Origin of the sequence: Rhizobium sp. SRDI969, assembly GCF_025152725.1 — a bacterium.
GTDB classification, from domain to species: domain Bacteria; phylum Pseudomonadota; class Alphaproteobacteria; order Rhizobiales; family Rhizobiaceae; genus Rhizobium; species Rhizobium leguminosarum_I.
Genome location: NZ_CP104035.1, coordinates 4473322 through 4530992, shown reverse-complemented (window position 1 = coordinate 4530992; position 57671 = coordinate 4473322). Strand labels below are relative to the sequence as shown.

The following is a 57671-nucleotide window of genomic DNA, read 5'->3' as shown; positions in this document are numbered from 1 at the left end:
TGACGGCGCGAATGGCGGCCGCGGCATTGGCATATTGATGCCGGCCAGGAAGGCGCGGCAGCGGCAGGTCGGCAAGACCGAACTCGTCCTGGTAAACAAGCCGGCCATATTCCTCATGCGCCATGAAATCCTGCCCGAAGACGGCGCTCGGGCAATGCAGCCGTTCGGCCGTCGACATCAGTACGTCAAGTGCTGCGTCATAATCCTGATGACCGATGACAACGGGAAAGCCCGGCTTCATGATGCCGGCCTTTTCGGCCGCGATCAACTCGACCCTGTCGCCGAGATAGGGCTGGTGATCCAGCGAGATCGGCATGATCACCGAGACGGCCGGATCGGAGATGACATTGGTGGCGTCGAAGCGGCCGCCGAGACCGACTTCGATGATCGCGGCATCGGCCGGATGTTCGGAAAACAGGATGAAAGTAACCGCCGTCAGGATTTCAAAGACGGTGATGTGCTGTCCTGCATTGGCATCGGCTACCCGACGCACGGCCTCGGCAAAGACAGCGTCGTCGACAAGCTGTCCGCGTCCGCCCTTGACACCGATGCGGTACCGTTCGTGCCAATTGACGAGATGCGGCGAGGTGTGGACATGAGCGCTGTAGCCACCGGCTTCGAGCAAAGCGCGGCAAAAGGCGGTGACCGACCCCTTGCCGTTGGTGCCGGCGACATGGATAACCGGCGGCAGTTTCCTGTGCGGATTGCCGAGCATATCGAGAAGACGGGTGATGCGATCGAGAGACAGATCAAAGCCCTTGGGATGCAATCCCATGAGCTTGTCGATCTCCTGTGCTGCCTCGCTCACCGCGGTTTGGCCTCTGGGTATCAATTCGGCACCCCGCCTGCTTGTCGGTTATCAGGCGCTCGCCGCCAGAGCAATCGCGCCGCTATTCATGTCGTTCGCCGCAGTAACAGGCTTCTTCGTCAGGATCTTCAAGAGGCGCGCCAGCGTTTCCGGAATATCGTGACGTTTGACGACCATATCGACCATACCATGCTCCAGCAGATATTCGGCGGTCTGGAAGCCTTCGGGCAGTTTTTCACGCAGCGTCTGCTCGATTACGCGCTTTCCGGCAAAGCCGATTTCGGCGCCGGGCTCGGCCAGGTGAATATCGCCAAGCATGGCATAGGAGGCCGTGACGCCACCGGTCGTCGGGTTGGTCAGCACGACGACATAGGGCTGGCCGGATTCTTTCAGCATGTCGACGGCAACCGTCGTGCGCGGCAGCTGCATCAGCGACAGGATGCCTTCCTGCATGCGCGCACCGCCGGAAGCGGGGAACATCACCAGCGGGCACTTTTCAGATGTCGCACGCTCGAAAGCCTTGACGATCGCCTCGCCGGCGGCCATGCCGAGCGAACCGCCGATAAAGTTGAATTCGTGCACGACGGCCACGAGTTTCAGTCCCTGCACCTTTCCGACGCCGGCAAGGATCGTATCCTCCTGTTCGGTCTTCAGGCGGCTGTCGCGCAGGCGATCGCTATATTTTTTCGAATCGCGGAACTTCAGCGGATCCTGCGCGACCTTCGGCTGCGGCAGCGATTCGAACTCGCCATTGTCGAAAAGATCGGTCAGGCGGGCCTTGGCCGGCATCTTCATATGATAACCGGACGCCGGAATGACCCATTTGTTGCCTTCCAGGTCTTTGTGGAAGACCATCTCGCCCGTTTCCGGGCACTTGATCCAGAGATTCTCCGGCACTTCGCGACGGCCCAGCATGGAATTGATCCGCGGGCGAACGTAGTTGGTGATCCAGTTCAACTCGAATACTCCTGATAGTCTAAAGCGCGTCGCGATCTTTCAGATTCGCTGCCACGCTGTAGGTCCTGGTTTCCCGCATGTCGTTGCCGCAAAACCGCTGCACGCTTTTGCGCGACATGCCTTATTGCCAATGTGGGCAAACTATTCGGCAGCAACAAGGCGCGCCGAACGTGTTCCCGTGGAAAGGCCGCGCACCAGCGTGGCAACCGCCTGAACGGTGTCCGCCGTTGCCTTTCCGTCATCCGTCAAGCTGGTCGCGACCTGATTGACGATCGCGGTTCCGACGACGACGCCGTCGGCCGAACCGCCAATGACCTTTGCATGTTCTGCCGTCTTGACGCCGAAGCCGACGCAGACGGGCAGCTTGGTATGCTGCTTGATGCGCTGGACCGCGCCCGACACCAGCGACGGATCGGGCAACGCCGAACCAGTGATGCCGTTCATCGAGACGTAGTAGACGAAGCCGGATGTGTTCTTCAGTACCTTCGGTAGGCGCTTCTCATCCGTCGTCGGCGTCGCCAGCCGGATGAAATTGATGCCTTTGCGGATCGCCGGAATGCAGAGTTCGTCATCCATCTCCGGCGGCAGATCGACGACGATCAGGCCGTCGATACCGGCGACGAGCGCGTCGTCGAGGAATTTCTCGACGCCGTAAATATAGATCGGGTTGTAGTAACCCATCATCACGACCGGCGTCGCATCGTTGGTCTTGCGGAAATCGGCTGCCAGCTGCAGCGTCTTCTTCAGCGTCTGGCCGCCTTTGAGCGCCCGCTGGCCGGCGAGCTGGATCGCTGGGCCGTCGGCCATCGGGTCGGAAAAGGGCATGCCGAGTTCGATGATGTCGGAGCCCGCTTCCGGCAGCGCCTTCATGATGCCGAGCGAGGTGTCGTAGTCAGGATCGCCGCCCATGAAATAGGTCACAAGCGCCGGACGGCCCTCGGCCTTCAGCTCGGCAAAGCGTTTGTCCATGCGTGCGGTCATGTCTTACAGTCCCATTCCCAGAATCTTGCCGACGGTGAAGATATCCTTGTCGCCGCGGCCGGAGAGGTTCATCAGGATGATCTCGTCCTTGCCCATCGTCGGTGCGCGTTTGATCACCTCGGCAATCGCATGCGATGGCTCGAGCGCCGGGATGATGCCTTCGAGGCGGGTCAGCATCTGGAAAGCCTCGAGCGCTTCGTGATCCATGATCGGCACATAGTCGACGCGGCCGGTATCGTTCAGCCAGGAATGTTCGGGGCCGATGCCGGGATAATCAAGACCGGCCGAAATCGAATGGCCTTCCTTGATCTGACCGTCGCCGTCCTGCAGCAGGTAGGTGCGGTTGCCGTGCAACACGCCCGGCGAACCGGCGGTGATCGAGGCGCAATGTTCGTCGCCCTGTAGACCCTTGCCGCCGGCTTCGACGCCGACCATCTTGACAGAGGGATCATCCAGGAAAGGATGGAAAATGCCGATGGCGTTCGAGCCGCCGCCAACGGCAGCGATGACGAGATCCGGAAGACGGCCTTCGGCCGCCAGAATCTGCTCCTTCGCTTCGATGCCGATCACCGACTGGAAATCGCGGACCATCTCCGGATAGGGATGCGGCCCGGCTGCCGTTCCGATCAGGTAATAGGTATCCTCGACATTGGTGACCCAGTCGCGAAGCGCCTCGTTCATGGCGTCCTTCAGCGTGCCGCTGCCTGCCGTGACCGGTTTGACTTCCGCGCCGAGCAGCTTCATGCGGAAAACGTTCGGCGCCTGACGCTCGACGTCGGTGGCGCCCATATAGACGACGCAGGGAAGGCCAAAGCGGGCGGCCACGGTCGCGGAGGCGACGCCGTGCTGGCCGGCACCGGTTTCGGCGATGATGCGGGTCTTGCCCATGCGCTTGGCAAGCAGGATCTGGCCGATGCAGTTGTTGATCTTGTGCGAGCCGGTGTGGTTCAGCTCTTCGCGCTTGAAATAGATCTTGGCGCCACCGAGTTCGGCCGTCAGCCGCTCGGCGAAATAGAGCGGGCTCGGGCGGCCGATATAATGCGTGCCGAGATGCTTCAATTCGGCCTGGAATTCCGGATCGATCTTTGCCCTGTTCCATTCGTCCTGCAGGTCGAGGATCAGCGGCATCAGCGTTTCGGCAACGAAACGACCGCCATAAATGCCGAAACGGCCATCTTCATCGGGGCCGGAACGGAAGGAATTCGGTTTAGGCGTCTCGTTCACTCTCAACTCCCTGAGGCCATGACAGGCGCATTCGCCTTTTCGACCGCGTCAAAAAATTCATCGATCTTCGCGACGCTCTTCACGCCAGGTGCAGTTTCGACTCCCGAGGAGACGTCGATACCCGGTGCCTTGGTGACGAAAAGCGCTTCTGCGACATTGTCCTTGTTCAGCCCGCCGGAAAGCATGTAGTCGACGCTGCCGTCAAGCCAGCTGAGAAGGCTCCAATCGAAGGAAATACCGTTACCGCCGGGCAGTTCCGAACCCTTCGGCGCTTTGGCGTCGAAGAGGAAACGGTCGGCGATGCCGATATAGGCCTCGACGCGCTTCAGGTCGTCTGCCGTGCGTACCGAAAAAGCCTTCATCACAGGCAGACCATAGAGCGCCTTTATGGTCAGCACATGTTCGGGGCTCTCATTGCCGTGAAGCTGGAGCATATCCGGCTTCAACAATGATACGATCTCATCGAGTTCGTCATTGGTCGGATCGACGACGACGGCGACGATCTTGGCCTTGCCACGCGCCGGTTCGGCCAGTTTTGCCGCCAGGTCCGGCTCGATGTAGCGTGGGCTCTTTTCGAAGAAGATAAAACCGATATGGGTCGCGCCGCGCTTCAGCGCGCGATCGACAGCCTCAGGCGTCTTCAAGCCACAGATCTTGATATCCGGTCTCATGGCAGCGAAGTGACACGAAATGCGGAAAGAGTCGAGCCAATTTGCGACGGACATTGAATTTAGCGCGGCTCTCAGCTGGAGCGCCGCGCGTCCAACGGACGCTCTAAGGACGCTCTGGCACTTTAAGTCTGCGCATAATCCTTTCCGAAAGATCGATTCCGATTTTCGGGGTTATGCGCTAGTCGAAATCAATGGCATGCAACTGGCTGCCATGCCGCTTGAGCCAGGATTTCGCCTCGTCCATGCCCGGGCAAAGTTTGCCACAGAGCGCCCAGAAGCGCGGACCGTGGTTCATTTCCTTGAGGTGGGCGACCTCATGGGCAGCGAGATAATCGATCACCGAAGGCGGCGCCATGACGATACGCCAGGAAAAGCTCAGATTTCCCTCCGACGAACACGAGCCCCAGCGGCTGCGGGTATCCTTCATCGAGATCGAGCGGATCGGCGCCCGGATCGTTGCGGCATGCATCGTCGCCAATCTTGCTAGGTCGGCACGCGCCTCTTTCTTGAGAAAGGCCGCAATGCGCCGTCCGACATGTTCCGGCATGCCGCTGACGCGCAGCACCGGCCTGCCGTCTATGGAAACCGCCTCCGTCAGCCCGCGCAAGCTGCCGCTATGCTGGATGCGATGGGAAACGCCGCGAAGGAGGATCTCGCCGCCGTCACGCAGGCCGGCATCGGTCGAAAACCTGGCAAGCTTGGTGAGCAGCCACCCCTGATGACGATCGAGGAAGGCATTGACCTCACGCGCCGCAAGGCCTTTCGGAACCGTCATCTTCAAGGCGCGGCCACCCGGTTCGATGCGCAGCGTGATGCGTGTCGCCCGGTCATGCTGCTTGATCGTCAGCGGCATGAGCCGGCCGGCGACGTCGAGCGTCCGCATTTGGGGGGGAGCCGGCTTTCGCGCCTTCGACCTTGTTTTCAGAAGCGAGAACATGTGTGTTTTCTATATGATTCGCCGGCAAATCTAAATGATCGCGAAAGGGCAGTCATGGAAAAACCGGCATCGGGAGATGCCGGTCATCAATTCGTCGTTCAGGCGTTTACGGTGTCTGGTATTCAGCGACCGGGCCGTTGTCGTCGCGCTTGGCGTTTCTGCGGTCGCGCATGAAGCGGTCGAACTCTTCCTGATCCTTGGCGCGGCGGAGTTCGCGCAGATAGGAGTCGAATTCCTCGCGCATTTCGTCAAGCTTGCGGCGCTCTTCCTCGATCCGGTCGAGTTCGGCCTTGCGCCAGTCGTCAAAGGCGACGTTGCCGGTCGAAAAATGCGGGCGGTGACGGCCATGCGGGCGGCGGCAGGAGGCAAAGAAGCCATCGGTCGCCTGGTTGACGTCACGCTTGAAGCCGCGCAGACGGTCGCCGAAGATGATATAGGCAAGCATGGCAAGACCCAGAGGCCAGAAAACCATGAAGCCGAGAATCATCAGGGCAATGGTAGCCGGAGTCCAATCCGGTCGAAGCAATGCTGACTGGTTCATCGTGCGGGTATCCCTCGCTTTCCGCGCCCGGCAGGATACCGAACGCTGAAATCGATGTGGTTACCGCAATAACCGCCTTCAAGACGATTGCCCGCGAAATCGGACAAGGCCTTGAATCCGTTTTGCTAATTCAGCTATCCCTGATTCAGCCTGCCCGGCCACCCTTGATGACACGCGGGAGCGGAGGCTTGACGGCAGAACGGGAATGCTGGCGGACGAAATCGATGATGCGCGGCGCGATCTCGCGGCGGAAACGCGAGCCGTTGAAAACACCATAATGGCCGACATCCGGCTGAAGATAATGCATGCGCATGTCTTCGGGAATGTTCACGCAGATGGTCTGCGCCGCCATTGTCTGGCCGACCCCTGAGATATCGTCATTCTCACCTTCGACGGTCAGCAGCGCCACATTGCGAATTGCCGCGGGATCGACGCGTTTGCCGCGATGCATCAGTTCGCCCTTCGGCAGCGAATGCTTGATGAAGACCTCCTCCACCGTCTGCAGATAGAATTCGGCGGTCAGATCCATGACGGCGAGATATTCGTCGTAGAAATCGCGATGTCTTTCCGGCTCGCCGTCGTTCTTCACGAGATGCATGAAGAATTCCTTGTGCGCAACGAGGTGGCGATCAAGGTTCATCGACATGAAGCCCGAAAGCTGCAGAAACCCTGGATAGACCGGGCGCATGAAGCCCGGCTGCGGCCAGGGCACGTTCATGATGACATTGTCGGAGAACCACTGCAGCGACCGCTCCTGGGCGAGCTTGTTGACCGCTGTCGGGTTGATGCGCGTGTCGATCGGGCCGCCCATCAGCGTCATCGACGCCGGCGAAAGCGGATCCCTGGCTTCCTCCATCACCGCAGCAGCTGCCAGCACCGGAACGGAAGGCTGACAGACGGCGATGACATGCGTGTCGTGACCGAGGAAATGCAGCATCTCGATGACGTAGTCGACATAATCATCGAAATCGAATGTGCCTTCCGTCATCGGTACCATGCGGGCGTCGATCCAGTCGGTGATGTAGATATCGGCGCTCGGCAGCAGTGCCTCGACCGTGCCGCGCAGCAGCGTGGCATAGTGGCCGGACATCGGCGCGACGATCAGAATGCGCGGATCATTGCCGCGGGCAGCTGGAACACGGCGGGCGAAATGCAGGAGATTGCAGAAGGGTCGCGACCAGACGACTTCTTCGCGGACGGAAACCGTCTTTTCACCGATCGTCGTCTGCTTCAGACCGAATTCCGGTTTGCCGTAGCGGCGCGTCGTGCGTTCGAACATTTCGAGGCTTGCAGCCATCGTCCGGCCGAATGGCGTGTGGGAGAAGGGGTTCAGCGGATTGGCATAGGCAAATCGCATGATATCGGCCGCGGCGCGAAACGGCGCCATGGCGGCATGGTTCAATTCATAAAGCTGATAAAACATGGAAGGCGCCACCTTTCTCTATCGAAAAGATGACACCGATTGAGAGGCATCGGACCTTTTCGTAACGCGGGCACGTCGCGCAGCCTAACAGGTTTTTGTTGCACAGCAACATTGGCGAACCAGACATACACAAGAAATGCCGGAGAATTGATCTCCGGCATCACAATCGACCTGAAAACTTAAGTTTCTCAACAGGAAGCGTCGTTAACGATCCGCTACAAAAGTCTGTTTCTGCGTGCCGAGACCTTCGATTTCGAGTTCGACCACGTCGCCGTTCTTGAGATAGCGCGGCGGCTTGAGGCCCATGCCGACGCCCGGAGGCGTACCGGTCGAGATCACGTCGCCGGGATGCAGCGACATGAACTGGCTGAGGTAGGAGACGAGGAAGGCAACCCCGTAAACCATCGTCTTCGATGAGCCGTTCTGCATCTTCTGGCCGTTGACCGTCAGCCACATGCCGAGGTTCTGCGGTTGCGGAATTTCATCCTTGGTTACGAGCCAGGGGCCGATCGGGCCAAAGGTGTCGCAGGATTTGCCCTTGGTCCATTGACCGGACCGCTCGGTCTGGAAAGCGCGCTCGGAAACGTCGTTGGAGACGCAATAACCGGCGACATAATCCAGCGCTTCGGCTTCCGTCACATATTTGGCAATTTTGCCGATGACGACGCCGAGTTCGACTTCCCAATCGGTCTTTTCCGAACCGCGGGGAATGACGACATTGTCGTTCGGCCCGACGATTGCGGATGTTGCTTTCATGAAGATGATCGGCTCGGGCGGCACGGTCGCGCCGGTTTCGGCAGCATGATCCGAATAATTCAAGCCGATGCAGATGAATTTGCCAGTGCCCGCGACGCAGGCGCCAATGCGGCCGGGTGCGATTTCCGGAAGGCTCTTCGGATCGATCGCCGCTATCTTTGCAAGGCCTGCCGGTGTGATCACTTCACCGCCGATATCGGCGACATGACCGGAGAGATCACGGATCTTGCCATCGGCATCGAGAAGTGCGGGTTTTTCACTGCCCGCTTCGCCAACACGCATCAGCTTCATGGAATTCCTCCTCATCGAAAACGGCTTTGCAGCCACCTATGAACGAATTATTCATCGGTGTCATTACGGCTTTACCGCGAAGCGGTACGGCTTTTCGGCGATTCGGATGATTTTCTGCCGAAAATCGCCCGTACCTGTCGGCATTACACTCTAAAAATTTCCGCCAGATCGGGGCCGACAGGAATGATCTTCGTCGGGTTGAGGCTTTCGATCGAATAGTAGCCGCGCTTGATGTGATTGAGGTTCACCGTTTCACCGATGCCCGGCCAATCCAGCATGCGACGGCAGAAGGCGCGCAGATTGGCATAATCGGAAAGCCGGCGCAGATTGCATTTGAAGATGCCGTGATAGGCAACGTCGAAGCGGACCAGCGTTACAAAAAGCCGGATATCGCTCTCGGTGGGATGGTCGGCGAAAAGAAAAAACCGGCCCTCGAACTGCTGCTCGATCCAGTCGAGGCAGGAAAACACATCGGCAAAGGCTTCTTCGTAGGCGATCTGCGTGGTGGCGAAACCGGCACGGTAGACGCCGTTGTTGAGATCAGGATAGATGCGATCGTTGAAAGCATCGATCTCGGCGCGCCTCTCCGCCGGGTAAAGATCGATCGGATTTTTTGCCAGACCGCCGAAGCCGCTGTTCAACATACGCAGAATATCGGCGGATTCATTGTTGACGATGGTCTTTCTCTGCTTGTCCCAGAGAACCGGCACGGTGGCCCGGCCGGTGAAATCGGGTGCTGCCCTGGTATAGATTTCATGCATATAGGTTACGCCGTTGACGTGATCCTCCGTCGCGCCGGGATAATCACCAAAGCGCCAGCCCTGCTTGCTCAGCAGCGGTTCGACAACCGAGACGGAGATGACGTCTGCCAGGCCCTTGAGCTTGCGGCCGATCAGCGTGCGCGAGGCCCAGGGGCAGATATAGGCGACATAGAGATGGTAACGGCCGGCGCTGGCTGCAAAGCCGGCTTCGCCGGTCGGCCCGGCGCTGCCATCCGGGGTCACCCAATTGCGGAAACTCGACGTCTGGCGGACGAAGCCGCCCTTTTCGTCCTTTGCCTGAACGGGCTGCCAGTCTTCCGTCCACTTTCCGTTCACCAGCATGCGCAACTCCCCGATCGATCGACTAAATGGTTCATTACCCTGCTTCGACGCCGGCGTGAGGCCGCGTTTTTGAAGACAGTCTGTACACCCCAACTGCAACGATGCTGCGCTTGCCAAGCCGGTGAAGCAGGAAATATGTCTCTGCTATACAAAATGACGTGGAGTTCGAAATGCATCTCTCGAGGGCCGTGGTGCCGACCGAACATGCAAGCCGCTACCTGCAGCAGCTCTGCAAACACTGGAGCCACAAGTTCAGCGTCGAATTCGATCCTCTGAAGGGCCGGGTGCCGTTCAGCGATACCGCCGAGGTGACCTTTGCGGCCGACGAGGCGACGCTGACCATGACACTTTCCGTCGCCGATCCCTCGCAACGGGAAAGGATGCAGGATGTCATCGACAATCATCTGAAGCGCTTCGCCTTCCGCGAAGAACTCGACATCGTCTGGACGGACTAAGCCCATCGCCAATCCAAACTTTCTGTCCCGAACCGTGGAACAAGCATGACGAAGAGCAATAACCGCGAATCCGACTATCCGATCGATCCGATGTTTCTCGATCGCTGGTCGCCGCGCGCCTTCACCGGCGAAATCATCGAGGAAGCACAGCTGCTCAGCCTGCTCGACGCCGCCCATTGGGCGCCGTCCTCTTCCAACCAGCAGCCCTGGCGCTTCGTCTATGCCCTCAAGGGCTCGGAGCATTGGGAGAAATTCGTCGCGTTGCTCGTCGACGCCAATCAGGAATGGGCAAAAAACGCATCGGCGCTGATTTTCGTCGTGTCGCGTGCCTTCACCGGAGCTGCCGGCTCGGCTGAGGAAAAGCCGAGCTACACCCATTCCTTCGATGCCGGTGCGGCCTGGGGGTACTTGGCGCTGCAGGCGCGCCTTTCCGGTTTTTATGCCCATGGCATGGGCGGCATCAAGCATGAGGAGATCAGGCAGGCTTTCAATATTCCGGAGGGTTACCGCGTCGAAGCTGGCGTTGCGGTCGGTCGTCTGGCCGACAAGAGCGTTCTTTCCGAACGCAATCAGGCGCGCGAATTCCCCAGCCAGCGCAAGCCGCTCTCAGAGGTCGCCTTCAACGGGCGCTTCGTTGCGAATTGAGCCGTAGCCAGGCGAACGAAAGCCCCGCCCTCCACGGACGGCGGGGCTTTACTTTCGACAAATCAGTTAGATATCGAGGTTTGCGACGCTTAGGGCATTGTCCTGGATGAATTCGCGCCGCGGCTCGACTTCGTCCCCCATCAGGCGGGCGAAGAGACCATCGGCGTCGGTGGCGTCGTTGACCCTGACCTGCAGCAGCGAGCGCACGTTCGGATCGAGCGTCGTTTCCCAGAGCTGCTCTGCATTCATCTCGCCAAGGCCCTTGTAGCGCTGCATGGTGAGGCCCTTGCGGCCGCTTGCGAAGATCGCGTCGAGCAGGGCGCGGGGGCCAGAGATTTCGACGTCGCCCTCGCGGCGATGCAGCGACGGCGGCGTCTGATAGATCTCCTTGAGGCGCGCCGTCAACTGGTCGATGTGGCGGGCATCCGAGGAACCGATCAGCGCCATGTCGAGCACGACGATCTCCCTGACGCCGCGGACCATGCGCTCCAGGCGCAGACCGCCATCGGTCGTCACATCGCCCTGCCAGCCGCGCTCTGTTTCCTCGGCGATGATGTCGAGGCGCCCTGCGACTTCGTTTGCCAGCGCCAGCGCTCTCCCCGGATCGCTGGCGAGCTCGGCGTTGAGGGCGCCGGCAATCGCCGCTTGTTCGACGGCGGAACGATTATAGCGCGAATGGAGATTGTCGAGCAGCGCGCGCATGCGCAAAGCATCGAGGATGACCTCGCGCAGATCCTGGCCGGCGCGAACTTCACCGCTACCGAGCCTCAGCGACGCATCTTCCAGACCCTGGCTGATGAGATATTCTTCGAGCGCCTTCTCATCCTTCAGATACTGCACCGACTTGCCGCGCGAGACCTTATAGAGCGGCGGCTGGGCGATATAGAGATGACCGCGCTCGATCAGTTGCGGCATCTGGCGGAAGAAGAAGGTGAGCAGCAGGGTGCGAATATGGGCGCCGTCGACATCGGCGTCCGTCATGATGATGATCTTGTGGTAGCGCAGCTTTTCGACGTTGAACTCGTCCTTGCCGATCCCGGTGCCGAGCGCGGTGATCAATGTGCCGATTTCCTGACTCGACAGCATCTTGTCGAAACGGGCGCGTTCGACGTTCAGGATCTTGCCGCGCAGCGGCAGGATCGCCTGGTTCTCGCGCGAGCGGCCCTGCTTGGCCGAGCCGCCGGCAGAATCGCCCTCGACGAGGAAGACTTCGGATTTTGTCGGATCACGCTCGGAGCAGTCGGCGAGCTTGCCCGGCAGCGAAGCGATATCGAGTGCGCCCTTGCGGCGGGTCAACTCGCGGGCCTTGCGGGCCGCTTCGCGTGCGGCGGCGGCCTCGACGACCTTGCCGACGAGGATTTTGGCTTCGCTCGGATGTTCTTCGAACCAGGTGTTCAGCGCCTCGTTGACGAGACTTTCAACGACAGGACGGACTTCCGAGGAGACGAGCTTATCCTTGGTCTGCGAGGAGAATTTCGGATCCGGCACCTTGACCGACAGAACCGCGGTCAGGCCTTCGCGGCAATCTTCGCCCTGCAGCGTTACCTTTTCCCTTTTGGTGATGCCGGAACTGTCGGCGTAGGAAACGACCTGGCGCGTCAGCGCCGCGCGGAAGCCGGCCATATGCGTGCCGCCGTCGCGCTGGGGGATGTTGTTGGTGAAGCAGAGCACGTTCTCATGATAGCTGTCATTCCACCACATCGCGACTTCGACGGTGATGCCGTCCTTTTCGCCGTGGATGGCAACCGGCTTGTCGACGAGCGACTTCTTGGCGCGGTCCAGATAAGCGACGAAAGCCTCGAGGCCACCGTCATAACGCAGTTCTTCCTGCTTGATATCGGAGTGGCGCTTGTCGGTCAGCAGGATGCGGACGCCTGAATTCAGGAAGGCGAGCTCGCGAAGGCGATGCTCCAGCGTGCCGTAGTCGAACTCGGTCATGGTGAAGGTGTCGGTGCTCGGCATGAAGCTCACTTCCGTGCCGGTCTCATTCGGCGCGTCGCCCGTGACCTTCAGCGGAGCATCGGCCACGCCATGGGTGAAGCTCATTTCATGGATCTTGTCGTGACGGCGGATCTTCAGCTTCAACCAGACGGACAGCGCGTTGACGACGGAGACACCGACGCCGTGCAGGCCGCCCGAAACCTTGTAAGAATTCTGATCGAACTTACCGCCGGCATGAAGCTGAGTCATGATGACTTCGGCCGCCGACACGCCTTCGCCGGTGTGAATGTCCGTCGGGATGCCGCGTCCATTGTCGGTGACGGTCACCGAGCCATCCGGATTGAGGGTAACGGTGACGATGTCGGCATGGCCGGCAAGCGCTTCGTCGATCGCGTTGTCGACGACTTCATAGACCATGTGATGCAGGCCGGAGCCATCGTCGGTATCGCCGATATACATGCCGGGGCGTTTGCGCACGGCATCGAGGCCCTTCAGAACCTTGATGGAATCTGCGCCATATTCGGTGCTTACGCCGTTTTCCGTCGCGGATGTATCGCTCATTCTGTCGAGATTTTCCCTGTTGTCGTAAAGCTGCGGCGCGCCTTGCGAATCACCGGCTTTCTTCACTCTCGTATATAGGTTTTTTGAACCCACTTCCCAATGGCAACCCCCCAAAACAAGGCATAAAACAGGGGATTACGACGCTTTTCCGTCGCCTTTGCCGCTATTTTCGAGAAGAGCCGATAGCCGGCCTATCTCGGCGCTGTCAAGGCTGCGGATTCGGCGCGCCAACCGGTTGGCAAATTCGGTATATTCGGGGGGCAGGCCGGAGGTGTCGATCACGACGCGCGGGTCCGAAGAACGGGCGAGCAGGAATAGTTCCTCGGCCTCATCCCAGATGATGTTGAAATAACCGGCGATGCGCTGCAGCAGATCGAATGTCGGCAGCCCACGCTTTCCATGTTCGAGCGCCGAGAGATAGGCAGGAGAGACATTCAGGGCTTCCGCCATCTCCTTCTGCGAGACGCCCTTGCGCGCTCTCAGCCTGCGAACCGCCTCTCCGAAGGGTGTCATGGTCTTTCCCCATGCCGCCGCGACAGGCGAATGTAGAGCGCTCCCTCACCGCCATGATGCTGTGCGGCCGGCTCATAGGAGGAGATCAGGTAGCGGAATTCCGGCTTGGAAAACCAGAGAGGCACGGCCCGCTTCAGCGCGCCCTCGCTGCCCATTGAGCTGCCCTTGCCCGTAATGACCAGCACATGTCGCATGCCGCGCTCATGGGCGCGGATCAGGAAATCGAGAAGGATGGCATGGGCCTCACTCTGCACCAGCCCGTGCAGGTCGATCCGCGCTTCGAGCGCCAGCCGGCCCTTGGCGATTTTACGCTTGACCGGTTTTTCCAGCGGATGATGTACCCGGGCCGATGGCTTGGCCGTCGACGGTGCTGGCGGCTGCAGCGGTGTTGGCGTGGCGGGCGTCTGCTTTTCTTGTTCCCGTTCGGCCGCCGCTTCGGCTTCGGCAAGAAAGGCATCGAGTTCGGTCAACGCCCCCGCCTTGCCGGGCATCGGCCGCGTGCTGCGGGCGACCTTTCCCCAGAGGATCCTCTCATCCGCGCTCAGCTTGCGATCCCTGGCCATCAGTCGAATCTTCCGGCGGCGGCATTGGGAATGAGAATGGCGAAATCGGCGTCGTTGCGGACGGTGCCGGCACGTTCCCCGGCCATGTCCCCCGAGCCGGTGAAGATATCACCCCGCGCCGGCCCGACGATCGCCGAGCCGGTATCGAGCGCCAGCATCAGCCGGCGGAACGGCCGGCCTTGGTCGAGATGGGTGAGGCTTTCGGCGCGAATGAAAAAGGGAAAGCCGAAGGTATGGATCATTCGGTCGACAGCAAGCGCGCGCCCGGCGAGAAGCGGCACCTTGGCGGCCGCGATCGGACCTGCCTGCGGATCGGCCACCGGCGCATCACGGAAGAAAACATAAGAGTGGTTATGCCATAACACTTCGTCGACGCGCTCGGGATTGCGCGCCAGCCAGGCACGGATCGCCTGCATCGAAATCTCCGCCCGATCGATCTCGCCGCGCTCGATCAGCAGCTTGCCGATCGCCGAGAAGGGATGGCCGGCTTTCGCCGCATAGGTGATGCGGCCGATACGACCATCCTCATAACGCAAGCGGGCGGCACCTTGCACATGCACGAAGAAGACATCGACCTTCGACTTCGCCCAGGCGATTTCGAGGCCACGGCCTTCGAGAAACCCCTGATCGATGGCGCGGCGGTCCGGATAAGCAGTGACGTGGCCCTCATGCAGACGGCCGAAAGCGTAGGCCTTGTCGAGCTCGGCGGGGCGATTGGCATCGTCGAGATCGATCAGATCGTCCGGACGCCGATAGAAAGGAAAACGGAAAATTTCGTCCGGCCGCTCCGACACGTCGATATCGGGTTCGTAGAAAGCGGTGACGAAGCCGGAATTGCCGTCCTTGCGGCGGATCAGAAAGGGCCGACAATGCGTCTCGAAAAAACTTCGCGCCGACGCCGGAGATGACGGCGTGAAATCTTCGGCGGCAGCGAGAAGCGGAAGCAGGTCTTCCGAACTCAGGCCCAGCGATCCGGTGCGGTATGGTTTGACATCGGTGATCTGCCGTCGGCAGCTTCGCATGACTTCAAAAAGGCCGGAGGGATCGTCATCCTTCCAGCCTTCCAGAGTGTCGAAGCTTATGGCCTGCAGGACGAAGTCCAATGCGTGGTCACTCATGTTCCGATTCGGTCGCCACGAGTTTCCAGTTCGGATCGCGCGAGCGGGTGTCGCGGGCAAAAGTCCAGAGGTCGTTGACCTCGGCGACGTTTTCGGCGTCGCCTTCAATCAGCACATCCGTCTTGTCGTAGGTGGCCGATATCAGCTGGCTGACGATGCGCACGGTGATCTGCGCTTCGCTGCCCTTCGTCTCCGCATGGGTGATTTCGGCCTTATCGATGCCGACGAAGGTGGACTTCACCTTCTCGCCCCGGGCATCGCGCTCGCCAATCGCCGCATCGAAGCCGTCATAGACTTCGCGCGACAGCAAGTTCTTCAGCGTTTTCCGGTCGCCATCGGCATAGGCCATGACGATCATCTCGTAAGCCATGCGGGCGCCGTTCAGAAACTCCTTCGGGCTGAAGGCGGGATCAGCCTTGTTCAGCGCGCGTAGCGATTCGTTAAGCGGCGTTCCGGGTGCGGCGATAGCATCGATGGCAGCGAAGCGATCCTCATCCTCCGTCGTCGCATCGCGACGCGGCAGCGTCACGACCTTGCCGGCATCGGCGGCTTCGGCCGGAGCCGCATCCCGCGGCGTATAGAGATCGCGCGGCGGCTTCTCATTTCCTGTGCGGCGTCCGAGCACGGAGCGGAGCTGAAAGAAAATCAGCACAGCCGCCACCAGGAAAAACAATGTGATGAAGTCGTTCGAACTCATATCGTATCGCAGCCGCCGTTAACATCTCTGATTTGTACTCCCATATAGTCTGCCTATACAGATGATTCAAATGATGGCTGGCATCTTCGCCGGCGCCAAGAGGAGACCGGTGAGCCCGGGACATGACCGACATGCGTTTTTCGATCCTGCCAGCTTTCATTCTGCTGTTGCCGCTCGCCGAAATTGCCGGTTTCGTCGTCGTCGGCCGGGCGATCGGATTGTGGCTGACGCTCGCGCTCGTCATGCTGGGTTTCGCTCTCGGCGTGGTTCTGCTGCGCCGGCAGGGCATTGGCATTTTGCGCCAAATGTCGAGCGAAGGACGAAATGGGGTGATGCCGGGCCGCGACCTGCTGCGGCCGGCGATGAACGTCATTGCCTCGCTGCTCCTGATCATTCCCGGCTTCCTCACAGATATCATCGCGATCCTCATTCTCATTCCGCCGGTGCGCGATCTCGTCTGGCGGGCGATCGCCAAACGCTTCGTCGTCGTTAATGCCAAGGGCGGCTCTTCCTCTGGCCCGCAGCCCGATTTCCGCGACCGCAAGCCGAACTCGAAGGTGGTCGATCTCGACGAGGAGGACTATCATAGGGAGCCGGATCGCAACTCGCCGTGGTCCGGCAAGCATATCGGCGACTGAGGCACTGCGGCTGATCAACCGCGCCAATCGCCCAGGGTTGTAAGCCCTTCCCTGAAATGTTAGATGGCGGCACCATTCCCATGCCCCTCGAGGAAAAGCCAATGGCAGACGATAACAACAGCAACGGTGCGGCCAACCCCACCCTTTCGATCCTTGCGCAATATACCAAGGATCTGTCCTTCGAAAATCCGGGTGCGCCGCGTTCGCTGCAGGCCCGCGACAAGGCGCCGACGATCAACATCAATGTGAACGTCAACGCCAACCCGCTTTCCGATACGGATTTCGATGTCGTGCTGTCGCTGAATGCCGAAGCCAAGGACGGCGACAAGACGGTTTTCCATGCCGAACTCACCTATGGCGGCGTTTTCCGCGTTGCCGGTTTCCCGCAGGAACACATGCTGCCGGTTCTCTTCATCGAGTGCCCGCGGATGCTCTTCCCCTTCGCTCGTCAGATCATCGCCGACGTCACCCGCAACGGCGGTTTCCCGCCGCTGATGATCGACCCGATCGACTTCACACAGATGTTCGCTCAGCGCGTTGCCGAAGAACAGGCCCGCGCCAAGGTTCAGGCCGTTCCGAACTGACCGGATCCTTCCTGGCTGAAATGCGGATGCCCGGGCTGGTCCCGGGCATTTTCAATTGAGGGCCGGCTTAATCGAGGTTGGCGTATTTCGCCCAGATGCTTTTTTCACCGAGCTTGGCGACGAGCGCCTCATGCGCCTGCTCCTCGGTTTGGCTGAGGCGCGGGGCGAGCGGCCGGGGCCGCTCAAGCACGGCGGCAATTACCACATCGTCTTCCATCGCCATGTCACCGCGATCTGCCCGGTTGGATTTGCCGACCATGCCGAGGCCGAGGGCTGCCTGTCTGCCGCCGATCATCTCGATATAAACTTCGGCAAGCAGTTCGGAGTCGAGCAGCGCGCCGTGTTTGGTGCGGTGCGAATTATCGATGCCGTAGCGCCGGCAAAGCGCATCCAGCGAATTTGGCCCCATCGGATGTTTGCGCCGCGCCATCGACAGGGTATCGAGCACCCGTTCCGGCAGGATCGGCGGCAAACCGATCCGCGCGAGTTCCGCGTTGATGAAGCCCATATCGAAGGTGGCGTTGTGGGCGATCCACTTCGCATCGCCGAAGAAGGTGAGGATTTGTTCGGCCACGTCGGCGAAAGGCTGCTTGTCCTTCAGGAATTCATCGGTGATGCCGTGCACGGCGAGCGCATCCGGATGAACTTTCTGATCTCCAGGATTGATGAAGATATGGATCGTATTGCCTGTGGGGAAATGATTGAAGAGTTCGATGCCGCCGATTTCGATGATGCGGTCGGCGCGGTTGTCGAGGCCGGTTGTTTCCGTATCGAAGATGATCTCACGCATTCCGGAAATCTCCCTTGGCAATCCGCGTTTTCAGGTCGGCGACGATTTCAAGCACTCGTTCCCTCGTCGTCGCGATACTGTGACTGGTATCGACCAGATAATCGGACCGCCGCCGTTTTTCGGCGTCCGGCGTCTGGCGGGAGAGAATCATCTCGAATTTTTCCTCGGTCATGTCTTCGCGCGCAAGCACCCTTTGGCGCTGAATCTGTGGATCAGTGCTGACGACGACGATTACATCCACTCTTGCCTCGGCGCCGGTTTCGAAAAGTAATGGAATATCGAGCAATACCATGTCGGCGCCGGCGGCGCGTTGCCGCTCCAGAAATTCCGTCTCGCGTTTGCGAACCAGCGGGTGGACGATCGCTTCCAGGCGTTTGAAGCCGGCAGGATCAAGAGCGAGCTGGCGGCCGAGTTCATGCCGGTCGACTGCTCCATCCTTCATCGTGCCGGGGAAGACAGCATTCACCAGGGGTGCAGCTTCGCCGGCATAGAGATCATGGACCACGGCATCCGAATCATTCGCCGGGATTCCTGCATCGGCAAAGAGCTTTGCCGCCGTCGATTTTCCCATTCCGATGGAGCCGGTGAGACCAATCTTCAGCATCAGTGCGCTTCCATATCCGCGATGATGAGCGCGCGTAGCGCCGCGTCGACGATGGGACGCTGGCCGAACCATTTCTCGAATCCGGGCACGGCCTGGTGCAAGAGCATGCCGAGACCATCGACGATTGGAAATCCTTGCTCTTCCGCCTGTGCCAGGATCGGCGTCTTCAACGGCACATAAACGATATCGGTGACGACGGCATCGGCTGCAAGAGGCGAGAAATCGAGTTGCGGCGCCGCCTCGCCGTCCATGCCGAGCGAGGTGGTATTGATGAAGAGGCCGGCGCCTTTCATCACTTCGGCAAGCGCACCGGCCGGATGGGCCCGAACACGCGGGCCAAAACGATCCGCGAGTTCGTGCGCGCGTTCGACGGTGCGATTGACGACCTGGATCTCCTTAAAACCGCGATCACGGACCGCCTGGATGATCGCCCGGCTGGCGCCGCCGGCACCGAAGACGACAGCCGTGTCATGGCGGTCCCAGCCCGGATGGCGTTCGTCGAGATTGGCGATGAAGCCGCGACCGTCGGTATTCGTCGCATGCAGGGCGCCATCCTCCAGCCAGAGCGTATTCGAGGCACCGAGTTCTCGCGATAGCGCATCCGGCTTGTCGGCGAGCCGGAACGCCAATTCCTTGTGGGGAATGGTGACATTACCTCCGGTAAAGCCGGAACTGCCATCCTTCAACGAGTGAATGAAATCGGGAAAGGCCTCGGGTGCCACTTCATGAGCGCGATAACTGCCTGGCAGGCCGAGCGTCTTCAGCCAATATCCGTGGATCAATGGCGAGCGCGAATGCTTGATGGGAAAGCCCGTGACAAATGCTTTCGGCCCGAATGTTTCACGTGAATCACCCATCGATCGCTCCCAGTTCTCGCAGTTTTTTTAGGAGCGGCAGCATCGGCAGGCCGAGAATGGTGAAATAATCACCCCGGATCTCTTCGAAAAGCTGGATGCCCTCCCCCTCCAATTGATAGGCGCCGACGCTGGAAAGCGCCCGTTCGCCAACCCGGGCCAGATGTCTGGCGATGAATTCCGCCGTCAGCGGCCGCATCGTCAGCTCGGCATGGGCGAGATGTTCCCACAAGACCACGCTATTGCTGACGATGGCGACGGCACTGTTCAACCGGTGGCTTACGCCCGAAAGGGCTTGAAGATGATTGGCCGCGTCGGCCAGGTCCTTCGGCTTATGGAAGACGCTGTCGCCGAGCGACATCGTTTGATCCGAACCGATGACCAGGGTATCCGGAAAACGACTGCTGACTTCCTCGGCCTTGGCCCTGGCCAGGACGAGGGCCACGGCGTCAGGCTTAGCGCCGGCTTTTTCCAGCGGCGCTTCGACGGCCCGTTCATCGATCCTTGCGGCATGTGCCTCGAAGGCCAGACCGGCATTTTCCATCAGCATCCGGCGAAAGGGACTCGACGATGCAAGGATGAGTTTCGGCGTCATGGGTTCCTCGGAGTGCCGGCTTTCCGTCAGCGCTTAGCGCAGCTTCGGCCGCAGGGCAACGATTGCCGCGGCCGTTTCCTCGATTGAGCGGCGGGTGACGTCGATCAGCGGCCAGTTATGGCGGGCGCAAAGCGAGCGGGCATATTTCAACTCCTCAGAAATCGCGGCACGGTCGGTATAATGTTCGCGATCGAAGCCCTGCGTCACGCCGAGCACACGATTTTCCCGCACCTGGGAAATACGGTCGGTGGTGGCGATCAGGCAGACGATCAGCGGTTTGCTCGCGACGAAGAGGCTCTCCGGCAATGGCACACCATAGACGATCGGAATGTTCGCCGTCTTGATGCCTCGGTTGGCGAGGTAAATGCTGGTCGGTGTTTTCGACGTGCGGCTGATGCCGATGATCACGACATCGGCGTCGTTGTAATCGTCGGGCATCTGGCCGTCGTCGTGATCCATGGTGAAATTCAGCGCTTCGATGCGCGCGAAGTAGCCGGCATTCATCACATGCTGGGCCCCAACCCGACGGCGCGACGGAGCGCCGAGATAGATCTGGAAGGCATTCATCACCGGCTCCAGCACATTCACCGAGGCGACGCCCATCTCGATGCAACGCTCATCGATCAGGCTTGCAAGCTCCCGGTCGACAATGGTGTAGAGCACGATGCCAGGGGCGTCATCGATCGCCTGCAGAACCGGCAGCAGCTGCTTGCGATTGCGGATCAACGGATAGACATGTTCGATCGGCTGCGCTGATCTGAATTGCGCCGACGCGGCGCGCCCGGCCGAGATCAGAGTCTCTCCCGTTGAGTCAGAAATCAGATGCAGATGGAAGAAGTTCGTTCTGTTCTCCACGCTATTTTCCGCTGCCTGTTGAAAAGACTGGATGAAACAGAGCTACGGCGGCGAGGCAGTCTCCGGCAAGGGAAAACATGCCTCCTTATCCACATTTCGGATTTTGCGGGTCGGTTTTGATTGGCCCTGTGGACGATGGGGAAGAGATCTATTTCTCGAAAGCCGGTCCACAGCCTATCCACAGCTACAGGAAAAATTGCCGACCCGGAAGGATTTGGAATCACTTTCAGATTTGGCTTCTCCCCGAGATTCGGTCGAGAAGGACAAATCTTTCCGATGTTGTTTTGCAGGCGCGCGACAAATGGCGACGGCAGTGGATGGATTTTAATCCTTGATAGTCACCGACTCTAAGAAATAGAAACCTTTTAAAATATCTTTGATTTTTTATAGGGAAGAAGCGCTTGAGCGATACGCGCCGAAAGATCATGAGGGTTTTGAGTGGCGAGAGCCTCTCCCCTCCTCCTCTCTGGCTGATGAGACAGGCAGGACGTTATCTCCCGGAATATCGGGAGACTCGGGCAAAGGCAGGGAGTTTTCTCGATCTCTGCTACACGCCTGAGCACGCCGTCGAAGTGACATTGCAGCCGATCCGCCGCTATGGCTTTGATGCGGCCATACTGTTTTCCGATATCCTGGTCATTCCCGATGCAATGAAACGGAATGTCCGGTTCACCGAGGGCCATGGCCCGGAGATGGATCCGATCGATGAAGCCGGGATCGGCAGATTGAATGGCGAAGAGGTTGTCGATTATCTCAGGCCGGTTCTGGAGACGGTGCGGCGGCTGCGGGAGGAGTTGCCAGTCGATACGACGCTGCTCGGCTTCTGCGGCGCGCCCTGGACGGTTGCGACCTACATGATTGCCGGGCACGGCACGCCGGATCAGGCTCCTGCGCGCCTCTTTGCCTACAGGCATCCCCGCGCGTTCGAGCATCTGCTGATGCTGCTTGCCGACGTATCGGCCGATTATCTGGTCGCCCAGATCGATGCCGGCGCCGATGCCGTGCAGATCTTCGATTCCTGGGCTGGCGTTCTCGGCGAGAAGGAGTTCGAAGCTTTTGCGATCAGGCCGGTTGCGCGGATGATTGCTTCGGTCAAATCGCAACGGCCACATGCTCGCATCATCGCTTTTGCCAGGGGCGCCGGCTACCAGCTGAAAACCTATCGTCAGAAGACGGGTGCTGATGCGATCGGCCTCGACTGGTCGGTCCCGCTGGCCTTTGCCGCCGAACTTCAGAAAGACGGACCGGTTCAGGGCAATCTCGATCCGATGCGCGTCGTTGCCGGCGGCCGGGCACTGGAAGAGGGCATCGACGATATATTGCAGCATCTCGGCAATGGACCGCTGATCTTCAATCTCGGTCACGGCATTACGCCGCAGGCTGACCCCGAGCATGTGCGTCTGCTGGTCGATCAGGTGCGAGGCGGGCGCGTGCGAGGTGGGGCGTGACGATGGAAAAACAGACTGATCGGAGGTCTGGCGCCTACGCCAGGCGCCGGGCTCATTTTGCGCTGGCCTTCTTCGCGCTGATGGCGGTCGGGCTTTTTGCGTTGAACCCCGATAATCTCTACCTCTGGATCAAAGCGCTGCACATCATCGCGGTCATTTCCTGGATGGCCGGACTGTTCTATATGCCGCGGCTGTTCATCTATCACACCGATGCGGAGCCCGGCTCGGTGCAATCGGAAACCTTCAAGGTGATGGAGCGTCGGCTACTTCGAATCATCATGACGCCGGCAATGATGTTGACGTGGATTTTCGGCCTCTATCTCGCCTGGTCAGCCTATGGATTCCACGGCGGCTGGCTGCATGCCAAGATCGGTCTCGTCGTGTTGCTGACCGGTGTTCATATGTTCTTCAGCCGCGCCGTCGGAGCGTTCGAGCGGGATGAAAATCGCCGCTCCGCGCGCTATTGGCGGTTCATGAACGAAGCGCCGACAGTGCTGATGGTCGTGATCGTCATCCTCGTCGTGGTGAAGCCGTTCTGAGGAAAATCGTCCTCAGGTTAAATTTGCTTCATTTTAAGCAGCCCTCTTGCGGCAGCGATTGCGAGTCGCTATTTTCCGCGCATCTCATCTACGTGGCATGTGTGTAGAGTTCAGTCGTCTGCGAGCCCTTTCGCGGTACCGAATACGACCCAACATCGCCTTTCCCCTTTGAAATTGAAAAGAGTATTGGTCACTTCATGGCTGAAATGAAGCTTCAGGAACTTAAGAGTAAATCCCCGACGGATCTGCTGGCATTTGCCGAATCGCTCGAGGTCGAGAATGCAAGCACGATGCGCAAGCAGGAGCTGATGTTTGCGATCCTCAAGATGCTTGCCAGCCAGGATGTCGAAATCATCGGCGAAGGCGTCGTCGAAGTGCTGCAGGACGGCTTCGGCTTCCTGCGTTCGGCCAATGCAAACTACCTGCCGGGCCCGGACGATATTTATATCTCCCCGTCGCAGATCCGCCGTTTCTCGCTGAAAACCGGCGATACCGTCGAGGGCCCGATCCGCGGGCCGAAGGAAGGCGAGCGCTATTTCGCCCTGCTCAAAGTCAACACCATCAATTTCGACGATCCGGAAAAGATCCGTCACAAGGTTCATTTCGACAATCTGACGCCGCTCTATCCGAACGAGCGCTTCAAGATGGAACTGGATATTCCCACCACCAAGGATCTGTCGCCGCGTGTGATCGACCTGGTGGCGCCGCTCGGCAAGGGCCAGCGTGGATTGATCGTCGCGCCGCCGCGCACCGGTAAGACCGTGCTGTTGCAGAACATCGCGCATTCGATCACCGCCAACCATCCGGAGTGCTATCTGATCGTCCTGCTGATCGATGAACGCCCGGAAGAAGTGACCGACATGCAGCGCTCGGTTCGCGGCGAGGTTATCTCCTCGACCTTCGATGAACCGGCTGTGCGTCACGTGCAGGTGGCCGAGATGGTCATCGAGAAAGCCAAGCGCCTTGTCGAACACGGCCGCGACGTTGTCATCCTGCTCGATTCGATCACGCGCCTGGGCCGTGCCTATAACACGGTCGTTCCCTCGTCAGGCAAGGTCCTGACCGGTGGTGTGGACGCCAACGCTCTGCAGCGGCCGAAGCGCTTCTTCGGCGCGGCGCGTAACATCGAGGAAGGCGGCTCCTTGACGATCATTGCAACCGCGCTGATCGATACCGGCAGCCGCATGGACGAAGTGATTTTCGAAGAGTTCAAGGGTACCGGCAACTCGGAAATCGTCCTCGACCGCAAGGTCGCCGACAAGCGCATCTTCCCGGCGATGGACATCCTGAAGTCCGGCACGCGCAAGGAGGATCTTCTCGTTCCGCGCCAGGATCTGCAGAAGATCTTCGTGCTCCGCCGCATCCTTGCTCCGATGGGCACGACCGACGCGATCGAATTCCTTATCGACAAGCTGAAGCAGACGAAGAACAATTCCGACTTCTTCGATTCGATGAACACGTAATCCTTAGCCGGATTCACCCCATAAGAGCTGGAGGCATTGTGATGATGCCGCCAGCTTTTCTATTTAAGAGGAATCGATTTCGATTCCAATGGACCAAGCGATATGGCCATGTTGAATGATACCATATATGCGCTATCGAGCGGCGCCCCGCCTTCAGGGGTTTCAGTCATTCGGATCAGTGGTCCCCTGACCAAAGATATATTGGTAAGGCTCATCGGATCCGTGCCGACAGCCCGGAAGGCATCTTACCGGACGATTCGGACTCGTAACGATCAGCCGATTGATAGCGGTCTGGTGTTATTTTTTCCTGCCCCGAATTCGTTTACCGGCGAGGATGTTGCCGAGTTGCAAATCCACGGCAGCCGAGCGGTTCTGGCGGCGCTATTTCATGCACTTGGCGATATTCCAGGTGTTCGGATGGCAGTCGAAGGCGAGTTCTCCCGTCGGGCCTTTGAAAACGGCAAACTTGATCTGGTCGAGGTCGAAGGTCTGGCCGACCTCATTGGCGCCGAGACTGAAATGCAGCGCCGCCTTGCAATCGAACACAGCGCAGGTGGGCTTTCCACACTTTACGATTCGTGGGCGGAACGATTAACGCGCGCCCGAGCACTGATCGAGGCGGAACTTGATTTCCCCGACGAGGATGACGTTCCAGGGTCGGTATCGGATATGGTCTGGGCCGATATGGGGAAGCTTCGCAGTGATATCGAGCATCACCTGGCGGCAGCTTCGGCCGGCGAGATTATCAGAGACGGCTTTAAGGTGGTCATCGCCGGCGCTCCGAACGCTGGAAAATCGAGCCTGTTGAATGCTTTGGCCCGTCGTGATGTGGCAATCGTGACGGAGATTGCCGGAACCACGCGCGATGTCCTGCAGGTTGATCTCGATATTGATGGTTTTCTGATCAAGCTCTATGACACGGCGGGACTTCGTGAGGCGGACGACAGGGTCGAAATGGAAGGCGTGCGGCGCGCGCGTCTAGCGCTTGGCGATGCCGATCTCGTCCTGATGCTGGTTGACATGACGGATCCTCAGATTCCTGACGACTTGGAGCGAGCCTCTCCACATGTTACTGTCGGGACAAAGAAGGATCTCATAGATATCGCAGCGGATCGGTATGATCTGCAGATTTCGACGGCGACGGGTGATGGTCTGACGGAACTACGCCGGTTGATCGGCAATATTGTCGACAAACGTTTTGGCGGCCTGTCTATGGCAATCCCCAGTCGGCAACGGCATAAAGATTCGCTAACGAAATGTTTAACGGCGCTCGATGCGGCAATATCGCAGACGGATGTGAATCTCGAACTGCGGACCGAGCAGCTGCGAATTGCCGCTGAGTATTTGGGGAGAATTACTGGAAGAGTGGACGTCGAACAGCTGCTCGAGGTGATCTTCTCGGAGTTTTGTATCGGCAAATGATTCACGTGAAACCCTGGGCGCCAGCTTGCGCTGGTTTCACGTGAAACGTCTGCCGGATGTGGAGTCTTGAATGACGGATAATGCCTTCGATGTAATTGTGATAGGTGGCGGCCATGCAGGCTCGGAGGCTGCTTGCGCAGCTGCGCGCCTCGGGGCGAAAACCGCACTGATTACGCATAGACGAGACACGATTGGCGTCATGTCGTGTAATCCGGCAATCGGTGGGCTTGGCAAGGGCCATCTGGTTCGGGAGATCGACGCGATGGACGGCCTGATGGGTCGTATTGCCGACGTCGCGGGCATTCAGTTCAGGATGCTGAACAAGAAGAAGGGCGCGGCGGTCCGCGGTCCGCGGACGCAGGCCGATCGAAAGCTTTATCGCCTGGCAATGCTGGCGGCGATCGAAGCAACGCCAGGCCTGGATATCATCGAAGGCGATGCATTTGATCTGGATGTTGTCGATGGCCAGGTCGCCGGCGTGATTATGAAGGATGGTCGAACCCTGAAAGCGCCGTCGGTGGTTTTGACCACTGGAACCTTTCTGCGGGGCCTTATTCATATCGGTTCGGAAAAGACACCAGCCGGGCGTGTTGGTGAAGCACCGTCAATCGGATTGTCTGCGACCCTCGCCCGCCTGGGATTGCGGTTGGGACGTCTGAAGACCGGAACACCAGCGCGACTGGATGGAAAGACGATCGACTGGCAATCCGTCGGCCGACAAGGGGCTGACGAGGAGCTTGTTCCCTTCTCTTTCATGACCGACGCGATTACCACGCCACAGATCGAATGCGGGGTCACCAGGACGACGGAAGCGACCCATCGCATCATTGTCGACAATATTATGCGCTCGGCAATGTATTCCGGGCAGATCGAGGGCGTCGGGCCTCGTTATTGTCCGTCTATCGAAGACAAGCTGGTGAAATTCGGAGAGCGGGATGGACATCAGGTCTTTCTCGAGCCCGAGGGACTGGACGATGACACGGTCTATCCTAACGGGATTTCGACCTCCTTGCCGGCGGAGGTGCAGTCAGACTTCATCAAAACGATTCCGGGGCTTGAAGTGGCAAGAATTCTGCAACCGGGCTATGCGATCGAATATGATCATGTCGATCCGAGAGAGCTGACGCCATCGTTGGAGGTCAAACGGTTGAGGGGCCTGTTTCTCGCCGGTCAGATCAATGGGACCACCGGATATGAAGAAGCAGCCGCCCAAGGTCTGGCAGCCGGGCTGAATGCTGCGTTGCGAAGCAGCGATTCGGAACCGTTTCATTTTAGCCGAACAAGCTCCTATATCGGTGTCATGATTGACGATCTCACCTCGCGTGGCGTTACGGAACCGTATCGAATGTTTACATCGCGTGCGGAATATCGACTGACGTTACGGGCTGACAATGCCGATATGCGCTTGACGCCCTTGGCCATGCGGCTTGGATGCGTGAGCGGCGAGCGCGTACAGCGATTCACGTGCTATCAGGCAGAAATCGAAAATGGCCGAGCGCTGCTGCGGTCGCTGGCGGTTACGCCGAACGAGGCCCGCCGTGCTGGCTTGAATATTAATCTCGATGGGCAGCGCCGAACTGCCTATGATTTGTTGTCCTATCCGAATTACGATCTGGCCGCGCTCCGGCATGTTTGGCCGGAGGCGCTTGACGCGATCCGGCCGAAAGTTGCGGAAGCGTTGGAAATCGAGGCCGGGTATTCGGTTTATCTGGATCGGCAAGCCGCGGGGATTGCCGATCAGCAGCGCGACGAAGACCGGCAGATACCGCTAGATTTCAATTATGACGTACTCTCCGGTCTTTCGAACGAGCTCAAGGCAAAACTCAGCGCTGCTCGACCTTTCAGCATCGCCCAGGCCGCAATTGTTGAAGGGATGACGCCCGCAGCAATCGCATTGCTGCTTGTGCACTTGCGTCGCCTACCCGCCCCCGCTCGTCATAGCGCCTGATTACAAGATTTGAGAGTCTTTCAGAATGGAATTAAACGGTTTGCGTGTTTCACGTGAAACACAGGAACGGCTGCAACACTTTGCCGCGCTGTTTCAGAAGTGGGCGAAAGCAATTAATCTGGTGGCGCCGTCGACACTCGATGACCTTTGGCACCGGCACATCGCCGATAGCAGCCAAATCTTTCAGATTCATCCGCAGCCTGTTACCTGGGTTGACCTCGGTAGCGGAGGTGGCTTTCCCGGCGTTATTACCGCAATTTTTCTGGCCGAGCTGCAAGGTGGATGGGTCCATCTGGTCGAAAGCAGCCATAAGAAGGCAGCGTTTCTGCGCACGGCGCTGCGGGAGACAAATGCGCGCGGCAGCGTGCATAGTATTCGAATCGAACATGCTTATCCGGTGGTTGGCGAATGCGGTGCGATTTCAGCGCGTGCGCTTACCGATCTTGATGGGCTCATCGGATATTCGGCCCCTTGGATGCTTGGCAAGGAATATTGTCGTGGCTTTTTTCATAAAGGCCGGGATTACCGGAAGGAAATCGACAAAGCACGTGGTCGGTGGGAATTCGATCTGGTAGAACATAAGAGCGCCGTCGGGCAGGAATCTGTTATTTTAGAAGTATCAAATCTCCGGCGCTTGGTTTAACAGATCGGATATTGCGGCAATGGCTGGCGAACGACATCGGATTATCACCATCGCAAATCAGAAGGGTGGCGTTGGCAAGACGACCACAGCAATCAATCTGGCAACAGCGCTTGCTGCCATTGGCGAGCGCGTCTTGATCGTCGATCTCGACCCGCAGGGTAATGCCAGCACCGGCCTTGGTATCGATCGTCGTGATCGCAAACTCTCCTCCTACGATCTGATGGTTGGAGATCGGGGCATCCCCGAAGTGACTCTCGAGACGGCGGTTCCGAATCTCTTTATCGTCCCGTCGACGATGGATTTGCTTGGCATCGAGATGGAGATCTCGCAGCAAAGCGATCGTGTCTTCAAATTGCGGAAAGCCTTGTCTTCGCCGGAAGCCATGGCATTTTCCTATATTCTTCTGGACTGCCCACCGTCGTTCAATCTGCTGACGATGAATGCCATGGCGGCGGCGCATTCGGTTTTGGTGCCATTGCAATGTGAATTCTTTGCGCTGGAGGGATTGAGCCAGCTGCTTGAGACCGTCAGCCAGGTCCGGCGAACGGTTAATCCGCGTCTGGATATTCAAGGGATCGTCTTGACGATGTTCGATGCGCGCAACAATCTTGCGCAGCAGGTGGTCAATGACGTGCGCACGCATCTCGGAGAAAAGGTTTACCACACGTTGATTCCGCGCAACGTCCGGGTTTCCGAGGCGCCGTCCTACGGCAAGCCGGCTATTCTCTATGATTTGAAGTGCGCGGGCAGCCAAGCCTACCTGCAGTTGGCCTCCGAGGTCATCCAACGGGAGCGGCAAAGACTGGCCGCGTGATATCATTTTAGGGGTAGGTGAGTGTAGATCATGAATGACGATGTATCGAAGAGGCGATTGGGCCGCGGCCTTGCGGCGTTGATTGGTGAGATGGATCAGCCTGCCCCGGTGGAAGCCGAGCGGACCATCAGTGCCGACAGAATGATCCCGATCGAGTTCGTCAGCCGTAACCCTCGTAACCCTCGTCGTTTCTTCGATGACACAGAGCTCCACGATCTCGCAAGTTCGATTCGTCAACATGGTATCGTTCAGCCGATTGTTGTGCGGACGATGTCGCGGGATCGATATGAAATCATCGCCGGCGAGCGACGTTGGCGCGCAGCTCAGCTTGCCGGGCTGATCGAGATTCCTGTCATTGTCCGTGATGTGGATGACAAGACGGCGCTGGAAATCGCCATTGTCGAAAACGTGCAGCGCGCGGATCTCAATGCCCTCGAAGAGGCGTTGGGTTATGAGCAACTTATTGCGGAATATGGTTACACGCAGAACGACCTTGGGGAAATCATTGGTAAAAGCCGCAGCCACGTTGCCAATTCCTTGCGCTTGCTGAAGCTGCCGGATCCGGTTCGCGATTTGCTTGCCGCTGGGAGCCTTTCGGCCGGGCACGCGCGCGCACTGGTTTCGACATCTGACCCGGCAAGTCTTGCCCGTACGATCGTTGCCAAGGGCATGTCGGTGCGTGATGCGGAGAAGCTCGCACAAAACAATATCAAGGCCCAATCGGAACCACAGCAGCCGGCTTTGCGGCGAGATCAGAAGGACTCCGACACGCTGGCGCTGGAACGGACACTTTCCGATGCGCTCGGCCTTGATGTTGCGATCAATCACAAGGCAAGCGGCGGTCAGATCAAAATTTCCTATAAGTCACTGGAGCAGCTCGAGGAAGTCTGCCGCTTGCTCGAGAGGCGTTAAAGCGTCGTGCGTCCCTTTAGGCGCACAAAGGACGCTCTCACTCTTTGCTAGTCAGGCGGATTTCCGGCCGGATTGAAGGGTGGTGGATAGAAGCGTTTGCATCGCAACGCTGTCCTCCAGCACCTGTCGCCGTCTGCTTTGCAAGATAGCGGCCTGCAGCCGGTTGGATTCTCGGGCGATGCTTTCGGCGGTCCATTGGCGCAGTGCCTGTTCGATGATCGGCTTGCGGCGAAAATGCAAATGCCGCCCCATCGTCTGCATGATTTGAGGCGGCTGCAGCCGTCTTTCATCCATTTCGGCGCGCATCGAATCCAGAAGCTGGAATTGTTTCAGGCATGCCTGGAGCACCAGAAAGATCGCCGTTTTCGAGCTGCTGATCTTTTGCATCGCGTGCAGAAAGGCATTGAGATCACCGCCGAGAATGGCGTCGACGGCGTCGTCGACCGAAATGGCGCTGGCGTCGCCGATTATTTCGGTAACGTGATGTTCTTCGACGGTATCGAAGCCGCGGCAGTAAAGAGCGAGCTTGCGCACCTCGTTTCGCGAAGCGATCCGATCACCGCCGATCAACGCGATCAGCGCCTGGCGCGCGACCGGCGTAATGCCGAGCTTCTCTGCGCTAAGTTCAGTATCGATCAAGGCATTCAGGGCGCGGCTGTCGTCGGCGTAAGAGGGGATCGTCATGACGGATCGCGCGGCTTCCGCGGTCTTGCGCAGCGGCGAGCCCTTCTTCAGGTCGCCGGCCTCGACGATCAGATAGGCGGCTTCGAGTGGTTTTTCGGCCAGCAGTGCCAGGGACTCGACGAGGTATTTCTCGTTGGCGGCGCCGCGGATCCAGATCAGTTTCTCACCGCCGAACAAACCGATCGACTGGACCTCGTCGACCAATCGCCCGGGATCCTTCTGCAGGTCGCCGACATCGAGTTTGGTCAGCGAGAAGGGATCATCGAGCGCGACACCGCTCTTGCCGGCGAGCAAGCCTGCTCGTTCGGAAACAAGGCCGCGATCCGGCCCGTAGATGACGAAAATACGATAGTTCCGTGCCGATTTCTGCAGGAAGGTCTCGAATTCGTGGGATTTTATCTCGGCCACATCTCAGCCCTCAGCGGCTGAGGGCAGCGGCTATATCGGCCCCGACGAATTCCGCTACCTGATCTGCCGCACGATTTTGGGCATCACGGATTGCGCGCTGCTTGGCGAATTCCTGGTCAGGGAAATCCACCAGCGCCGTGGTCGCGCGGCTGCCGGCCTTGATGACATGATTGTCGGTCGCCGCGCGTAGCGTGTAGGTGACGCTGACGGTCACACGACCGGCTCGCGACGTATCGTCGGATTCCCTCAGCAACGTGTCGGCAACGGTCGAGGAGGCGTGCATTTCGACGAGATATTCCGGTTTTTCCGGCTCGCCGGCTCCACGCGACGATAGGAAAATCAAGTGGTTACGAACTTGTTGTTCGACGCGGCTACCTGCTGGAGAAAAGCCGACCGAGGAAAGCTTTTCAGTAACACCGGAACTCTCGGAGTAGAGCGGACGAACCTGGCAGGCGGAGAGAAATGCCGCGGAGGCAAGGATCATGGCGATGCCGGCATTGCGGGCCAGCTTGCAAGCGATATCAGACGACAATGTTTACAATCCTTTGGGGAACCACGATGATCTTCTTCGGTGCCTGTCCGTTCAAGGCGTTTTTCACCGCATCCAGATCCAGCACGGCGTCGGTTACGGCATTCTGATCTGCATCGCGAGAAATTGTCAATTCAGCGCGTTTCTTGCCATTGATCTGTACCGGCAGGACGACATCGTTTTCGATAACGAGTGTTTCGTCGTACTGCGGCCAGCTTGCCCGGGCAAGCAGCCCTTCGTTGCCGAGTGCGGCCCAGCATTCCTCAGCCAGGTGCGGTGTCATCGGAGAGACGAGCTGAATCAGGATCTCGGCGGCATCGCGTACCGCTGCGCGATAGGTGGCATCACCCTCGCCCACGGCAACCTTCGTCATCGGTGCGGCCAGCGCGTTGACGAGTTCATAAATTCGGGCAACGGCCTTGTTGAACCAGAGCTTGTCGTAGTCGTTCTGCACGGCCTTCAGCGTCTTGTGGGCAGCCTGCGAGATTGACAGCGCTTCCCCATCGGTTGCCGGCGCAGGTGCAACGGTAGAGAGCGCGTCCGCAGCTTCGGAAATCAGGCGCCACAGACGCTGGGTAAAGCGATGAGCACCTTCGACGCCCGCCTCGGACCAGATGACATCGCGCTCCGGCGGGGAGTCGGACAGAACGAAGAAACGAGCGGTATCGGCGCCGTAGGAGGCAATGATATCGTCAGGATCGACGACGTTCTTCTTCGATTTCGACATTTTCTCGATCGAGCCGATCGCGACTTCCTCGTTGTTCGTCAGCAGGAAAGCCCGGCGTTTGCCGTCGAGTTCGTCGATGCGGATATCGGCGGGTGCCACCCATTCGCGGCTGGCGCCGGCGCCGCGGCTATAGGTTTCGTGGACCACCATGCCTTGGGTGAAGAGTCCCTTGAAAGGTTCGGTGGCGGCGACGTGACCGGTCTCGCGCATGGCGCGGGTGAAGAAGCGGGAATAGAGCAGGTGCAGGATCGCGTGCTCGATGCCGCCGATATACTGGTCGACCGGCAGCCAGCGGTTTGCCGCTTCCGGATCGGTCGGCTTGTCTTCCCAGGGCGCGGTGAAGCGGGTGAAATACCAGCTCGAATCGACGAAGGTATCCATTGTATCCGTCTCGCGGCGTGCATCCTTGCCGCAGTTCGGGCAAGAGACATGACGCCAGGTCGGATGACGGTCGAGCGGATTGCCGGGCTGGTCGAAAGCGACGTCGTCAGGCAGCTTGACAGGCAGGTCCACCTTCGGCACCGGCACGACACCGCAATCATCGCAATGGATGACCGGGATCGGGCAGCCCCAATAACGCTGGCGGGAAATACCCCAGTCGCGCAGACGGAAATTGACCTTGCGCTCGCCCTGCGGCGCATTGCCGAGCGAAGCGGCAGACAGTCGATCGGCGACGATATTGAAGGCTTCTTCCGTGGTCTTGCCGTCGAGGAAGCGTGAATTGATCATCACGCCATCGCCGTCGTAGGCGGTGTCGCCGACGGAAAAGCTTGTTGCGTCGCCATCCCTCGGCATGACGACGGCCACGACCGGCAGGCCATATTTGCGCGCAAAATCAAGGTCGCGCTGGTCGCCCGACGGGCAGCCGAAGATCGCGCCCGTGCCGTAATCCATCAGGACGAAGTTGGCGATATAGACAGGCAGCTCCCAAGAGGGATCAAGCGGATGCCGGACGCGGATACCGGTATCCATGCCCTTCTTTTCGGCGGTCTCGAGCGCTGCGAGAGACGTGCCGGCGCGACGGCACTCCTCGCAGAAGGCGTCGATATCAGGGTTCTTCGCGGCGGCATCCTTCGCCAGCGGATGATCGGCGGCGATCGCCAGGAAAGAGGCGCCGAAGAGCGTGTCCGGCCGGGTCGTATAGACTGTGACTTCGCTCTCGCCGGCAGGTGCCGTTTCCGGCACGATCTCCCAGCGGATCGTCAGGCCCTCCGAACGGCCGATCCAGTTCTTCTGCATCAGGCGCACTTTTTCCGGCCACTGGTCGAGCGTATCCAGCGCGTCCAGCAGATCCTGGCTGAAGTCGGTGATCTTGAAGAACCATTGCGTCAGTTCACGCTGTTCGACGAGCGCACCGGAACGCCAGCCGCGTCCATCGATTACCTGTTCGTTGGCGAGCACGGTATTATCGACAGGATCCCAGTTGACCTTGGACTGCTTGCGATAGACCAGGCCCTTCTCCAGGAAATCCAAAAAGAGATGCTGCTGGTGCTGGTAATATTCGACGTCGCAGGTGGCGAACTCGCGGCTCCAGTCCAGCGAAAGCCCCATGGCCTTCAGCTGCGCCTTCATCGAGGCGATATTCTGGTAGGTCCAGGAGGCGGGGTGAACGCCACGCTCCATGGCGGCATTCTCCGCCGGCATGCCGAAGGCGTCCCAACCCATTGGATGCAGCACGTTGTAGCCGCGGGCACGCTTGTAGCGGGCGACGACATCGCCCATGGCGTAATTGCGGACATGGCCCATATGGATGCGCCCCGACGGATAGGGGAACATTTCGAGGACGTAATATTTTTCGCGCGGATCGGCATTGTCGGTCTCGAAGACCTTGTCTTCATTCCATTTCTGCTGCCAGCGGGGCTCGGCGTCGCGCGGATTATAACGTTCGGTGGCCATGGTATTCGTATTTCCGGAAAATCAGGGGAGTTGGTCGAGACCTTCACCATGAAACCACTACAGCGTCAAGTTTTGCAGGTGCTGCAAGCGTCCGATCTTGATTGTGACCAGGGATTTCGCCGAGACGGGACTTGGCAAGCACAGAATGGCTGGCTAGTTCATTCCAATCATTTCATTCCAGATATGTTGAGGCAGAACGATGGAACTTCGAGAGCGTTTGAACGACGTGCGGTCGCGGATTGCCGCCGCGGAACGCGAAGCAGGTCGTCCGGCGGGTTCCGTTCAGCTCGTCGCGGTGTCGAAGACCTTCGAGGCGGAGGCAATCCGACCGGCCATCGAAGCCGGGCAGCGTGTCTTCGGCGAAAACCGGGTGCAGGAAAGCCAGGGAAAGTGGCCGACGCTGAAGGCTGAGCGGCCCGATATCGAGTTGCATCTGATCGGACCGCTGCAATCGAACAAGGCGGCGGATGCCGTAGCGCTTTTCGACGTCATCGAGACGGTGGACCGGGAAAAGATCGCCCGCGCGCTTGCCGAGGAGATGAAGCGGCAAGGCAAGGTGCTGCGGCTTTACGTCCAGGTCAATACCGGGCTCGAACCGCAGAAGGCCGGCATCGCTCCGGAAGAGACGTCGGCCTTCGTCGCCTTCTGCCGCGACGAGCTTGGCCTTTCCATCGAAGGATTGATGTGCATTCCGCCGGCCGAGGAAAATCCCGGGCCGCATTTCGCTTTGCTGGCAAAGCTCGCGCTCAAATGCGGCGTCGAAAAGCTGTCCATGGGCATGTCGGGTGACTACGAGACGGCGGTCGCCTTCGGCGCCACAAGCGTCCGCGTCGGATCGGCGATTTTCGGCGCGCGCTGATACGCGGCTTTGGTCGGGCTTCCTGTCTCGCTTCACCCCGTCTAGATTTAAGATCGAGGTTGCATGTCCTGGGGAGGAGCAAATGCAGAACGGCTATCATCAGGCTTATGCGGCCTGGAAGCGCGATCCCGAAGCCTTCTGGCGCGAAGCAGCCATCGGCATCGACTGGTACAAGCCGCCGGAGCGGATTTTTTCGCCCAGTGAGGGCGTTTATGGCCGCTGGTTCTCTGGAGCCGAAACCAATACATGCCACAATTGCGTGGACCGGCATGTGGCTGCCGGCCGCGGCGGCGAGACTGCGGTCATCTTCGACAGCGCAATGAACGGTGAGAAGCGCCGTTTCACCTATGATGAGGTGCTTTGCGAGGTGATGGCCATCGCATCAGCGTTGGTCGAGCGCGGCATCGGCAAAGGCGACCGCGTCATCCTCTATATGCCGATGGTGCCGCAGGCGGTCTTTTCCATGCTCGCCTGCGCCCGCGTCGGTGCGGTTCACTCCGTCGTTTTCGGCGGGTTTGCCGCCAGCGAACTTGCGGCGCGCATCGACGATTGCTGTGCGAAGCTGGTGATCACCGCGAGCTGCGGGCTCGAGCTTGGCCGCATCGTCGCCTACAAGCCCCTGGTCGATCAGGCGATCGAGATCGCGCATTCGAAGCCGGAGTACTGCCTGGTGCTGCAGCGGCCGGAGCTTCGGGCAGATCTCGCCAGCGGCCGCGATCAGGATTTCGAGGTGGCGGTGGCGCAGCATCGTGGCGCCGAGATCGCCTGTGTCCCCGTCAAGGCGACCGATCCGCTCTACATCCTCTATACCTCGGGCACGACGGGCCAGCCGAAGGGCGTTGTGCGCGACAATGGCGGCCATATGGTCGCGCTCAACTGGTCGATGCGGAATATCTACGGCTTGAAGCCGGGCGAGGTCTTCTGGACGGCTTCGGATATCGGCTGGGTCGTCGGACATTCCTATATCGTCTATGCCCCGCTGCTATCAGGCGTAACCACTCTGATCTTTGAAGGGAAGCCAGTCGGCACTCCGGATGCGGGCACATTCTGGCGCATTGTTTCAGAGTATCGAGTGCGGGTGCTGTTCACGGCGCCGACGGCATTCCGCGCCATCCGGCGGGAGGACGGTGACGGTGAACTGATGCGCCAGTATCCCATGCCGGATCTACGGGCACTGTTTCTTGCCGGCGAGAGGGCGGATCCGGAGACGTTGAAATGGGCCGAGCGCATGCTTGGCATACCCGTCATCGATCATTGGTGGCAGACGGAGACCGGCTGGCCGATCGCGGCAAATCCGCTCGGCCTCGGCGTCCTTCCCATCAAGCACGGTTCGCCGGCGCTGCCGATGCCCGGCTATGATATTGCGGTGCTCGACGATGCCGGTCATCCGATCGAGGCGGGAACGCTCGGCAATATCGTCGTGAAGCTGCCCTTGCCGCCCGGCTGTCTACCGACTCTCTGGAACGCGGACGAGCGTTTCCGCTCGGCCTATCTCGATGAGTTTCCCGGCTACTACAAGACGGCCGACGCCGGTTATGTCGACGAAGACGGCTATCTCTTCATCATGTCGCGCACCGACGACATCATCAATTGCGCCGGTCATCGGCTCTCGACAGGGGCGATGGAGGAGGTCTGTGCGCGTCATCCCGATGTCGCCGAATGCGCTGTTATCGGCGTCATCGATGCGTTGAAGGGCCAGGCGCCCTGCGGTTTCCTGGTGCTGAAACGACATGTTTCCCGTGACGCGACGGCGATCGAATCGGAGGTCGTGGCGATGATTCGTGATTCGATCGGACCTGTCGCCGCCTTCAAGACGGCCATCACCGTTAACCGCTTGCCGAAGACGCGCTCCGGCAAAATCCTGCGCGGCACGATGCAGAAGATCGCCGACGGCATACCCTGGAAAATGCCTGCAACCATCGATGATCCAACGATTTTGGAGGAAATTGCCGAGGCGCTGCGCGGGCGTGGTTTAGGCTCCCTGCCGATGTGACGGCAGGTTATGCATGATGCGGTCGCCATTACCAGCCTGCTACCCAGTCGCTCTCGATCGCCAACAGTTCGGCGCAGAACATTCTCACCCTGTTCCGCAGCTAATTCGAAACAGGCCATCCGCAATAAAAAACCCCGCCAGTCAGCTCATACCGGCGGGGTTTTTCATGAAATTACTGATATCTCAGTACTGATCGTCGTCCTCGTCCTTCGGGGCCGAGCGCAGCGAGCTCAGCTTGCGGAAGACGGCGTCGGCGTCGATTTCCTTTTCCTTTTCCTCCTCGCGCTCGTAGCTCGGGGTCAGGCGCTCGGTTTCCTGTGCCGATTGCAGCGTTGCGCCCAGCTCGGCAGCGGTCGGCAGCGGACGGCCCTTGGAGGCCTTTTCCACTTCCATGTCGAGATCGATCTGGCTGCAGAGGCCGAGCGTGACCGGATCCATCGGCGCCAGGTTGGCGGAGTTCCAGTGGGTGCGCTCGCGGATCTGCTCGATGGTCGACTTCGTCGTGCCGACGAGGCGGGAAATCTGCGCGTCCTTCAGCTCCGGATGGTTGCGAACGAGCCAGAGAATGGCGTTCGGGCGGTCCTGACGCTTGGAAACCGGCGTATAACGGGGACCGCGGCGCTTGGATTCCGGCACCCGCACCTTCGGTTCGGAAAGCTTCAGCTTATGGTTCGGATTGGCCTCGGCGCGGGCAATCTCGTCGCGGGAAAGCTGTCCTGTCGAGATCGGGTCGAGGCCCTTGATGCCCTGCGCCGCTTCGCCGTCGGCGATCGCCTTGACTTCGAGCGGATGCAGTTTGCAGAACTGCGCAATCTGATCGAAAGACAGTGCCGTATTGTCGACGAGCCAGATGGCTGTCGCCTTCGGCATGAGCAGTGTTTGAGCCATGGATATAGTCCTTCTATCGTCCGCGCCGGTCGCGGTCCGTGGATTGTCACCACAATGTCCGGGAAATATGCCGGTATATAACCGCACTGTCGCAGAATTGCAATTCTTCCGAAACGAAATGACCTTCGTCTAATTGCCGTGGCGGTGCGAACTGCTATGAATTGCCGTGATTTCAAGTCCGGGCCCTGTTAGCTCACGCGGTCCGTCGCATGTCCCATGAGGAGGAGTTGCATGTCGGAGAAGATCTATCCGGTCACGAAGCCGGTGAAGGCGCGCGCCCTGATTGATAAGGAAAAGTACCTGAAATGGTACGAGGAAAGCGTCGAGAACCCGAACAAGTTCTGGGGCAAGCACGGCAAGCGGATCGACTGGTTCAAGCCCTATACCAAGGTCAAGAACACTTCCTTTACCGGCAAGGTGTCGATCAAGTGGTTCGAGGACGGTCAGACAAATGTCTCCTACAACTGCATCGACCGTCATCTGAAAACGAATGGCGACCAGGTGGCGATCATCTGGGAGGGCGACAACCCTTATATCGACAAGAAAGTCACCTACAACGAGCTCTACGAGCACGTCTGCCGGATGGCGAACGTGTTGAAGAAGCACGGCGTCAAGAAGGGTGATCGCGTCACCATCTATATGCCGATGATCCCGGAAGCGGCCTATGCGATGCTCGCCTGCGCCCGCATCGGCGCGGTGCATTCGGTCGTCTTCGGCGGTTTCTCGCCCGAGGCGCTGGCCGGGCGCATCGTCGACTGCGAATCCACCTTCGTCATCACCTGCGACGAAGGCCTGCGTGGCGGCAAGCCGGTGCCGCTGAAGGACAATACCGATAGCGCGATCCATATCGCCGCCCGCCAGCATGTCAATGTCAGCAAGGTGCTGGTCGTTCGCCGCACCGGCGGCAAGACCGGTTGGGCGCCCGGCCGCGATCTCTGGTATCATCAGGAAATTGCCACGGTGAAGGCGGAATGCCCGCCGATGAAGATGAAGGCGGAGGATCCGCTCTTCATTCTTTATACGTCAGGCTCGACCGGCAAACCGAAGGGCGTGCTGCATACGACCGGCGGTTACCTCGTTTATGCCGCGATGACGCATGAATATGTCTTCGATTATCACCACGGCGACATCTACTGGTGTACGGCCGATGTCGGCTGGGTCACCGGCCACTCCTACATCGTCTATGGGCCGCTTGCGAATTGCGCGACGACGCTGATGTTCGAGGGCGTGCCGAACTTCCCGGATCAGGGCCGTTTCTGGGAAGTCATCGACAAGCACAAGGTCAACATCTTCTATACGGCCCCGACGGCGATCCGCTCGCTGATGGGTGCCGGTGACGACTTCATCACGCGCTCCTCGCGCTCTTCGCTGCGGCTGCTCGGCACGGTCGGCGAACCGATCAATCCGGAGGCCTGGGAGTGGTATTACAATGTCGTCGGCGACAAGCGCTGCCCTGTTATCGATACATGGTGGCAGACGGAAACCGGCGGCCATATGATCACGCCGCTGCCCGGCGCCACCGATCTGAAGCCCGGTTCGGCGGCGACGCCGTTCTTCGGCGTCAAGCCTGAGCTGGTCGACAATGAGGGCAAGGTGCTGGAAGGCCCTGCCGACGGCAATCTCTGCATCACCGACAGCTGGCCGGGCCAGATGCGTACCGTCTATGGTGACCACGAGCGCTTCATCCAGACCTATTTCGCCACCTACAAGGGCAAGTATTTCACCGGCGACGGCTGCCGGCGCGATGCGGACGGTTATTACTGGATCACCGGCCGCGTCGACGACGTGCTGAACGTCTCCGGCCACCGGCTCGGCACGGCGGAGGTGGAATCCGCGCTCGTGTCGCACAATCAGGTTTCGGAAGCCGCGGTCGTCGGTTATCCGCATCCGATCAAGGGCCAGGGCATCTATTGCTACGTGACGCTGATGGCCGGTCACGAGGGATCGGATACGCTTCGCCAGGAACTGGTGAAGCATGTGCGGGCCGAAATCGGCCCGATCGCTTCGCCCGACAAGATTCAGTTTGCGCCGGGCCTGCCGAAGACGCGTTCCGGCAAGATCATGCGCCGCATCCTGCGCAAGATTGCCGAAGACGATTTCGGTGCTCTCGGCGACACATCGACGCTTGCCGATCCGGCAGTCGTCGACGATCTGATCACCAACCGGCAGAACAAGGCGACCGCCTGATGATCGAGCCGCTCCGGGCTTCGGGGCGGCTCATTTCCTTTCCGCGTATCGGATGGCTGGCTTTGTGTTCGAGAAAGCCGAACTTTTTCCACCACCAAATCTGCGAACGGCTGGATTACTGGTGAGCCTTGTCACCATCGAAGCTTTTCTTCCAGGCTTCGTAGTGGCCGCTTCCTACGTTTGGATAAAGCGAAAATTGGATTTCACGCATCAGGCCAAGTACTTCATTAATTGAGTGCGGGCGCCCAGACGCTGTGACCAAGGCTGCTGCTAAGGTCGCTGCGACAGCGGATTGCTGCGATGATATAAGCTTGTTTAATTCAGGCCCGATGACCAGGGACGCATTTCCCGACATGTTCCAATCTCCTTTATCAACCGGAGATTCTAATTTATCTGATTCTCAACCGACCATGTGAAAGATAATATCACCAAATATTAGGTTAGAAATCGATCGCTCGGCCATTGATCTCGTAATCGCCGAAGCGCGCCGGTTCGGCTCCGCCGCGGCCGCCGATCTCGGGCGGCAGTTCCAGCGGTTTCTGGTTCTTTCGCCGCTCTTCGGCTTCGCCAAGGGCGCGTCTGGCAGCCGGGGACAGTATCTTGCGCGGCGGCTCCGTTCCTTCGGCCGTCGGCGTTTCGCTATTGTCGTTATCGGCGTCCTGCATGGCCGTCTCCTGCCGGAAAATATTGAAAATGGCTGGTGAATAACCAAATCATAATGCGCCGGTGCCGGGATTGAAAGCTTGTGACGCCGAAATCGGAGATGGAGATCCGCAATGAACCTCGTTCGCACTGCCATGTTGCTTGCCTTCATGACGGCGCTTTTCATGTTTGTCGGCTTCCTGATCGGTGGTCGGGCCGGCATGATGATCGCGTTCGTCATTGCCGCCGGCATGAATTTCTTCTCCTACTGGAATTCCGACCGCATGGTGCTTGCGGCCTATCGCGCGCAGGAGATCGATGAGCGCAATGCGCCGGAATTCTTCCGGATCGTGCGCGATCTCGCCCGCAATGCCGCCCTGCCGATGCCGAAGGTTTATCTTTATGACAGCCCGCAGCCGAATGCCTTTGCCACCGGCCGCAATCCCGACAATGCCGCCGTCGCCGCCTCGACCGGCCTGCTCGCTGCCTTGTCTCCCGAGGAGGTCGCAGGCGTCATGGCGCATGAGCTCGCCCATATCCAGAACCGCGACACGCTGACCATGACGATCACGGCAACGCTTGCCGGCGCGATCTCGATGCTCGGCAACTTCGCCTTCTTCTTCGGCGGCAATCGCGACAACAACAATAATCCGCTCGGTATCGTCGGCGTCCTCGTCGCGATGATCGTCGCGCCGCTCGCCGCCATGCTGGTGCAGATGGCGATCAGCCGCACGCGCGAATATTCGGCCGACCGCCGCGGCGCCGAAATCTGCGGCAATCCGCTCTGGCTCGCCTCGGCACTCGGCAAGATCGCGCGTGGTGCTGCCCACGTGCCGAACGCGGATGCCGAGCGCAACCCGGCGACGGCGCATATGTTCATCATCAATCCGCTCTCCGGCGAGCGCATGGACAATCTGTTTTCCACGCATCCGAACACGGAAAACCGCATCGCCGCGCTGCAGGACATGGCGCAAGGCGGCATGAATGTCTCGACGCAGCCCGCTCGTGCTGCTAATCCGTCGCGCAAATCGCGCTCTGTTCCGGATACGGGTCTTGGTCGCGGTGGTTCGCAACCGCCAAAAGGTCCGTGGTCTTGAATTCAGACGGCACGAAGAAGCCATTCCGCAAGCATAAGCCCTCCACCGAGCGCTCTGCGCCTGATAAGCCTGGCCTGCAGGCCCGGGCTGCGGCGGCAAAAATTCTTGCTGCCGTCGTTGATCGCAAGCTGCCGCTCGACGGGGCTCTCGATCATGAACACGGCAATCCGGCCTATAGGGCGCTCGGCGAAAGCGACCGGGCGCTCGTCCGCGCCATCCTGAACACGACGCTGCGCCATTTGCCGCGTATCGATGCCGCGATTGCCGGGCTGCTGGATTCGCCGCTGCCGGAGGGCGCAAGGGCGCTGCATCACGTGCTCGCAATTGGCGCGGCGCAGATCCTCTATCTCGACGTGCCGGATCATTCAGCTGTCGATCTCGCCGTCGAGCAGGCCAATCAGGATCCGCGCAATCGCCGTTTCGCCAAGCTGGTCAATGCCATCCTCCGCCGGCTCGTCCGAGAGAAGGAGCAGGTGCTCGATGAAATCGGCAAGGTCGCGCCGATGGCGGCCTGGTTCATCACCAGGCTGGAAAAGGCCTATGGCCGGGACGCGGCGCTGGCGATTTCGGAATCCCAGCTCGAACCGGCCGCGATCGATCTGACCGTCAAGTCCGACCCCGAAGGCTGGGCGAGGCGGTTGAACGGCGTCGTCCTGCCCACCGGCGGCGTGCGGCTCGCCGCTTTCGACGGCGGCATCCCTTCGCTCGAAGGCTTCGACGAGGGCGCATGGTGGGTCCAGGATGCGGCGGCAAGCATCCCGGCGAAACTTTTCGGCGATCTCTCGGGCAAACGCACCGCCGATCTCTGTGCCGCACCTGGCGGCAAGACGGCGCAGCTCATCCTTGCCGGCGGCGCAGTCACCGCACTCGACCAGTCGGAAAGTCGGCTGAGACGGCTGCGGTCGAACCTCGACCGGCTCGGCCTCAAGGCGGAGACGATCCAGGCAGATTTGACGAAATTCGAGCCAACGGAGCGTTTCGACGCCATCCTGCTCGATGCTCCCTGCTCTTCTACCGGCACGACACGCCGGCATCCTGACGTGTTGTGGACCAAGGGGCCTGAGGATATCGCCAGGCTGGCGGCGCTGCAGGAACGGCTGCTGCGGCATGCGCTGACATTGCTGAAGCCGGGCGGCACGCTGGTTTTTTCGAATTGTTCGCTCGATCCTGTCGAGGGTGAGGACGTCGTCGCCCGTGTACTTGCCGATACGGATGCGGTCGAGCGTATTCCGATCGGCGCCGGGGACTGGCCCCGCCTTGAGGCAGCGATCACGCCGCTCGGCGAATTCCGCACGCTTCCCACGATGGCGAAAATGCCTGAAGGCATTGCCTCCGGCCTCGACGGCTTCTATGCGGCCGTGCTGCGGCGCGTGGCCTGATCGCAAGGTTTGAGCGCTGGCGGTGAGCCTGGGCTATGCGAGGTGTTTCATAGCCTCGTTTCACGCATGCCGCTCGCCAAAACCGCCCGGATGATTTCAGGTGAAACGCGTTAACGTGCGTATATTCGAACCTTGTCACGAATTAATTCATTGCGGACGATGAAATCGGCCACTTTTCACCTATTCTTAACCACGAGGGTCAATAGACAATAGAATATGCAGTCCGGTCGACGTTTTGCGAGCATGTATGTTCGGGAGGCTTGGCGGCGCGCCTTGCGCCGCGTCGCGTTGCTGCGCCTGAAGCTCTTTCGTCATTCGATCAAGGTGCCAGAGCGCCTGATCGTCGCGCCGACCGATCTGCGCAGCATCGATCCGCATGTGGCCGACGAGATTCTCAACGGACGCTTTCTCCTGGCCGGGCGCATGCTGGAAACCAACGAGAAGTCGCCCTTCACCTTCACCCTGCCCTCGCGCCCCTTCGCGATCCGTCTTCATAGCTTCGGCTGGCTGCGGCATATGCGGGCGAACAAGACGGAGCGCAGTTCGGCTGCCGCCCGCGAGATCGTCGACAGCTGGCTTTCCATCCATGCCGGTCGCATGGAGGGGATTGCCTGGGAGACCGACGTCACCGCCCAACGCGTTATCGCCTGGCTGTCGCATTCGCCGGTGGTGCTACAGAACGCCGACCGCGGCTTCTATCGTCGCTTCATGAAATCGCTGGCGTTCCAGGTAAGGTTCCTGCACCGCATGGCGCCGTTTACTCTCGGCGGCCTGGAGCTGTTTCGGCTGCGTGTCGCGCTGGCCATGGCCTCCGTCGCCATGCCGGCGCGCGCCTCTACACTGAGAAGGGCGGCGCAGGCGCTCGACCGCGAATTCGATAGCCAGATTCTACCGGATGGCGGCCATGTGTCGCGCAATCCGCGCGTCGGGCTGGAATTGCTGCTCGATCTGCTGCCGCTCCGGCAGACCTATGTCAATCTCGGCCATGACCTGCCGCAGAAGCTGATCTCCGGGATAGACCGCATCTATCCGGCATTGCGGTTTTTTCGCCATCAGGACGGGGATCTGGCGCTCTTCAACGGGGCGACATCGACGCTCGCAAACGAGCTGATGTCCGTGCTGCGATATGACGAGACAGCCGGTCAGCCGTTCAAGGCTTTACCGCAGTCACGTTATCAGCGGCTTTCGGGGGGCAAGACGGTGATCATTGCCGATACGGGCACGCCGCCTTCGGGAGGCGCGCTTCGGACCGCGCATGCGGGCAGCCTCTCCTTCGAAATGTCGTCCGGCCGCCATCGCTTCATCGTCAATTCCGGTTCGCCGAAATTTGCCGGGCACCGTTATGTCCAGATGGCGCGCACAACGGCGGCACATTCGACCGTCATCCTCAACGACACCTCGTCCAGCCGTTTTTCGCCCTCGCCCTTCCTTAGTCACGCGATTACCGAACCGGTGAGAACGATCACTGTCGAGCGTGCCGAAACCGAGGACGGGCGCGACGGCATCAAGCTCAGCCATGACGGTTATCTCAGGGTGTTGGGGGTGCTGCACGAGCGTGAGTTGACGCTCAATGCTGCAGGCTCGATCGTGACGGGCCGCGACCGGCTCGTCGTCCGCGAAGGATATGAGCATGACGAGCCTCTGAAGGCCGTCGCCCGTTTTCATATCCATCCCTCGATCGTCCTGCATCAGAGTGACGGAGAGTCCGTGCTGCTGACGGCGCCGGACGGCGAAAGCTGGTTGTTTTCGGCGCCCGGCAATGAAGTGCTGATCGCCGAGGATATTTTCTTTGCCGACAGCTCCGGCATCTGCGGTTCGGACCAGATCGAAATCGACTTCGATCTTGCCGAGAAGACCGAAATCCGCTGGTTTTTGTCCCGCAAAGGCTAGAAGCGGATGATTTTGGGCCGAGTGGTCAAATCGGGATCGCATCCAGATAATGGAAGTAAGCTATGATGCTTATCAAAAATGGCTCGTGCTTTTCGACATCTGCTCTGACGCCTGTTTGCGTGGCGGCAAAGCTGTGCTAACGCGGCGCCAGCATGCGAACATCCCTTGCGGATGTCCTCCCGAAGCCCGAACGGAGAAGGTTTCATGGCCGTCATTTCCAAAAAGATCCCCGCCCCCGACAAGGTAGAAATCAAGACCGCGCTCATCTCCGTCTTCGACAAGACCGGGATCGTCGAACTCGCCCACGCCTTGTCTGCCAGAGGTGTGCGCCTGCTTTCGACCGGCGGTACCTATAAAGCGATCACTGCTGCCGGTCTTGCCGTCACCGATGTCTCCGAAATCACCGGTTTTCCCGAGATCATGGATGGGCGCGTCAAGACGTTGCACCCGATGGTGCATGGCGGCCTGCTGGCGATCCGTGACGACAGCGAACACCAGGAGGCGATGAAAACACATGGCATCGAGGGCATCGACCTCGCCGTTATCAACCTCTATCCCTTCGAGCAGGTGCGCGCGGCCGGCGGCGACTATCCGACGACCGTCGAGAATATCGACATCGGCGGTCCGGCGATGATCCGCGCATCGGCCAAGAACCATGCTTATGTGACGACCCTGACAGATCCGGCCGATTATGCCGAACTGCTGGAGCAGCTTTCCGCAGATGACGGCAAGACCGCCTATGCCTTTCGCCAGCGGATGGCCGCCAAGGCCTATGCCCGTACCGCCGCCTATGATGCAATGATCTCCAACTGGTTCGCCGAGGCGCTGTCGATCGACACGCCGCGCCACCGGGTCATCGGCGGCGCGCTGAAGGAAGAGATGCGCTACGGCGAAAACCCGCATCAGAAGGCCGCCTTCTATGTGACCGGCGAGAAGCGTCCGGGTGTTTCGACGGCCGCTCTTCTCCAGGGCAAGCAGCTCTCCTACAACAACATCAACGATACGGATGCCGCCTACGAACTGGTCGCCGAGTTCCTGCCTGAGAAGGCGCCGGCCTGCGCGATCATCAAGCATGCCAATCCCTGCGGCGTCGCCACCGGATCCAGCCTGGTCGAGGCCTATCAGCGGGCGCTCGCCTGCGATTCCGTTTCCGCCTTCGGCGGCATCATCGCCCTCAACCGGACACTGGATGCCGAAACGGCTGAGGAGATCGTCAAGCTCTTCACCGAAGTGATCATCGCGCCCGATGTCACGGAGGAGGCAAAGGCGATCGTCGCTCGTAAGCCGAACCTGCGGCTGCTGTCCGCCGGCGGGCTGCCTGATCCGCGTGCCGCGGGCCTGACGGCAAAGACCGTTTCCGGCGGCCTGCTGGTCCAGAGCCGCGACAACGGCATGGTCGAGGATCTGGAACTCAAGGTCGTCACCAAGCGCGCGCCGACGGCACGGGAACTTGATGACATGAAGTTCGCCTTCAAGGTTGGCAAACATGTGAAATCGAATGCCGTGGTCTATGCCAAGGACGGCCAGACCGCCGGTATCGGCGCAGGCCAAATGAGCCGGGTCGATTCCGCCCGCATCGCCGCGCTGAAGGCCGAAGAGGCCGCCAAGGCGCTTGGCCTTGCAGTGCCGATGACGCACGGGTCGGCGGTTGCCTCCGAAGCCTTCCTGCCTTTTGCCGACGGTCTTTTGTCGATGATCGCGGCGGGGGCGACGGCGGTTATCCAGCCGGGCGGATCGATGCGCGACCAGGAGGTCATCGATGCCGCTAACGAACACGGCGTCGCAATGGTCTTTACCGGCATGCGCCATTTCCGGCACTGAGTGATTGTACGCTGCCGTCGGCCAGGGCAGAGCTGATTGCTATGCCCGGTCGGCCGGATAGGGTGTACGGAACAAGAGCACCAGTCCGCCGGCAAGAAACAGGATCAGCGTTGCCATCCCGAGCCGCGGTGATCCGCTCATATAGGTCACCAGCGAGAAGAGCAGCGTCGCCATGAAACTCGTGGCACGGCCCGAAAGCGCGTAGATGCCGAAGTAGCGGCCGGCTTCCTCCGGACTGACGCTGCGGGCAAGATAGGAGCGCGACGAGGCCTGCACCGGCCCGAAGGCGAGCCCGATCAGCAGACCATAGAGAATATAGGCCTTTTCCGCCGCAGTGCCGAAAAGGCCGCCGGAATCGTTCGTCGGCAGCGGTATCAGTCCGAACAGGGTGTAACCCGGTCCTGTCGAGATGATGCCGATGGTGGCGAGAAGCAGCATGGTGAGGCTGATGACGACGGTTACCTTCGAACCGACGCTCTTGTCGACGCGGCCGGCGATCAGGCAGCCGAAGATGGCGACGACATTCAGGATGATGCCGTAGATACCGATCTCGATCGTTGCCCAGCCGAACATGCCGGCTGCGAAGATACCGCCAAGGATCAGCAGGCCGTTGACGCCGTCCTGATAGATCATGCGGGCGATGAGGAATGTAAGGATGCCGCGGCGCTCCCGGAGTTCGCCAAGGGTGTTTCTGAGTTCCCGCAAGCCGGAGCGGACGGCGGTGCCGAAGGGAAGACCCCTGCCGACATCCGGCGTGAAGAAAAACATCGGCAGGATGAAGATCAGATACCAGACGGCCGAGATCGGCCCGGTGATGCGTGCATCCTGACCGATCTGAGGATCGAGGCCGAATAGCGGATCGAGGCCGAGGATGGTCTTGCCGGTCTCAGGGCTCGCCGCCAAAAGCGTCACGACGGCAATGAGCACGATGATGCCGCCGAGATAACCGAGCCCCCAGGCGGTGTTGGAGAGCTTGCCGACCTCGTGCTTGCCGACCAGGTGCGGCATCATCGAATCGTTGAAGACGATCGAAAACTCGGCCGAGATCGAGGCGAGGATCATGAAAATGACGGGATAGACAACAGGCGAACCGGGGGCTGCGAACCAGAGGCAGAAGAGGCTGGCGATCTTGATGATCGCGAAGAAGCCGATCCAGGGTTTGCGCGCGCCGGACTGGTCGGCGATCGAGCCGAGGACGGGTGAGAGCAGGGCGATGATCACCGAGGAGATCGTCGCCATGTTGCTCCACGTCGTCTGGGCGGAAACCGGGTCATCGGTCAGGCGGGAAACGAAATAGGGTCCGAAGATGAAGGTTGTGACCACGGTAAAGAAGGGCTGTGCTGCCCAGTCGAAGAACATCCACCCCCAGATGCCCTTCTCGGTGGCCTTCGGCGGCTGCGTTCCTGTCCAGTCAATGCGATTCAACATCCGCTCCTTGTTTTGACGCGGACTGTCTCACCTCGCCCGGTCGCGCGCAAGATCGGTGAGGATACCTGCAGCAACGGTAATACGCGCGAGATTGGGATCGCCGCCGTCGCTGAGGCTTGAAAGCTCCTCGAGGATACGGTTGATGCGGATGCGATCCTGGGCATGCCAGGCTTGTACGGGAAGCTTTTCCTTGCCGTGATCGGAAAGAGCCGAGATGACGATGTCGCGTCTTGCGCTGGCGATCTGATCGATGCTGCGGGCAAGCGCCAGATTCTCATAATGGTCGGAGGTGAGGATCCGCCCGCCCGCCGCCAGCAATCTGCCGATACGGAAGGTCTGCGACACCGCGAAGTAGTTTTCGGCCGCGCGCACCAGGGGCTCGCCGGTACGCTCGGCGATCTGCATGATCTCGGGCACCAGCGCGAAGCCCTGCAGGCCAGCGATCTCGGCGCCAAGTTTTTCGGGCACGCCGGCCTGACTGTATTCCGACTGGCGGGCTGCAACATCGCCGCCCGCCTGTTCGGCGAAGGCAGGCTTCAGCTTCTTCAAGGCAACCTGCAGCCGGCTAATCACTTCTGCCATATCCGCCTTGGTCATCCCGGTCTTCAGGAGCAGGCGCGTCAATACGGTAAAGCTATGGCTGATCTCCTCGTAGATGCGGTTCTGCATATCACCGGAAACCTTGCCGTCGAGAGCGTCCGTCTCGGCCCAAAGGCGGGTCAGGTCGAAACCGTCGCGGGCAACGATCGCGGCGCGCACCACTTCTGGAGCCGAAGCCGCCGTCGCGTCCATCATGGCGACGATGAAGCTCGGCCCGCCGCGGTTGATCGCTTCGTTGGCAAGCACGGTCGCGACGATCTCGCGCTTCAGGCGGTGGCTGGCGATATCACCGGCGTTCGACTTCTGCATCTTCACGGGGAAATAATTCATAAGCGTTGCGATGAAATAGGGATCGTCAGGCAGGTCGCTTGCGGCCAGCGCATCGAAGAGCACGATCTTGGCATAAGACACCAGCACGCCGATTTCCGGCCGAGTCAGCGGCTGGCCGGCCGTATAACGTTCGGCCAGCGTTTGCTCGTCCGGCAACGTCTCGACCTTGCGGTTCAGCTGGCCGGCGCCCTCGAGAACGCTCATGAAGCGGCCAAGCTGCAGACCGTTTGCCGTGCCCTTGCGTTCCGTCAGGGAGATTGCCAGCGACTGCAGGTAGTTGTTGCGCAGCACCAGGGTCGCTACCTCGTCCGTCATCGAGGAAAGAAGCTGGTCGCGTTTTGCGCGCGTCAGGCGTCCGTCATGCATGGCGGCTGCCAGCGCGATCTTGATATTGACCTCGACGTCCGATGTGTTGACGCCGGCCGAGTTGTCGATGGCGTCGGAATTGCAGCGCCCGCCCTTCAGTCCGTAGGCGATGCGGCCTTTCTGGGTAACGCCGAGGTTTGCGCCCTCGCCGATCACCTTGGCGCGCACCTCCACCGCGGTGATGCGGATCGGGTCGTTGGCGCGGTCGCCGACATCGGTGTCGGTTTCGGACGGCGCTTTCACATAGGTGCCGATGCCGCCGAACCAGAGCAGGTCGACCGGGCTCCTCAGGATCGCCATCATGATCTCGAAGGGCGTCGCCACGGCCTTGTCGATGCCGATCGCGGCAACCGCTTCCTGCGTCAGCGTGACCGATTTCGCTGCGCGGGAAATGATCATCGCGCCCTTCGACAGCACGTTTCTGTTGAAATCCTGCCAGCTTGAACGCGGCAGGTCGAAGAGCCGTTGGCGTTCGGCCAGCGTCTTTTCCATATCGGGGTCGGGATCGATGATGATGTCGCGGTGATCGAAGGCGGCAATGAGCCGGATCTTGGGAGAGAGCAGCATGCCGTTGCCGAAGACGTCGCCCGACATGTCGCCGACGCCGGCGACGGTGAAGGGCGTCGCCTGGATATCGATGTCCATTTCCCGGAAATGGCGTTTCACGGTTTCCCAGGCGCCGCGGGCAGTGATGCCCATCTTCTTATGATCGTAACCGGCCGAGCCGCCGGAGGCAAAGGCATCGTCTAGCCAGAAGCCGGCTTCCTGTGCCAGTGCATTGGCGGTGTCGGAGAAGGTCGCGGTGCCCTTGTCGGCGGCGACGACGAAATAGGGGTCGTCGCCATCGAGCCTGACCGTATCCTTCGGCGGCACGATATCGGCGCCCGATATATTGTCGGTGATCGAAAGCAGCGTGCGGATATAGGTCTTGTAAGCCTCGCGGCCGGCATTGAAGATCTCGTCGCGGCTGCCGCCGACGGGAAGCTTTTTCGGATAGAAACCGCCCTTGGCGCCGACCGGCACGATGACCGCGTTCTTGACCTGCTGGGCCTTGACGAGGCCGAGCACTTCGGTGCGGTAATCCTCGGCGCGATCCGACCAGCGCAGGCCGCCGCGCGCCACCTTGCCGAAGCGCAGGTGCACGCCTTCTACTTCGACGCCGTAGACGAAAATCTCGCGGAAGGGTTTCGGCTGCGGCAGCCCGTCCACCAGATGCGGATCGAGCTTGAAGGCCAGCATCGGCTTCGGCGAGCCATCCGGGTTCTTCTGAAAATAATTGGTGCGCAGCGTCGCATCGACGATATTGACGTAACGGCGCAGGATACGATCGTCGTCGAGGCTCGGCACGTCGGCAAGCTCGGCTTCGATCGCCTGGTGCAGTTCGGCAAGCTTCTTGACGCGAGCCTTTTCCGAAAGCCTAGTGTCGAGCGTGTCATGGAAGAGACGAAAGATAGCAGCGGCGACACCAGGATATTTGTCGAGGGTCGTTGCGATATAATCCTGCGAATAGGCGATGCCGGCCTGGCGGAGATAACGCGCATAGGCACGCAGAACGTTCGTCTCGCGCGCGGAGAGACCGGCTGAAAGGATCAGCCGGTTGAAGCTGTCATTGTCGATCGTCCCGGCGAAGGCGGCGACGAAGCCTTCCTCGAGGGCGGCGCCGTAACGCTGCAGATCGATCTCTCCGCCATTGCGGGCCGCGAGTTCCATATCGTGCAGCACGACGAGTTTCTTTTCTCCATCGGCGGCCGGTACCCCGATGTCGAAGGTGCGTTCGCTGACGACATTGAAGCCGAGATTCTCGAGAAGCGGCACGCGGCGCGACAGCGCCAGCTGGCCGCCGGCGTGAAAGATCTTCAGGGAAAGGACGCGGCCCTGTTCTTCCTGACGATGGTAGAACTGGATGCGCAGCGGCTCGCCGGCGGCGCAGGCGCCGATATCGGCGAGGTCTGCCACGGTTTCCTCCGGAGTGAAGGAATCCTGGAAGGCTTGGTCGACTGATATCTTCGGCGCCTTGGCCCCGGCCAGCGCCTCGAAACGGTCGTCCCAGCGGGCGGTGATCTCGCGGATCACCTGCTCGAGCTTTGCCTGCGGAATGCGTGGCGTCTTACCGCCGGAGCGGCCGATGATGAAATGCACGCGCGCCACGCCCCCTTCCGGGAAAGCCGGGTAATAGGCAGAGACACGGCCGTCATAGACGGTCTTCAGATAGGTGCCGATCCGTTCGCGGACGATCGAGTCATATTCCTCGCGCGGCACGTAGACGATCACCGAGACGAAGCGGTCGAAATGGTCAATGCGCGGCAGGACGCGCACGCGCGGCCGATCGGCCAGGTCGTTGATCTGCTCGGCAAAACTTGCGAGCAGCGTCGTGTCGATCTGGAAAAGGTCGTCGCGCGGATAGGATTCCAGCGTGTTGTCGAGCATGCGGCCCGAATGACTCATCGGATCGAAGCCGAAATGTTCCTTCACCTTCTCGATCTTGGACCGCAGCAGCGGGATTTCGGAGGCAAGCGACGTATAGGCCGTCGAGGTGAAAAGGCCGACGATGCGCAGTTCGCCGGTGACGTTGCCCTCGGCGTCGAAGCGCTTTACGCCGACATAATCCATATAGGCGCGGCGATGGACGATCGATTTCACATTGGCCTTGGTGACGATCAAAAAGTCGGGGCCGTCGAGGAAGGCGAGGATCTCAGGCGTGGTGGTCACAGCGTCCTTGCCGGTGCGCAGCACCAGAACATCGGGATTGGAGAGGATGCCGAGGCCAGCACCCTTGTCGCGCTCAACCTTGGCGTCAGCGCCTTTGCCCGAATAGACATATTCGCGCATGCCGAGAAACGTAAAATTCTCGTCGCGCAGCCAGGTCAGGAACGCCACGGCCTCGGCATGTTCGGCCTTCTTGCGGCCGGCGGCATTAGCCGAAAGCTCGGCGATCACCCCGTCGAGCTTGGCAAGCATCGGCTTCCAGTCGGACACCGAGAGGCGGACCTGTTCAAGCACTTTTTCGATGCGTTTGACGAGCTCGGCCGCCTGGGCGGAATTGAGCGGCGCAACATGAAGCTGGATATGGCTGACGCGGTTGGCCGGATCGCTTGGGTGATCGGCAGAATAAAGCGCCGGCGCCTTGCCCTTCTCCATGACCAGGATGGGATGCACGGCCATGAACAGGTCGCGATAGGTGCTCGTCACTTCGCCCATGACCGATTCAAACAGAAAAGGCATATTCTGGTCGGTGACTGACAGCACCGAGACCGCGATGCCACCAGGCGTCACATCGGCAATCGTGTCGATGCTGACGCGGGGCGCCTTGCCGTTCCAGGCGGCGAGTTCCTTTGCCGAATGCACGGCGGAGAGTGCCAGCATTTCCGGCGTATAAAGTTCGAGATCGTCATTGCTTGCCCGGCCGAAGAGAATTGCCGGATCGAGATGCGCCTCGCCTGTCGCCTTGGCGATCTTGCGCGCGCTTTCGATCTGCTTTTCCCGTTTCGGATTGTTTCTGGCAGCCATGGATCGCCTCCCTCAATGTCTGATTTTTTGCAAGCTAGCAGAAGATTCTTCGAAAAAATCTCTAAAAGAGAGGTCCGAAGGTTTGTTTTGACGCTTTATTGGCGCTGGAAACGAGAGTTTGTAAGAATTTTTCCGATTTCTTTGCCAAACGAAAGCGAAAGTCGCGTCTTCCGGTTTTTCGTTCCGCCGGACATTTCCATGCTCGCGTGAAGAATGGTTGACAGCGTGGCGTCAAAAAGATCATCAAACGCGGTCATCATTCGGATCTTGGGTATCATGTCGGAGAATGCAGCGGGCGCAGTCATCGTCATTTCGAGCCATGTCGTCCGGGGCTCGGTTGGCAATCGGGCGGCTGTGTTTGCATTGGAGACGCTCGGTCATCCGGTCTGGGCCCTGCCGACCATCGTGCTGCCCTGGCATCCCGGCCACGGCCGCTCGACACGGCTGACTTTCGCCGAAGCGGATTTCGACGCGGCGATCGACGATCTGATCCGCGCGCCGTGGATCGGCGAAGTCAAGGCAGTGCTTTCAGGCTATTTCGGCAATGCCGCCCAGGCGCGTTCCGTCGCCCGGCTGATCGGCGCGCTCAGGCAAAACAATCCCGAGCTGCTCTATGTCTGCGATCCCGTCATGGGCGATCTCGGCGGCCTTTATGTGCCGGAAGCGACCGCAGAGGCCATTCGCGATCATCTCATTCCGCTCGCCTCGCTGGCGACGCCGAACCGCTACGAGCTCGCATGGCTTTCGGGGGCGGCCCTCGAAGACAATGGCACGATCATGGAGGCGGCGCTCGCGCTCGGACCATCGCGCATGCTCGTCACTTCAGCCGTGCCGATGATGGCGGGCGGTACCGGCAATCTTTATCTTTCCGGTCGCCACGCGCTTCTTGCCGAGCACCGCGTCGTCGAAAACCCGCCGAATGGTCTCGGCGACCTGCTGGCCGCCGTCTTCCTGTCGCGCCTGCTTTCCGGGCTCGAGGACGAAAAGGCGCTGCAGCTTGCCACCGCCAGCGTCTTCGAGGTTCTTGCGCGTGCCGTCAAGCGCGGCAGCAACGAGTTGATGCTGGCAAGCGATGCTTCCAGCCTTTCGACGCCGATGGCCATGGTGCAGATGCGCCGGCTCATGCACCCGGCGCAGCGGCGGAAAAAATGACGCATTTGCCGATATGTTCATTTTGCAGTGCAGCAGTTGATCTTGTCTTCCGCGCGCGCTAATCCAGAAAGCATGCAGCGTTTTCCAACACCTCTTCTGGACGGCTATCGCAACTTCATGAACGGGCGTTATGCCGACGCCCGCGACAGGTATCGGCAGCTTGCCGAAAACGGTCAGGACCCCCATACGCTTGTCATTGCCTGTTCGGATTCCCGCGCGGCACCGGAGCTGATCTTCGATGCCGGCCCGGGCGAGCTCTTCGTCATTCGCAACGTCGCCAACATGGTGCCGCCCTACGAGCCGGACGGCCATTTCCACTCGACCTCGGCCGCGCTCGAATTTGCGGTACAGGCGCTGAAGGTCTCGGATATCGTCGTGATGGGCCATGGACGCTGCGGCGGCATCCGCGCAGCGCTCGACCCGAATGCCGAACCGCTGTCGCCTGGCGATTTCATCGGCCGTTGGATGTCGCTGGTCAGACCGGCCGCCGAGCAGATCCAGAGCAACGACGTGATGACGGCGGCCGAGCGGCAGACGGCGCTTGAGCGTGTCTCCATCCGCAATTCGATCAACAATCTCAGAAGCTTCCCCGACATCAAGGCTCTCGAGGAAGCGGGAAGCCTTCATCTCCACGGCGCCTGGTTCGACATTTCGACCGGTGAACTCTGGGTCATGGACGCCGAGACACGCGACTTCATTCGTCCCGAAATCTAGGATATTCCGGTTTATCAGTTTTTTAAGGATTGTTGCTAAGCTCGCCGTCAATTGGTCGCGCACGACCGACGTTTTGATCAGCGTGGCGATTGTCCGGCGGCGGCTTTGATTCCCGCGTATGAAAAACGCCGCATATCGCAGCGGCGTTTCGAGTATTCTTATCGATGAGAGCCTATCTGCCGTCGATCTGCTGACCGATATAGGCGATCGCCTGCTGGTAGACGCTGGCGGCGTTCCAGCCTTGGATGGCGACGAAATTCGGCTCTCCGGGCTGATAGCCGGCGCCGGCGCGCCAGCCGTGGCCCTTGAGGAAATTCGCCGTCGAGGCCAGGGCATCGGCGCGGGAACCGACCATGTCGACGCGGCCGTCGCCGTCGCCATCGGCGCCGAAGCGCACGACATTGCGCGGCAGAAACTGCGTCTGGCCGATTTCACCATGGGCGGCACCCTTGGCCTGCGGGCTCAGATAGCCCTCGGAGACGAGCTGGAGTGCTGCATAGAGCTGGTCGGTGAAATAGTCCGAACGACGGCAGTCATAGGCAAGGGTCGAAACAGCCGACAGCGTATGCTGGTTGCCCATATAGCTGCCGAAACCGGTCTCCATGCCCCAGATCGCGATCAGCGGGCCGGCCGGAACGCCGAAACGGCGCTCGATCGAGGCAAAAAGTGCCTGGTTGGCGGCCTTCATGCTGCGGCCGCGGGAGATGACGGCGGCCCCGCCGCGCTTCTGCATGAAAGCGTCGAAGGAGAGCTTGAAGCTCTTCTGGCCTCGGTCGGCGGCAATTGTCGGCCTGTTGTAATTGACGTTGGCGAAGGCGCGGTCGAGGACCGAGCGGCTGACGCCGTTTGCCGCCGCTTTCTGCTTGAAGTCGGCGACCCATGCACCGAAACCGCTGCTATTATTGCCGCATTGAGCGCCCTGGGCCGCCGCCGGCAGCGCGTGCAGGACGCCCGCCGCCGTAAACGCCGCCAGAAAGAATGTTGTCATGCGCATGAGAAACCCCGCTTCCGATCTACTGAAGCGCGCCGCGGCCGATCGGGGCCATGCGACGCGCTCAAAGTCTTCGTTCTGTTCATGTCGCTGTCCCGAACCGCTGCACGGTTTTGGACGGCATGCTTTGGCTTGATGCCGGGCAGAATGCCAGCCGAAGGCGATGTTGTCACGACCGCCTTTTTCAGCAAGCGCTTATGGACAGAAGCGTCCACAATTCGGCAAAAAGCCCTGCCTTCATCATCAGCAGGGCTTTAGCATATTATGGTTTACAAATGGTATCAGGCGGCCTGCTTTCGCGGCTTGACGAGACCACGATTGACGAGCAGCTCGGCGATCTGGATGGCGTTCAACGCAGCACCCTTGCGCAGATTGTCGGAGACCACCCAGATGTTGAGGCCGTTTTCGACCGTTGCGTCCTCGCGGATGCGAGAGATGTAGGTCGCATCCTCGCCGGCGGATTCATATGGCGTGATGTAGCCGCCATCCTCGCGCTTGTCGATGACGAGGCAGCCCGGTGCATCGCGCAGGATGTCGCGGGCCTGATCGGCGGTGATCTCGTTTTCGAATTCGATGTTGACCGATTCCGAATGACCGATGAAAACCGGCACGCGCACCGCCGTGCAGGTCACCTTGATCTTCGGGTCGAGCATCTTCTTCGTCTCGGCCAGCACCTTCCATTCTTCCTTGGTGTAGCCGTCCTCCATGAAGACGTCGATGTGCGGGATGACATTGAAGGCGATACGCTTGGTGAACTTCTTGTTCTCGATCGGATCGGCGACGAAGACGGCGCGCGTCTGATTGAAGAGCTCGTCCATGCCGTCTTTGCCGGCGCCGGAGACCGACTGGTAGGTCGAGATGACGACGCGCTTGATCTTGGCGAAGTCATGGAGCGGCTTCAGCGCCACCACCAGCTGGGCGGTCGAGCAGTTCGGATTGGCGATGATGTTGCGCTTGGTGAACTGGCTGATGGCATCCGGGTTCACTTCCGGCACGATCAGCGGCACGTCGGCGTCGTAGCGCCAAGCCGAGGAATTGTCGATGACAATGCAGCCCTGCTGGCCAATCTTCGGGGAGAACTTCTTGGAAATCTCGCCGCCGGCCGACATCAGGCAGATGTCGGTATCGGAGAAATCGTAATTCTCCAGATTGGAGACCTTCAGCGTCCGGTCACCGAAGGAAACCTCGGTGCCCTGCGAACGCGAGGAGGCGAGTGCCACGACCTCATCGGCGGGGAAGCCACGCTCCGAGAGGATGTTGAGCATCTCCCGGCCAACATTTCCGGTCGC

The 57671-nt window shown here is 59.9% G+C and carries 51 protein-coding genes (2 of these 51 only partly in view); 21 read left to right on the top strand and 30 right to left on the bottom strand.

Going from position 1 to position 57671, the window contains the following annotated elements:
* The 10 genes from N2A41_RS22345 to N2A41_RS22300 all read right to left on the bottom strand — a co-directional run.
* Nucleotides 1–832 carry the 5' portion of a bifunctional folylpolyglutamate synthase/dihydrofolate synthase gene (locus tag N2A41_RS22345; RefSeq protein ID WP_260056977.1) on the bottom strand. It extends 521 nt beyond the left edge of the window, so only the first 832 of its 1353 coding nucleotides appear in the window; its start codon is at nucleotides 830–832; its stop codon lies off the left edge, out of view.
* Nucleotides 833–859: 27 nt separating this feature from the next.
* On the bottom strand, nucleotides 860–1765 hold the full coding sequence (gene accD / locus N2A41_RS22340; RefSeq protein ID WP_170258034.1) for an acetyl-CoA carboxylase, carboxyltransferase subunit beta: 906 nt from the start codon (nucleotides 1763–1765) through the stop codon (nucleotides 860–862).
* A 141-nt stretch (nucleotides 1766–1906) separates the two neighbouring features.
* On the bottom strand, nucleotides 1907–2746 hold the full coding sequence (gene trpA / locus N2A41_RS22335) for a tryptophan synthase subunit alpha (RefSeq protein WP_260109746.1): 840 nt from the start codon (nucleotides 2744–2746) through the stop codon (nucleotides 1907–1909).
* A gap of 3 nt (nucleotides 2747–2749) precedes the next feature.
* Nucleotides 2750–3970, bottom strand: coding sequence for a tryptophan synthase subunit beta (gene trpB, locus N2A41_RS22330; protein ID WP_260109745.1), 1221 nt, complete (start codon nucleotides 3968–3970; stop codon nucleotides 2750–2752).
* A gap of 2 nt (nucleotides 3971–3972) precedes the next feature.
* Complete coding sequence (locus tag N2A41_RS22325) at nucleotides 3973–4641, bottom strand: phosphoribosylanthranilate isomerase (protein WP_170279911.1); 669 nt, start codon at nucleotides 4639–4641, stop codon at nucleotides 3973–3975.
* Nucleotides 4642–4819: 178 nt separating this feature from the next.
* Entirely contained in the window at nucleotides 4820–5578 is a 759-nt protein-coding gene (locus N2A41_RS22320) for a M48 family metallopeptidase (RefSeq protein ID WP_260109744.1), read from the bottom strand.
* Between the two features lie 106 nt (nucleotides 5579–5684).
* Nucleotides 5685–6119, bottom strand: coding sequence for a DUF2852 domain-containing protein (locus N2A41_RS22315; RefSeq protein ID WP_017965993.1), 435 nt, complete (start codon nucleotides 6117–6119; stop codon nucleotides 5685–5687).
* 145 nt (nucleotides 6120–6264) lie between these two features.
* Nucleotides 6265–7542 (bottom strand): polyhydroxyalkanoate depolymerase, encoded by a 1278-nt coding sequence (locus N2A41_RS22310; protein WP_260109743.1) that lies wholly within the window; start codon nucleotides 7540–7542, stop codon nucleotides 6265–6267.
* Nucleotides 7543–7746: 204 nt separating this feature from the next.
* The gene (locus N2A41_RS22305; protein ID WP_260109742.1) at nucleotides 7747–8589 is read right to left on the bottom strand and encodes a fumarylacetoacetate hydrolase family protein; all 843 of its coding nucleotides are present in this window, start codon (nucleotides 8587–8589) and stop codon (nucleotides 7747–7749) included.
* 143 nt (nucleotides 8590–8732) lie between these two features.
* On the bottom strand, nucleotides 8733–9692 hold the full coding sequence (locus tag N2A41_RS22300) for a glutathione S-transferase family protein (protein ID WP_260109741.1): 960 nt from the start codon (nucleotides 9690–9692) through the stop codon (nucleotides 8733–8735).
* 170 nt (nucleotides 9693–9862) lie between these two features.
* Here N2A41_RS22300 and N2A41_RS22295 point away from each other — a divergent pair, with 170 nt between their 5' ends.
* Together N2A41_RS22295 and N2A41_RS22290 are read left to right on the top strand one after the other, a co-directional pair.
* On the top strand, nucleotides 9863–10147 hold the full coding sequence (locus tag N2A41_RS22295) for a DUF2218 domain-containing protein (RefSeq protein WP_170279916.1): 285 nt from the start codon (nucleotides 9863–9865) through the stop codon (nucleotides 10145–10147).
* A 45-nt stretch (nucleotides 10148–10192) separates the two neighbouring features.
* A complete protein-coding gene (locus tag N2A41_RS22290) occupies nucleotides 10193–10792 on the top strand; it encodes a nitroreductase family protein (protein ID WP_017965998.1) in 600 nt (199 codons plus the stop codon).
* Nucleotides 10793–10858: 66 nt separating this feature from the next.
* On the opposite strand, the gene gyrB is transcribed toward N2A41_RS22290, so the two are convergent.
* From gyrB to N2A41_RS22265, 5 genes are all read right to left on the bottom strand, one after another.
* Nucleotides 10859–13294 (bottom strand): DNA topoisomerase (ATP-hydrolyzing) subunit B, encoded by a 2436-nt coding sequence (gene gyrB, locus N2A41_RS22285; RefSeq protein ID WP_026154339.1) that lies wholly within the window; start codon nucleotides 13292–13294, stop codon nucleotides 10859–10861.
* Nucleotides 13295–13429: 135 nt separating this feature from the next.
* Nucleotides 13430–13807: a helix-turn-helix domain-containing protein gene (locus N2A41_RS22280; protein ID WP_017966000.1), complete on the bottom strand. Its 378-nt coding sequence runs from the start codon at nucleotides 13805–13807 to the stop codon at nucleotides 13430–13432.
* Nucleotides 13804–14370 (bottom strand): Smr/MutS family protein, encoded by a 567-nt coding sequence (locus tag N2A41_RS22275; RefSeq protein ID WP_017966001.1) that lies wholly within the window; start codon nucleotides 14368–14370, stop codon nucleotides 13804–13806. Before N2A41_RS22275 ends, N2A41_RS22280 begins: the two co-directional genes overlap by 4 nt.
* Entirely contained in the window at nucleotides 14370–15488 is a 1119-nt protein-coding gene (gene mltA / locus N2A41_RS22270; protein ID WP_260109740.1) for a murein transglycosylase A, read from the bottom strand. The genes N2A41_RS22275 and mltA overlap by 1 nt, the downstream gene beginning before the upstream one ends.
* Nucleotides 15481–16185 carry a Tim44/TimA family putative adaptor protein gene (locus N2A41_RS22265; RefSeq protein WP_017966003.1) on the bottom strand — a complete coding sequence of 235 codons (705 nt, stop codon included), beginning with the start codon at nucleotides 16183–16185 and terminating at the stop codon, nucleotides 15481–15483. Before N2A41_RS22265 ends, mltA begins: the two co-directional genes overlap by 8 nt.
* Before the next feature lie 131 nt (nucleotides 16186–16316).
* Here N2A41_RS22265 and N2A41_RS22260 point away from each other — a divergent pair, with 131 nt between their 5' ends.
* Both N2A41_RS22260 and secB read left to right on the top strand, forming a co-directional pair.
* Entirely contained in the window at nucleotides 16317–16823 is a 507-nt protein-coding gene (locus N2A41_RS22260) for an FxsA family protein (protein ID WP_032985381.1), read from the top strand.
* A gap of 101 nt (nucleotides 16824–16924) precedes the next feature.
* Nucleotides 16925–17407 (top strand): protein-export chaperone SecB, encoded by a 483-nt coding sequence (gene secB / locus N2A41_RS22255; protein ID WP_003544086.1) that lies wholly within the window; start codon nucleotides 16925–16927, stop codon nucleotides 17405–17407.
* A 67-nt stretch (nucleotides 17408–17474) separates the two neighbouring features.
* Here the strand turns inward: secB and dnaQ are convergent, their stop codons facing one another.
* Genes dnaQ through N2A41_RS22230 form a run of 5 tightly spaced genes read right to left on the bottom strand, consistent with a single transcriptional unit; the run spans nucleotide 17475 to nucleotide 21105 of the window.
* Nucleotides 17475–18197 carry a DNA polymerase III subunit epsilon gene (gene dnaQ, locus N2A41_RS22250; RefSeq protein ID WP_017966005.1) on the bottom strand — a complete coding sequence of 241 codons (723 nt, stop codon included), beginning with the start codon at nucleotides 18195–18197 and terminating at the stop codon, nucleotides 17475–17477.
* Nucleotides 18190–18801 carry a dephospho-CoA kinase gene (gene coaE / locus N2A41_RS22245; protein WP_260109739.1) on the bottom strand — a complete coding sequence of 204 codons (612 nt, stop codon included), beginning with the start codon at nucleotides 18799–18801 and terminating at the stop codon, nucleotides 18190–18192. Before coaE ends, dnaQ begins: the two co-directional genes overlap by 8 nt.
* Nucleotides 18801–19658 (bottom strand): shikimate dehydrogenase, encoded by an 858-nt coding sequence (locus N2A41_RS22240; RefSeq protein WP_260109738.1) that lies wholly within the window; start codon nucleotides 19656–19658, stop codon nucleotides 18801–18803. The genes coaE and N2A41_RS22240 overlap by 1 nt, the downstream gene beginning before the upstream one ends.
* Nucleotides 19651–20250 (bottom strand): Maf-like protein, encoded by a 600-nt coding sequence (locus N2A41_RS22235; RefSeq protein ID WP_260109737.1) that lies wholly within the window; start codon nucleotides 20248–20250, stop codon nucleotides 19651–19653. The genes N2A41_RS22240 and N2A41_RS22235 overlap by 8 nt, the downstream gene beginning before the upstream one ends.
* 33 nt (nucleotides 20251–20283) lie before the next feature.
* On the bottom strand, nucleotides 20284–21105 hold the full coding sequence (locus N2A41_RS22230) for a pyruvate, water dikinase regulatory protein (RefSeq protein WP_011649834.1): 822 nt from the start codon (nucleotides 21103–21105) through the stop codon (nucleotides 20284–20286).
* Nucleotides 21106–21506: 401 nt separating this feature from the next.
* Between N2A41_RS22230 and hemE the strand changes: the two genes are divergently transcribed.
* From hemE to N2A41_RS22190, 8 genes are all read left to right on the top strand, one after another.
* Complete coding sequence (hemE, locus tag N2A41_RS22225) at nucleotides 21507–22553, top strand: uroporphyrinogen decarboxylase (protein ID WP_170279921.1); 1047 nt, start codon at nucleotides 21507–21509, stop codon at nucleotides 22551–22553.
* A gap of 2 nt (nucleotides 22554–22555) precedes the next feature.
* Nucleotides 22556–23092, top strand: coding sequence for a protoporphyrinogen oxidase HemJ (hemJ, locus tag N2A41_RS22220; RefSeq protein ID WP_260109736.1), 537 nt, complete (start codon nucleotides 22556–22558; stop codon nucleotides 23090–23092).
* Nucleotides 23093–23289: 197 nt separating this feature from the next.
* Nucleotides 23290–24555, top strand: coding sequence for a transcription termination factor Rho (gene rho / locus N2A41_RS22215; protein WP_011654069.1), 1266 nt, complete (start codon nucleotides 23290–23292; stop codon nucleotides 24553–24555).
* A gap of 102 nt (nucleotides 24556–24657) precedes the next feature.
* Complete coding sequence (gene mnmE, locus N2A41_RS22210; protein ID WP_260109735.1) at nucleotides 24658–25977, top strand: tRNA uridine-5-carboxymethylaminomethyl(34) synthesis GTPase MnmE; 1320 nt, start codon at nucleotides 24658–24660, stop codon at nucleotides 25975–25977.
* Nucleotides 25978–26047: 70 nt separating this feature from the next.
* On the top strand, nucleotides 26048–27925 hold the full coding sequence (gene mnmG / locus N2A41_RS22205; RefSeq protein ID WP_260109734.1) for a tRNA uridine-5-carboxymethylaminomethyl(34) synthesis enzyme MnmG: 1878 nt from the start codon (nucleotides 26048–26050) through the stop codon (nucleotides 27923–27925).
* Between the two features lie 25 nt (nucleotides 27926–27950).
* A complete protein-coding gene (locus N2A41_RS22200) occupies nucleotides 27951–28568 on the top strand; it encodes a 16S rRNA (guanine(527)-N(7))-methyltransferase RsmG (protein ID WP_260109733.1) in 618 nt (205 codons plus the stop codon).
* A gap of 19 nt (nucleotides 28569–28587) precedes the next feature.
* Nucleotides 28588–29382, top strand: coding sequence for a ParA family protein (locus tag N2A41_RS22195; RefSeq protein ID WP_017966014.1), 795 nt, complete (start codon nucleotides 28588–28590; stop codon nucleotides 29380–29382).
* 30 nt (nucleotides 29383–29412) lie between these two features.
* Nucleotides 29413–30294, top strand: a complete 882-nt coding sequence (locus N2A41_RS22190) for a ParB/RepB/Spo0J family partition protein (RefSeq protein ID WP_170279925.1) — start codon at nucleotides 29413–29415, stop codon at nucleotides 30292–30294.
* A 51-nt stretch (nucleotides 30295–30345) separates the two neighbouring features.
* On the opposite strand, the gene holA is transcribed toward N2A41_RS22190, so the two are convergent.
* The 3 genes from holA to leuS are packed head-to-tail and all read right to left on the bottom strand — an operon-like array spanning nucleotide 30346 to nucleotide 34538.
* Nucleotides 30346–31386, bottom strand: a complete 1041-nt coding sequence (gene holA, locus N2A41_RS22185) for a DNA polymerase III subunit delta (protein ID WP_260109732.1) — start codon at nucleotides 31384–31386, stop codon at nucleotides 30346–30348.
* A 10-nt stretch (nucleotides 31387–31396) separates the two neighbouring features.
* Nucleotides 31397–31918, bottom strand: a complete 522-nt coding sequence (lptE, locus tag N2A41_RS22180) for an LPS assembly lipoprotein LptE (RefSeq protein ID WP_260109731.1) — start codon at nucleotides 31916–31918, stop codon at nucleotides 31397–31399.
* Nucleotides 31908–34538, bottom strand: coding sequence for a leucine--tRNA ligase (gene leuS, locus N2A41_RS22175; protein ID WP_260109730.1), 2631 nt, complete (start codon nucleotides 34536–34538; stop codon nucleotides 31908–31910). Before leuS ends, lptE begins: the two co-directional genes overlap by 11 nt.
* A gap of 199 nt (nucleotides 34539–34737) precedes the next feature.
* Here leuS and N2A41_RS22170 point away from each other — a divergent pair, with 199 nt between their 5' ends.
* Nucleotides 34738–35397, top strand: coding sequence for a YggS family pyridoxal phosphate-dependent enzyme (locus tag N2A41_RS22170; RefSeq protein ID WP_170260840.1), 660 nt, complete (start codon nucleotides 34738–34740; stop codon nucleotides 35395–35397).
* Nucleotides 35398–35479: 82 nt separating this feature from the next.
* Entirely contained in the window at nucleotides 35480–37390 is a 1911-nt protein-coding gene (locus N2A41_RS22165) for a propionyl-CoA synthetase (protein WP_260109729.1), read from the top strand.
* A gap of 183 nt (nucleotides 37391–37573) precedes the next feature.
* On the opposite strand, the gene N2A41_RS22160 is transcribed toward N2A41_RS22165, so the two are convergent.
* Nucleotides 37574–38278, bottom strand: coding sequence for a DUF1013 domain-containing protein (locus tag N2A41_RS22160; protein ID WP_007632151.1), 705 nt, complete (start codon nucleotides 38276–38278; stop codon nucleotides 37574–37576).
* Between the two features lie 231 nt (nucleotides 38279–38509).
* On the opposite strand from N2A41_RS22160, the gene acs reads away from it, so the two are divergent.
* Nucleotides 38510–40465 carry an acetate--CoA ligase gene (acs, locus tag N2A41_RS22155; protein WP_260109728.1) on the top strand — a complete coding sequence of 652 codons (1956 nt, stop codon included), beginning with the start codon at nucleotides 38510–38512 and terminating at the stop codon, nucleotides 40463–40465.
* A gap of 115 nt (nucleotides 40466–40580) precedes the next feature.
* Here acs and N2A41_RS22150 read toward each other — a convergent pair whose 3' ends face one another.
* Nucleotides 40581–40820, bottom strand: a complete 240-nt coding sequence (locus N2A41_RS22150) for a hypothetical protein (RefSeq protein ID WP_260109727.1) — start codon at nucleotides 40818–40820, stop codon at nucleotides 40581–40583.
* A gap of 85 nt (nucleotides 40821–40905) precedes the next feature.
* Nucleotides 40906–41130, bottom strand: coding sequence for a DUF1674 domain-containing protein (locus tag N2A41_RS22145; protein WP_260109726.1), 225 nt, complete (start codon nucleotides 41128–41130; stop codon nucleotides 40906–40908).
* Between the two features lie 111 nt (nucleotides 41131–41241).
* Here N2A41_RS22145 and htpX point away from each other — a divergent pair, with 111 nt between their 5' ends.
* The 4 genes from htpX (at nucleotide 41242) to purH (ending at nucleotide 47294) form a co-directional block, all read left to right on the top strand.
* Nucleotides 41242–42204: a zinc metalloprotease HtpX gene (gene htpX, locus N2A41_RS22140; protein WP_260109725.1), complete on the top strand. Its 963-nt coding sequence runs from the start codon at nucleotides 41242–41244 to the stop codon at nucleotides 42202–42204.
* Nucleotides 42195–43583, top strand: coding sequence for an RsmB/NOP family class I SAM-dependent RNA methyltransferase (locus N2A41_RS22135; protein ID WP_260109724.1), 1389 nt, complete (start codon nucleotides 42195–42197; stop codon nucleotides 43581–43583). The genes htpX and N2A41_RS22135 overlap by 10 nt, the downstream gene beginning before the upstream one ends.
* Nucleotides 43584–43799: 216 nt before the next feature.
* The gene (locus tag N2A41_RS22130; protein WP_260109723.1) at nucleotides 43800–45473 is read left to right on the top strand and encodes a heparinase II/III family protein; all 1674 of its coding nucleotides are present in this window, start codon (nucleotides 43800–43802) and stop codon (nucleotides 45471–45473) included.
* Nucleotides 45474–45677: 204 nt separating this feature from the next.
* Nucleotides 45678–47294, top strand: a complete 1617-nt coding sequence (gene purH / locus N2A41_RS22125) for a bifunctional phosphoribosylaminoimidazolecarboxamide formyltransferase/IMP cyclohydrolase (protein WP_222313293.1) — start codon at nucleotides 45678–45680, stop codon at nucleotides 47292–47294.
* Nucleotides 47295–47333: 39 nt separating this feature from the next.
* On the opposite strand, the gene N2A41_RS22120 is transcribed toward purH, so the two are convergent.
* Both N2A41_RS22120 and N2A41_RS22115 read right to left on the bottom strand, forming a co-directional pair.
* The gene (locus N2A41_RS22120; RefSeq protein WP_260109722.1) at nucleotides 47334–48722 is read right to left on the bottom strand and encodes an MFS transporter; all 1389 of its coding nucleotides are present in this window, start codon (nucleotides 48720–48722) and stop codon (nucleotides 47334–47336) included.
* A 27-nt stretch (nucleotides 48723–48749) separates the two neighbouring features.
* Nucleotides 48750–53525, bottom strand: a complete 4776-nt coding sequence (locus N2A41_RS22115; RefSeq protein WP_260109721.1) for an NAD-glutamate dehydrogenase — start codon at nucleotides 53523–53525, stop codon at nucleotides 48750–48752.
* A 276-nt stretch (nucleotides 53526–53801) separates the two neighbouring features.
* On the opposite strand from N2A41_RS22115, the gene pdxY reads away from it, so the two are divergent.
* Together pdxY and N2A41_RS22105 are read left to right on the top strand one after the other, a co-directional pair.
* Complete coding sequence (gene pdxY, locus N2A41_RS22110; RefSeq protein WP_162114972.1) at nucleotides 53802–54677, top strand: pyridoxal kinase PdxY; 876 nt, start codon at nucleotides 53802–53804, stop codon at nucleotides 54675–54677.
* Between the two features lie 72 nt (nucleotides 54678–54749).
* Nucleotides 54750–55391 (top strand): carbonic anhydrase, encoded by a 642-nt coding sequence (locus N2A41_RS22105; protein ID WP_020486152.1) that lies wholly within the window; start codon nucleotides 54750–54752, stop codon nucleotides 55389–55391.
* Nucleotides 55392–55563: 172 nt separating this feature from the next.
* Here N2A41_RS22105 and N2A41_RS22100 read toward each other — a convergent pair whose 3' ends face one another.
* Both N2A41_RS22100 and N2A41_RS22095 read right to left on the bottom strand, forming a co-directional pair.
* The gene (locus N2A41_RS22100; RefSeq protein WP_260109720.1) at nucleotides 55564–56385 is read right to left on the bottom strand and encodes a lytic murein transglycosylase; all 822 of its coding nucleotides are present in this window, start codon (nucleotides 56383–56385) and stop codon (nucleotides 55564–55566) included.
* A gap of 278 nt (nucleotides 56386–56663) precedes the next feature.
* On the bottom strand, nucleotides 56664–57671 hold the 3' portion of the coding sequence (locus N2A41_RS22095) for an aspartate-semialdehyde dehydrogenase (RefSeq protein ID WP_017966032.1). The gene runs 27 nt beyond the window's last position; the window shows 1008 of its 1035 coding nt (coding positions 28–1035); the start codon falls outside the window, past its right edge; its stop codon occupies nucleotides 56664–56666.

Excerpts from the sequence above, each read along its gene's own strand:
- trpA (WP_260109746.1), bottom strand. The coding sequence starts at position 2,746 with ATGACCGCACGCATGGACAAACGCTTTGCCGAGCTGAAGGCCGAGGGC.
- N2A41_RS22325 (WP_170279911.1), bottom strand. The coding sequence starts at position 4,641 with ATGAGACCGGATATCAAGATCTGTGGCTTGAAGACGCCTGAGGCTGTC.
- N2A41_RS22320 (WP_260109744.1), bottom strand. The coding sequence starts at position 5,578 with ATGTTCTCGCTTCTGAAAACAAGGTCGAAGGCGCGAAAGCCGGCTCCC.
- N2A41_RS22315 (WP_017965993.1), bottom strand. The coding sequence starts at position 6,119 with ATGAACCAGTCAGCATTGCTTCGACCGGATTGGACTCCGGCTACCATT.
- N2A41_RS22310 (WP_260109743.1), bottom strand. The coding sequence starts at position 7,542 with ATGTTTTATCAGCTTTATGAATTGAACCATGCCGCCATGGCGCCGTTT.
- N2A41_RS22305 (WP_260109742.1), bottom strand. The coding sequence starts at position 8,589 with ATGAAGCTGATGCGTGTTGGCGAAGCGGGCAGTGAAAAACCCGCACTT.
- N2A41_RS22300 (WP_260109741.1), bottom strand. The coding sequence starts at position 9,692 with ATGCTGGTGAACGGAAAGTGGACGGAAGACTGGCAGCCCGTTCAGGCA.
- N2A41_RS22295 (WP_170279916.1), top strand. The coding sequence starts at position 9,863 with ATGCATCTCTCGAGGGCCGTGGTGCCGACCGAACATGCAAGCCGCTAC.
- N2A41_RS22290 (WP_017965998.1), top strand. The coding sequence starts at position 10,193 with ATGACGAAGAGCAATAACCGCGAATCCGACTATCCGATCGATCCGATG.
- gyrB (WP_026154339.1), bottom strand. The coding sequence starts at position 13,294 with ATGAGCGATACATCCGCGACGGAAAACGGCGTAAGCACCGAATATGGC.
- N2A41_RS22280 (WP_017966000.1), bottom strand. The coding sequence starts at position 13,807 with ATGACACCCTTCGGAGAGGCGGTTCGCAGGCTGAGAGCGCGCAAGGGC.
- N2A41_RS22275 (WP_017966001.1), bottom strand. The coding sequence starts at position 14,370 with ATGGCCAGGGATCGCAAGCTGAGCGCGGATGAGAGGATCCTCTGGGGA.
- mltA (WP_260109740.1), bottom strand. The coding sequence starts at position 15,488 with ATGAGTGACCACGCATTGGACTTCGTCCTGCAGGCCATAAGCTTCGAC.
- N2A41_RS22265 (WP_017966003.1), bottom strand. The coding sequence starts at position 16,185 with ATGAGTTCGAACGACTTCATCACATTGTTTTTCCTGGTGGCGGCTGTG.
- N2A41_RS22260 (WP_032985381.1), top strand. The coding sequence starts at position 16,317 with ATGCGTTTTTCGATCCTGCCAGCTTTCATTCTGCTGTTGCCGCTCGCC.
- secB (WP_003544086.1), top strand. The coding sequence starts at position 16,925 with ATGGCAGACGATAACAACAGCAACGGTGCGGCCAACCCCACCCTTTCG.
- dnaQ (WP_017966005.1), bottom strand. The coding sequence starts at position 18,197 with ATGCGTGAGATCATCTTCGATACGGAAACAACCGGCCTCGACAACCGC.
- coaE (WP_260109739.1), bottom strand. The coding sequence starts at position 18,801 with ATGCTGAAGATTGGTCTCACCGGCTCCATCGGAATGGGAAAATCGACG.
- N2A41_RS22240 (WP_260109738.1), bottom strand. The coding sequence starts at position 19,658 with ATGGGTGATTCACGTGAAACATTCGGGCCGAAAGCATTTGTCACGGGC.
- N2A41_RS22235 (WP_260109737.1), bottom strand. The coding sequence starts at position 20,250 with ATGACGCCGAAACTCATCCTTGCATCGTCGAGTCCCTTTCGCCGGATG.
- hemJ (WP_260109736.1), top strand. The coding sequence starts at position 22,556 with ATGGAAAAACAGACTGATCGGAGGTCTGGCGCCTACGCCAGGCGCCGG.
- rho (WP_011654069.1), top strand. The coding sequence starts at position 23,290 with ATGGCTGAAATGAAGCTTCAGGAACTTAAGAGTAAATCCCCGACGGAT.
- mnmE (WP_260109735.1), top strand. The coding sequence starts at position 24,658 with ATGGCCATGTTGAATGATACCATATATGCGCTATCGAGCGGCGCCCCG.
- mnmG (WP_260109734.1), top strand. The coding sequence starts at position 26,048 with ATGACGGATAATGCCTTCGATGTAATTGTGATAGGTGGCGGCCATGCA.
- N2A41_RS22200 (WP_260109733.1), top strand. The coding sequence starts at position 27,951 with ATGGAATTAAACGGTTTGCGTGTTTCACGTGAAACACAGGAACGGCTG.
- N2A41_RS22195 (WP_017966014.1), top strand. The coding sequence starts at position 28,588 with ATGGCTGGCGAACGACATCGGATTATCACCATCGCAAATCAGAAGGGT.
- N2A41_RS22190 (WP_170279925.1), top strand. The coding sequence starts at position 29,413 with ATGAATGACGATGTATCGAAGAGGCGATTGGGCCGCGGCCTTGCGGCG.
- leuS (WP_260109730.1), bottom strand. The coding sequence starts at position 34,538 with ATGGCCACCGAACGTTATAATCCGCGCGACGCCGAGCCCCGCTGGCAG.
- N2A41_RS22170 (WP_170260840.1), top strand. The coding sequence starts at position 34,738 with ATGGAACTTCGAGAGCGTTTGAACGACGTGCGGTCGCGGATTGCCGCC.
- N2A41_RS22165 (WP_260109729.1), top strand. The coding sequence starts at position 35,480 with ATGCAGAACGGCTATCATCAGGCTTATGCGGCCTGGAAGCGCGATCCC.
- N2A41_RS22160 (WP_007632151.1), bottom strand. The coding sequence starts at position 38,278 with ATGGCTCAAACACTGCTCATGCCGAAGGCGACAGCCATCTGGCTCGTC.
- acs (WP_260109728.1), top strand. The coding sequence starts at position 38,510 with ATGTCGGAGAAGATCTATCCGGTCACGAAGCCGGTGAAGGCGCGCGCC.
- N2A41_RS22150 (WP_260109727.1), bottom strand. The coding sequence starts at position 40,820 with ATGTCGGGAAATGCGTCCCTGGTCATCGGGCCTGAATTAAACAAGCTT.
- N2A41_RS22145 (WP_260109726.1), bottom strand. The coding sequence starts at position 41,130 with ATGCAGGACGCCGATAACGACAATAGCGAAACGCCGACGGCCGAAGGA.
- htpX (WP_260109725.1), top strand. The coding sequence starts at position 41,242 with ATGAACCTCGTTCGCACTGCCATGTTGCTTGCCTTCATGACGGCGCTT.
- N2A41_RS22130 (WP_260109723.1), top strand. The coding sequence starts at position 43,800 with ATGCAGTCCGGTCGACGTTTTGCGAGCATGTATGTTCGGGAGGCTTGG.
- purH (WP_222313293.1), top strand. The coding sequence starts at position 45,678 with ATGGCCGTCATTTCCAAAAAGATCCCCGCCCCCGACAAGGTAGAAATC.
- N2A41_RS22120 (WP_260109722.1), bottom strand. The coding sequence starts at position 48,722 with ATGTTGAATCGCATTGACTGGACAGGAACGCAGCCGCCGAAGGCCACC.
- N2A41_RS22115 (WP_260109721.1), bottom strand. The coding sequence starts at position 53,525 with ATGGCTGCCAGAAACAATCCGAAACGGGAAAAGCAGATCGAAAGCGCG.
- pdxY (WP_162114972.1), top strand. The coding sequence starts at position 53,802 with ATGTCGGAGAATGCAGCGGGCGCAGTCATCGTCATTTCGAGCCATGTC.
- N2A41_RS22105 (WP_020486152.1), top strand. The coding sequence starts at position 54,750 with ATGCAGCGTTTTCCAACACCTCTTCTGGACGGCTATCGCAACTTCATG.
- N2A41_RS22100 (WP_260109720.1), bottom strand. The coding sequence starts at position 56,385 with ATGCGCATGACAACATTCTTTCTGGCGGCGTTTACGGCGGCGGGCGTC.